Source organism: Streptomyces sp. NPDC001617 (assembly GCF_053596855.1).
This window is the reverse complement of record NZ_JBSFHA010000012.1, coordinates 115,344-165,063: the sequence shown is the minus strand read 5'-3', so window position 1 is coordinate 165,063 and position 49,720 is coordinate 115,344. Positions and strand designations below refer to the sequence as shown.

Sequence of the window (49,720 nt, the reverse complement as noted above, 5' to 3'; positions counted from 1 at the left end):
CGCTTCGCGGATAGCTGCCTCGACGGAGATCGCGACGGGCCTCGAATCGGAACGTGGAGCGCTTGATCCCCTACACCACGTGGCGGGGCACGGCCTCTCGGGCCGGTCGCCGACGTCCTGGACGCCGCTCGGCGGCTGGTGCCGATCGACCCGAGGAAGGGGGTGGACTCGGGGAGGCCTGGCTCAAGGACGCGGGTGGCATGCTCCGGGTGGCCGAGCGGGTCGTCGAGTCGGCCGGGTACCGGCGTGACATCGCTTACGAGGTCATCCCGTCTCGAATCGCTGAATTGCTGCGGCTGAGGCGCGCGGCGAAGGTGATTTCTCCCAAGTGTCCCACCCGAGTGGGGAGCTGACGGAGTGGTGCCTGTTCTGGACGCCACCCACCCTCCTCAGAAATCGCTGATGTGTTCGAATGTAGTCGCTGACCGGCCCTGATGGGGCTAGAGTAATCGAACGAGCGTACGATGAACATATCGGGCGTATGGCCGAAAAGGGGTGGAGTGATGGAGGTGCGGCATGACGGGCTTCGCTCATCTGCACGTCGCGTCCGGTTACTCCGCCCGCTACGGCGCATCTCACCCCGAGCAGCTCGTCCGGCGGGCGGCCGAGCGGGGTATGGCGGCGCTCGCGCTCACCGACCGGGACACGGTCACCGGGGCCGTGCGGTTCGCGCAGGCCTGCGCGAAGGAAGGGGTCCGGCCGCTCTTCGGTGTCGATCTGGCGGTGGGGGCCCTCGCGCCTCCGCCGCCCGCCCGGCGCCGCACTCCGGCGCGCGGCGGCGCCCACGTGATCGAGCCGCCGCTGCGGTTCGTGCTGCTCGCGCAGAACCGGGAGGGGTGGGCGCGGCTGTGCCGCATCACGTCGGCGGCTCACGAGGGTGCTCTGTCCGGTACGTCGCCAGTGGTGCCGTGGGAGGCGCTGCGTGAGTACGGCGGCTCCGGACTGACTGTCCTGCTCGGACCGCTCTCGGAGCCGGTACGGGCGCTGTCGGTGGGCCGGGAGGACGTCGCGATGAAGCTGTTGGCGCCCTGGAAGGAGATCTTCGGAAGGGAGGTCCGATTGGAAGCCGTTGCGCAGAAACGTTTCGGCACGGGTCCGGGATCCCTGCGCCTGGCCGCCCGCACCCTCGCGCTGGCCGACCGCACCCACACCACCGCGGTGCTCTCCAACGCCGTCCGCTACGCCGACCCCGACCAGCACCGACTCGCCGACGTCCTGGACGCCGCACGACTGCTGAGACCGATCGACCGGCGCCGCCTGGACAGCGGACAACGCTGGCTCAAGGACGAGCGAGGAATGGAGACCGTCGCCCGAATGATCGCCGAATGCGCCGGAGGAGACATCCGTCGGAGCCGCCGCCTGATGGCGGACACCGCCACCACGGCGGCCGCGTGCACCGTCGACCCGGTGACGGATCTCGGGCTCGGCGCCCGCCACTTCCCGGAACCCTCCCTCTTCGGCGTTGCGCCCCGAGCGGGTGGAGCCGCACAGCTGCTGCGCCGACAGTGCGAGGCGGGCATGGCCCGACGAGGCCTCGACCGCGACCGGATGGCGCTCGACCGGCTCGACGAAGAGCTCAAGGTGATTTCCGCGCTGGACTACAACTCGTACTTCCTCGCCGTCGGCCAGGTCGTCGCCGACATCCGGGCCAAGGGCATCCGGGTCGCCGCCCGCGGCTCGGGCGCCGGCTCGATGGTCTGCCACGCGCTGGACATCGCCACCGCCAACCCGCTCGACCACCGCCTGCTGTTCGAACGCTTCCTGAGCGTGCGCCGGGCGTCACTGCCCGACATCGACATCGACGTGGAGTCCGCGCGACGGCTGGAGTGCTACGACACGATCTTCGACCGGTTCGGCAAGGAACGGGTGGCGGTCACCGCGATGCCCGAGACCTACCGGGCCCGCCGCGCCCTGCGTGATACCGGCCTCGCGCTCGGCATCGCGCCCGCGGACATCGACCGGATCGCCAAGAGCTTCCCGCACCTGCGCGCCTCCGACATCACCGGTGCCCTCGCCGAACTGCCTGAGCTGCGCCAACTGGCCGCCGAGGCAGACCGGTACGGACCGCTGTGGGAGCTCGCCGAGGGCCTCGACTCCCTGGTCCACGGCATGGCCATGCATCCCTGCGGCGTGGTCATCAGCGACGCCACTCTCCTGGACCGGCTGCCGGTGCAGCCCACCCCGCAGGGCGACTACCCCATGGCCATGGCCGCAAAGGAAGAGATCGAAGCGCTGGGCAATATCAAACTGGACGTCTTGGGCGTCCGGATGTTGTCCTCGATGGCTCATGCGATCAGCGAGGTCGAACGGGCGACCGGCAACCGTATTGACCTGGACGACCCACGGCAGGTGCCGCTCGACGACGTCTTCGCGTTCAAGCTCATCCAGGACAGCCAGACCCTGGGCCTGTTCCAGCTGGAGTCGCCCGGTCAGCAGGACTTGCTGTCCCGGCTGCAGCCACGCGACGTGCAGGACGTCATCGCCGACATCAGCCTCTTCCGCCCCGGCCCGGTCGCCGGCGGCATGCCCGAGCGCTACATCGCCGCCCGCCATGGCGGCACACCGGCGTACGCCCACCCGGACCTGGAGCCGGTGCTCGCCGACACCTACGGCGTGACCATCTGGCACGAGCAGATCATCGAGACCCTGCGGGTGATGACCGGTTGCGACCGGGCCTTCGCGGAGATCACCCGGCGAGCCCTCGGAGGCAAGGACCAACTGCCCAGGATCAAGGACTGGTTCCACAAGCTGGCACGCGCGCGTGGCTACAGCGCGGCCGTCCGGGACGAGGTCTGGAAGACCGTCGAGGCCTTCGGTGCCTACGGCTTCTGCCGGGCCCACGCGGTCGCTTTCGCCGTACCAGCTCTGCAGAGCGCCTGGCTCAAGGCGCACTACCCGGCATTTTTGCTGGCGGGTCTGCTCGAACACGACCCCGGCATGTGGCCCAAGCGCGTCCTGGTCGCCGACGCCCGTCGCAACGGCGTACAGATCCTCCCCGTCGACATCAACCACTCCCAGGTGAAGCACATCGTGGAAAAGACCGACGGAGACCAGTGGGGCGTACGGCTCGCCCTCTCCGCGGTACACGGCATCAGCGAGGAGGAATGCGCCCGGATCGAAGAGGGACAGCCGTACGGATCGCTGTCGGACTTCTGGCAGCGGGCCCGTCCCAGCAGGCCGGTCGCCGAACGCCTCGCCGAGATCGGCGCGTTCACCTGTCTGCACGACGGCCGGCTCACCCGGCGTGATCTCCTGCTGCAGATCACCGAGTTGCACCGCCAGTCCCGCAACCGGGCCGCTCACGAGGGTCAACTGCCCATCGAGGCGGGCGCGGTTGGAGGGGCGGAGCCGAGCGGGCTGCCAGAGATGACCGGACGCGAAGCACTCAGCGCTGAGCTGAGCACCCTCGGCATCGACGTCTCCCGGCACCTGATGGAGCACCACCACCGGCTGCTGCGCGAGATCGGCGCGACCGACGCGGCCCACCTGGCCGAACTGCGCGCCGGGCAGCGGGTGTTGGTCGCCGGTGTCCGTGCCTCCACCCAGACCCCGCCGATCGCCAGCGGCAAGCGGATCATCTTCGTCACCCTGGAGGACGGTTCAGGGCTGGTCGACCTGGCCTTCTTCGAGGACTCCCACCCGGCCTGCGCCCACACCGTCTTCCACAGCGGCCTGCTGCTGGTGCGCGGCACGGTCCAGGTGCGCGGCACCCGCCGCACCGTCGTCGGCACCATGGCCTGGGACCTGGACGAGATCGCCACCGCCCGCCGCGACAACGGCCCCGAGGCCGCCCTCGCCCTCCTCGGCGCCGACCGCCCCCATCCGACCCCCGCCCAGCCGCGGCGCACCCTGGCCAACGGCACGACAGGAGCCAGGCTGCACCCGTACGCCGACCGAAGTCAGTGGGTTCCCGAAATCTCGGATGAGATCGAGGCGAAACCCGCCCGACCTCGGCAGTTTTGAGGGGAGGTGTGCCGTGGGTTCAGGGTTGAATCGGATCCGGACGCCTGTCCGGGTGAGCGGCCATGACGTACTTCATCGCGGTCGTCTGGCCGACGCCGAACACGCGCATCAGCTGGACGGGGTCCTCGGTGTACCGGGCCTCGTCGTAGATCCGGTCCTCTCGAAGCTGGGCAGCCGAGATGCCGATGCGACGGAACGGCGTGCGGGTGACCTCGGTGCTGACCATGGGTTTTCTGTCGTCTACTGCCGAAATCCGGCTGATGACCAAGTACGGGCTGGTGGTCTTGGGCCAGCGGCGGAAGCGATCAACAACCCAGTCCGTGGCCAGTTGCATGGTGAGGTCGTCGAGGTAGATGACGTGGTCGAGTCTCCCTGGCCGGCGAACTTTCAGCTGTCCGCGGCTCCTGTCGAGGTCCTCCAAGAGCAAGGAGGCCAGGTCGTCCCGGCTGAGGGCGTGGACGGCGACCAGGGCGACTATGAGTCTGCTCCGTGGATCGTCGACCTTGTCGAGGAGGCCTCTGAGACGGTCGGTTGGCAGCGGAACAGGGAGCTTGGGGGGCCTGGTCAGAGTGACCGTGCGGCCAGGGTCGCGGAAGATCACACGTTCGCGCCGCAGGGCTCTGAAAAGGGATCGAAGACCGACGTGGGCGCCTTGTCGGAGGCTATCCGAGCGGTCTGCTATGGCCTTTTTGACGTCCTCGTTGGACACCTCCCGCAGATCGCTTTTCCCTGCAGCTATCCAGGACTTCAGGACCGGCACGGTGCTCCACACGTATTGGTAGATGGTCGCAGAGGCGACGGCCCGATTCGGCTTGCTTCCCGTTCCCAGAAGAACGTCGATCCAGCTGTTCACCTGAGCCGCGTAGGCGTCGGGGAGACCGCTTGCAAGGTTGCGGGCTCTCGCAAGTTCGGCGTCTGGGACATCTTCCGGAATCAGCCAGTTGCACGCACGGAGGAAGTAGATGACCTGACTCCCATTATGGTGCGAACTGAGGCTGGATACTGCTTTGACGTCCGCTTCCCGGATGGGGGCATCGCATCCGAGCCGTCCGACGATGATGCGCAAAGTTCGGACGCTTCCCGCGCCTCTCGTCCTTGGGTCAACTCCACGAGCCTTCAGGTAGTCCTTGAAGTCGTCCAGCATCTTGGATGGGCCTTGGCCGAGGGCTGGCGGGTCATTCTCGTCGAGCCTGGTCCAGTCTCGGTCTGGCTGGTCGAAGAGCGCTATCTGGTTGGGATCTGTCAGATGCGGAGAGAGGGTTCGTGCCTGCATATCGGCGGCGTGCGCCAGCTGTCGCTTGGCATGGAATCTCCCTTTTCTGCTTTTCTGGAAACTGTAGGTGGCCCTGAGCGCGAGTTCTCGTCCAAACCAGAGTTGGTCACCCCCTTCCAGATGAGTGCCACCGAGGTCGACTTCGGTTTCACGCAGAACCAGAGTGCAAAACCTGCAGTAGTCGTCCACGAGTTGGAAGGCCCGATGACAACGGATGCACTCGTTGGCTTCCCCGTGGTCGTTCCTCCATCCTCTGCACCCATTGCAGTAGGTGTTTCTGTCATTCGCCCACGCGAAGCAGTGGCGGCAACTTCCGTCTCCGCCGCGTCTTTTGGTGGCTGCTGGCACGCTGTCTCTCAGTTCGGGGGCAGGGAGCGTCGGAGACCCTTGCTATTGGCTTTGGGAACGGGCCTGACGGCGCTTGTCGGACCTGCTCCGGTCTCTCCGACAGCCTTCCTCTCGCCTTCATCTTGCTTGACGACGTCGACCTGCTCAGCCTCCATCAGGTCTGCGACTGTGCAGTTCAAGGCGGTGCAGATCATGTCCAGGTCGTCGAGCCGGATGGTGATCGGCTTGTTCGACCACAGTGCTGAGACCTTGCTCAGAGAGGGTGTGAAGCCGACTTCCTGGAAGGCGGCCAAGAGTTGGGTGGGTCGCCAGATGTCTTGGCGGGCGGCCACCCAGCGCAGGTTCCACTTCATCGGATCACGCTTCCAAACTCAGTCGGCGAACGGCTCGCCGAGAGGATTCCAGACTTTGTCGTTCGGGGTCTGCCTTGGCGGTAGCAAGGTAGCCGACCGTCGTAGATGCCCATGTATGGCCCAAGAGAACCTGCACGTCCCAGAGGGGCATGCCGGCCTCGTAGTTGTGGGTTGCGCAGGCGTGTCGCAGAAGGTGGGGGAAGAGTTCCGATACCGGCCCGTTCAGGTGTTCACGGGAGGCGGCCTTGAGTGCCGAGCGGAATGCATCGGGGAGGAGGGCGGGGGAGACCGGCGAGATAAGGGAGTCGGGAAGCCGTTCCGAGGGGAACAGCGGGGCCAGGGGATCTGTCGGGTCGTCGTTGAATTCTCCGCGAACTTCTTCGATGTACCACCACAGCAATTCGCGACCTTCTTGGAAGAGGAAGGCTTCGCGTTCGCGTGGACCAGATCCTTTGGATCCCTTCCCCTTGACCAGGAAACGGCCCCATTTACCGTTTTCCCAGTGGACGTCACCGATCCGGACACCGCACAGTTCCGCAGCTCTGGTGCCAGATATGTAAGTGAGCTTGGACATCACGTAGTTGCGAGTTGCTATGTGGTACTTGCGTGCGCTCGGCAGGGAGTCTCGCCAGGAGCTGAAGAAGTCCTTTGTGGCCTGAGCGGATGGCGGGATTCTGAGACCGAAGTCGCCGCGGTGACGGGGCCTGTTGAACGTATCGATCGGAGACTCGACTGGAACCCCGAATCGGCGCAGGATTTCCCCCGCGTATCGCTGTTCCAGAAAGGCGAAGTACCCGTCGATCTTGGTGATTTTGCCTCGGACCGTGGAGTGCTTTTTCTTACCTGGCCCGGCGAAGTAGCGGTCGAGGTCTCGGGAGGTCAGGCGCCAGGGGACGGTTCGGTAGAACTCGCAGATCTGGATTACTGGCTGAACCAGATTCTCCAGGGAAGCTGGAGCGAGGCCAGCGACGTCCCGAGCCCAGGTGTACTCAGCCAGGGTGTCCTGGAACAGGGCTCGCTCGTCCTCGGGCGAGGCGCCCTCGGCTGCTCTGCGCTGCAGCGTCAGCACGTCGGCCAGGCCCGCCACCGACCCGCCGGCCTCGTCCTCGTTCGTGCTGCCGCTGGCGATGAGGGAGAAGCGGCGACTTCCAGAATCCGACACGAGACGTCAAATTACTGGTTGAACTCCTGGAATCTGCGAGTAATCGTCAAATCTTCACAAGATCGAGAGAGGGCGTCATGAGGGGCCTTGACCAGCCTGAACAGCTCAGAGAAGCGACCGAGGCAGTCCAGGGAACCCAACGGATCTCCACTATCCAGCCCGCCGGCACCCGCTCGGCCGACCTGAAGAAGTTCGGCCACCGCAGCCCGGGGAGTGCGGGATGACCACGCGTCAGCGGCACATCGCCCACCTCCATCTGCATGCTGCGCTGAGCGAGGCTCAGTGCACCGATGTAATCGAACTAGTGTCCGGGATCACACCTCACGTACAGGCTGTCCCGCCCGACGCCGTTCAGCTCGACCTGACGTCGGCACTCAGATATTTCGGTCTGTCCCCCTACGACGTCGTTCAGTTGGCGAAGCTCCGCCTGAAAGCCCTCTACGGCATCGACAGCAGCGCCGGGCTCGCGGGCAACCGCATGCTGGCAGCCATGGCGGCCGACGCGTCCGCCCCGGGAGACACCACCTGGATCCGCGACGGGCAGGCTGCCATTTGGCTATACCCCCGCCCGGTCACCGCCCTGCCGGGGATCGGGCGGGCAACAGCGGAAACGCTCCACAAGTATGGGCTGCACACCATCGGCCAGATCGCCGACATACCTGCGGCAACCCTGCAACGCCTGCTCGGAGTCGGTTCGGCCCGGCTGCTGGCCGAGCGCGCCCGCGGTCACGATCCTCGCCCGGTGAGCCCTTCGGAACCGGCAGCGCACCTGGTCGCCGATCTCATGCTGGAGCGGGACTGCCTCGACCCGGCACAGCATCACCGAGCGGTCTTGGGACTTGCCGACCGGATCGGCCAACGACTGCGTGGTGAAAGCCAGATCGCCGGCCGACTCACGCTCACCGTGCGGTATGCCGACCACAGCTCCACCACACGTACGCGCGCGCTGTCGGAACCCACCAACCACTCACCAGTTCTTGCCGCAACTTCCCTGAGCTTGCTGACCTCCCTGGGGCTGCAGCGGGCACGAGTCCGGGCCTTCGCCATCCGCGCCGACCGCTTGATGCCGGCCAAAAGTGCCTACCGTCAGATGTCTCTGGATCCTGGTGATACCCGTGCCCGCGCAGCCGAAGCCGCTGCGGATCGTGCTCGCCGACGCTTTGGGCCGGAGGCTGTACGTCCAGCAGCTCTGGCGGACTGACAGGCTTGCGGCAGTTGTCCGGCTGTCCAACGCGAGAGGCACCATTCGGCCGTGCCCCAGGGCTGAGGCCCAGGAGCGGTGCAGTCCTCGGGATCAGTAGCCGTAGCGGCTCTTGATGTGGCGCCAGAAGTCGCGGATCATCCACTTGTCGAACTCGGTGATCTCCGTCGCGGTTCCGGCGTTCATGATGAAGCCGCCGACGTCGGGCGTCGGGGACGCCGTCGGTCTTCGCGACAGGTTCGGCACCACGAGTTCCGTGAATTCCGTGCGGACGCGCCAACCGGGCCGCGTCTGCCCGGTCTTGGTGCGTTCGCACGCCTGTGCCATCATGACCGCCTCCAGCTGAGGGATCACTCTGTGAGGGCGTATTGCGCGAGGTTCCGGCACGACCCACCACCGACACGGCGACCCGTCCGCCCGGAACCGGCCCGTCCGTGACCGAGCTGGTCGACGCGGCCCGAACCGGCGACGCCGACGCGCAGGCCGCCCTGTTCAGCGAGTATCTGCCGCTGATCTACAACATCGTCGGGCGCGGCCTGCACGGGCACGCGGACGTCGACGACGTCGTGCAGGAGACCATGCTGCGCGCCATGCGGGCACTGCCCGAACTGCGCGAACCCGAGCGGTTCCGGTCCTGGATCGTGGCCATCGCGATCCGGCAGATGCACGACCACAGGCGCCGGAACAAGGCCGCGCTGGCCCGCCACACGCACGTGGCCGACGCGGCCGAAGTCCCCGACCCCGTCGGCGACTTCGCCGAACTCGCCGTCGACCGCCAGACGTTGTCCCGGGCCGGCAGCGATCTGCTGGAGGCGAGCCAGTGGCTCAGCGACGAGCAGCGCCGGACGCTGGCGCTGTGGTGGCAGGAGACCGCCGGGCAGCTGACCCGTGCCGAGGTCGCCGAAGCGCTGCACCTGAGCGTCCCGCACACCGCGGTACGCATCCAGCGGATGAAGGCCAAGCTCGAAGCGGCGGTCGGAGTGCTCGCCGCCTGGCGGGCCCGGCCGCGGTGCGCCGGACTCGACTCCCTCGCGGGCGGTCGCCGGGGCGTGCCCGAAGGGCGGCTGCTGACCAGGCTGGAGCGCCATGTGGCCCAGTGCCCGCAGTGCGGGGCGGCGGTCGCCTGCCGGTCGATCGACGACCTGCCGATCCGGATCGGCGCCCTCGCCGTCCCGGCCGCGCTGGTGGCGGCGATCCCGAGGCTCGCAGGGCAGCACGCCGTGACGCCCGGGCCGGTGTCCTCGCTGCTGAACACCCTGCACCACGGTCTGGCCCGCGTCTCGGCGAAGTCGGCGACCGTGGCCGTGGGCACGACGGCGACACTCGCCGTCGTCATCGGTGTGACGGTCCATCAACTACCGCCGCACGCCCATGGAACCGACCCGGCACAGGGTCCGGAGCCGACCGCAGGAGCCCCGCACCAGCCTGGCCGCGCCTCGTCCGCTACGACACCGTCCGCCACCCCGACGACCGCGTCCCGGTCCTACGCCGGCGTCACCACCGCCGACTACTACGTCGCCCCCACCGGGGACGACACGAACCCCGGCACCCTTGCCCGGCCTTTCGCCACGATGACCCGGGCCGTCGCCAAGGCCCGCCCGGGCCAGACGGTCGCCGTCCGCGGCGGCACCTACCACCCCGCCGGGACGATCACCCTCACGTCCTCCGGCACGGCCGGGCACCGGATCACGGTGAGCAACTACCGTGACGAGAAGCCCGTGTTCGACGGGTCGGGCATCCCGGCCGCCGCCGGCACTCTCATCGCCCAGAGCGGCGGACACGTCACCGTGCAGGGCATCGAGATCGTCAACTCCCCAGGGAACGCGTACGTCTGCACGTCCTGCCACGACGACGTCCTCGCCCGGCTCGGCGTGCACGGCAACGCGCGGACGGGACTCGTGCTCCACGGCGCCGGGACCCACGACAACCTGATCCTCGACAGCGACTTCTACGACAACCATGAGACCGGGTCCACCGGCGGATACGTCGACGGCCTGGTCCTCAACGACGGCTCCGGCAGCGGAAACCGGGTCCGTGGATGCCGGATCTACGACAACTCGGGCGACGGCGTGGACCTCAGCGGGTTCGGCGACGCCGTGACCGTCGAGCACAGCTGGGCCTTCGGCAACGGCGTCGACCGATGGGGCATCGCCACCTTCTCCGGCGGGGGCAGCGGGTTCAAACTCGGCGGCGACGCGGGGCTCCGGGTCGCACACGTCGCCTCGAACAGCGCCGCCTGGGACAACGCGGGCTTCGGATTCACCGAGACCGGCGGCTCGGGAACACCCCGACTGACCAACGACACCGCCTACCACAACGGCGCGGCGGGCTTCGCCTTCGTCTCCTCCGCCGCGATCCTCCAGCGCAACCTCGCCCTGGCGAACCACCCCGACGACTGGCTGGGCAGCCAGGCCCGGCACACCGGCAACTCCTGGGACCAGCCCGGCTGGACGGCGGCGGCACTGCACACCGCCGACGCCGGCTCGGCGACCGCCCCACGCCGCCGCGACGGGCAACTGCCCACCACGTCCTTCCTCGGCAACAGCAAGGACCCCTCCGTCGGTGCGGTGTTGACATCCTGATCAGTGGTTTGGCTCTGCCTGGAATTCCGCAGATGACAGGATTCGCCACCGGCTGCCCGTGATGATCAAGGTCGGGATCTCCCGCGGTCCGAATGGCGCTTCACCGGCGGCTGTCTTCCCGTCGTTCGCCCAATGCGTCGCTCCGGGCGTGGCTACTCAAGGTATTCGCGCGTGACGCGTGGAGTGTCCGGTGCACAATAAAATCAAGCGAGTGCCGTGCAGTCGGCCCCATGAGCTCACTGACGGCGGCTCCTGCCGTGCAGAGAGAAGGAACGATGGGCGAGCACGGTGTCGCCTCGGCCGCGGTGGATGCCAGGGGCCTGGTCACCGCGTGGAGTGCCGGTGCTTGTCGCCTGCTCGGATACGAGCCCGGGGAGATGCTGGGCCGCGGGGTGGGCACGCTGCTGACCGGTGCCCTTCCGGCCTCGGCCCGGAGCTGCCTCGCCGAGGCGAGCCACTGGCGCGGCCCCCTTCACGTACGGCATCGGGACGGTCACAGCGTGGCGCTGGAGCTGGAGGCGCATCCGCTGCTGGACCTGACGGGCGAAACCCAGTGGTTTCTGACGGCCACGGTGCCGGAGCCGGCGGCGCAGCTGCGACGGCGGGCGCTGGAGCAATTCCCCGTCCCGATGGCGCTCTTCGATCAGGACGGGCTCGCTGTGTCCGTGAACTCCGCCATGGAAGCGGCGATGGACAGGCCTGAATCGGTGCTGGTGGGCCGACGGGTGGGGGAGTCGGGCCGCGGGCTGCGGCGGCTGCCGGGCTTCGAGGGGCTCGACGACGCGGTCGTGCGGGTCCTGAACACGGGTGAGCCGATGCCGTACGAGGCATGGCTGCGCGCGCCCGGCGAGCCCCGGGAGCACGCGTGGCTCGTGTCCCTCAGCCCGCTCAGGGACGACGCGGGCGAAGTGCGGGGTGTCTGCCTGGCGGCGATGGACAGCACGGAGCAGTTCCTGGCCCGCCGACGGCTGAGCGTGCTCAACGAGTCCAGTGTCCGGATCGGCTCCACCTTGGATGTGGCGCGCACCGCCGAGGAGCTGGCGGAGGTGTGCACGGATCATTTCGCCGACTTCGTCATCGTGGACCTGCTGAACTCGGCGCTGGCCGGTGAGGAAGAGGTCCCCCTGCCCGGCGCCGGACCCCTGGTCTTCCGCCGCACCGCTCAGCGGTCCGTGCTGGAGGGATGCCCCGAATCGGTGATCCCTCTCGGCAGCAGGCACACCTACGACGAGGACTCGCCGCCGGGCCGCGCGCTGACCACCGGCCGGGCCCTGCTGTACGCGGCCGAGGACGTCACCCGGCATCAGTGGGCGGCGGGATCGCCGGAGCGGGCCCGCAGTATCGATGTCTACGGCATCCACTCGGCGATGGCGGGTGCCGTTGCGCGCCCGCGGAGTCACCCTCGGCCTGTCGATCCTCGTCCGCCACCGCACACCGGAGCCCTTCGGCCAGGACGACCTGCTGCTGGCCGAGGAACTCGCCGCCCGTGCCGCTGTGTGCGTCGACAACGCCCGTCGCTACACCCGCGAACGCGCCATCGCTCTCGAGCTGCAACGCAGCCTCCTTCGTCACCACGCGTCCCGGCATGCGGCCGTCGAGGTCGCGTCCCGCTACCGGCCGGCGAGCTCCCGCGCCGGGATCGGCGGCGACTGGTTCGACGTCATCCCCTTGTCCGGAGCGAGAGTGGGGCTGGTGGTGGGCGATGTCGTCGGCCACGGTGTGCAGGCCTCCGCCACCATGGGCCGACTGCGCACGGCCGTACGCACCTTGGCCGACGTGGACGTGGCTCCGGACGAGCTGCTCACCCGGCTCGACGACATCGTCCTGCACCTGGACTCCGAGACGACGACGGGTGACGCCGAGGGCGCGGACGGTCCGGGCGAGATCGGGGCCACCTGCCTCTACGCCGTCTACGACCCTGTATCGCGCCACTGCTCCATGGCCCGGGCCGGCCACCCGCCTCCGGTCCTGGTCGCCCCGGACGGCGAAGCCGAATTCCTCGACCTGCCGGTCGGGCCGCCGCTGGGCGTCGGTGGTCTGCCCTTCGAGACCGCGGAGTTCGACGTCCGTGAGGGCAGCGTGCTCGCCCTCTACACCGATGGTCTCGTCCAGGCACCCGACCGCGACATGGACGACGGACTGGCCCTGCTGCGCCAGGCCCTCGCCGGGCCGGGCGCTCCCCTGGAAGAGACGTGCGACGGAGTCCTGCGACGCCTGCTGCCGGACCGTCCCGCCGACGACGTCGCCCTCCTCGTGGCCCGGACCCGCGCGTTGCACGCCGACCAGGTCGCCAGCTGGGATGTTCCCGCCGATCCGAAGTTCGTGGCCCAGGCCCGCAAGCTGGCCTGCGATCAACTTGCCACCTGGCGGCTGGAGGACGTCTCCTTCGTCACCGAACTCGTCGTCAGCGAGCTGGTCACCAACGCCATCCGCTACGGCGGGTCCCCCATTCAGCTGCGGCTGATCCGCGACACGACGCTCATCTGCGAGGTCTCGGACTCCAGCAGCACCGCACCCCATATGCGCCGGGCCCGCGCCTTCGACGAAGGCGGCCGGGGCCTCCTGCTCGTCGCCCAGCTCACCCAACGCTGGGGCAGTCGCCACACCCGCGCGGGCAAGATCATCTGGGCCGAACAGGCCCTCCCCGACCGGGCGGTGGCCCCATAGACCCGTGAGCCGCGCCGCCGGTGGCCGCCCGGCTGCTCCGCCGAACCGTCTATCGCCGCTGGTCGCGTTGGGCGGCGAGGCGAACGGTGGCGTTGGCGGCGCCGTAGCCGCGGTAGCCGCCGGTGCGCTGGACGAGTTCGCCACCGCCCTGGGCGAGGCGGCCCGGCTCATCTCCGACCAGGGTTCAGCCACCCGCTGAGCCCCGGCCTCTGACCCGGAGGGCAACGGCCGCGCCGTCGGCTGTTCTGTTGCCCGGCGTCGAACTCGGCGGCTGCGTCCGGGCTTTGTGGCCGCACGCGGGCTCCCGGCGGCGTTGCGCGACTCCGCTACGAGCTCTGTTCGCCGCCGGCTGCCGCGGTGTCCGGCTGTTCGTCCTCGACGTCCCGGTCGAGGGTGGCCGCCCAGCTGGCCAGCAGTTTGAGGCTGTCGTGCGCGGGGGTGCCGGGTTCGGCGCTGAGGGCGGTGAGGGTGAGGCCGGGGTCGGTCGGGATGGGCATGGCCTCGAAGGGAAGGGCGAGTTCGCCGACCGCGGGGTGGTGGAAGTACTTGATGCCGGTCTGGTGCAGTCGCACGTCGTGGGCGGCCCACAGGGTGCGGAACTCCTCGCTGCGGGTGGAGAGTTCGCCGATGAGATCGGTCAGGTCCCGGTTGTAGGGGTCGCGTCCCGCCTCGGTGCGCAGCAGGGCCACCGCTCCGGCCGCCTGACGTTCCAGCTGGGGCAGGAAGTCGGCCGCGCCGGGGTTGAGGAACTCGTACCGGGCGAGGTTCACGGGCCGGGCGGGGTCGGCGAAGACCGGGTCGTACAGGGCGCGGCCGAGCCGGTTGGTGGCGAGGATGTCGAGACGGCCGTTGCGGATGAAGGCCGGCGCCTCGGTCATCGCGTCGAGCAGGTGCTGAAGAGCGGGACGGATCGGCTGCGAGGTCCGTCTGCGGGTGGGGCGGCGGGTGGTGTTGGCGGTGCGCGCGAGGTCGTCCAGGTGAGCGCGCTCGGCTTCGTCGAGCTGCAGGGCTCGGGCGAGTGAGTCGATGACGGTCTCGGAGACGCCGGAGAGGTTGCCGCGCTCCAGACGGGCGTAGTACTCGGCGCTGACGCCGGCGAGCAGTGCGACTTCTTCCCTGCGCAGTCCCTTGACGCGGCGGTTGCCGGTGTAGGCGGGCAGCCCTGCCTGCTGGGGCGTGATCTTGGCACGGCGACTGGTCAGGAACTCGCGTACCTCGCTGCGGTTGTCCATGGCTTCGAGGCTACGACGGCCTGTCCGGCCGTGTCTCCGGCCGAAGGGTGTACTGGCAGTACACGTATCAACGAGTCCTTCCACGCGTGTGTGACCTGCAGTTTCATCGGTAGTGACGCAAACGGCGCCAGGTCGGCCGGCACCGCACCGCCGCCCCTGCGACAGGCGACCGACGAGCGCCGTCGAGCCACGTGAAAGGACATGAACGATGACGGAGAAGACCCCGCCGGGCCCGCGCGAGCTGTTCGGGGACTTCGCTCCCGCACTGGCCGGATACAGCGAGGACGTGCTGTTCGGGCAGGAGTGGAAGAGCCCGGAGCTGTCCCCGAGGGACCGCAGCCTGGTGACCGTGGCCGGCCTGATCACCAGCGGCAGCAGCGAGCAGCTCACCTTCCACATCCCCCTGGCCAAGCAGAACGGCGTCACCGAAGAGGAACTCATCGGGACGATCACCCACCTGGCGTTCTACGCCGGGTGGCCCCGGGCGATGTCCGCCCTGAACGGGGCCCGGGAACTGTTCCGCAAAGCCTGACCCCCCTTCTCGCCCGCAGGTTCACCCATCACGGCCGCCCCGCCGCGGCCGACGTAAGGAGCAAGCACCAGCATGGAGATCCTCAAGCAGCCCGCGACCATGAAGCTGCCTCCCCACATGTTCGCCGGCGACGTCTGGGCGGATGTCATCTACCGGGGCGAGGAGCCCTCCCGGGCGAGGGCCAACATGGTCCGCTTCGCGCCCGGTGCCCGCACCGCCTGGCACAGCCACGGCCTGGGCCAGACCCTGCACGTCGTGTCCGGAGTCGCCCTGGTCGGCACCCGGGACGGCGTGATCATCGAGGCCCGCCCGGGCGACACCATCGGCTGCCCGCCCGGCGAGGAGCACTGGCACGGCGCCAGTCCGGACCAGTTCATGGAGCACATCGCGCTGTGGGAGGGCGACGAGGTCGACTGGCTGGAGCACGTCACCGACGCCGAGTACGGCGGCCCGCGCACCAGCCTCCGTACCTCGCACTGAGCACAGCCGACTTGCGCCGATCACAGCCAACAGAAGCGTGAGCCTCAGCGGCGGCTGCACGCTCACCCTCACCGTGCGCTACGCCGACCGCACCTCGACGACCCGCACCCGCACCCTCAAGGAACCCACCGCCCACTCGGCCGCACTGACCAGGACGGCGTACGACATGTACGAGGCCCTCCGCCTCCAGCGCGCCCGCGTCCGCGCCCTCGCCCTGCGCGCCGAGTCCCTCACCCCCGCCGAACAGGCCTCCTATCAGCTCACCTTCGACCCGGTCGACGAGAAGGCCCGCCGCATCGAGGAAGTCACGGACCGGGTGCGGGCGAAGTTCGGGGCGGGGGCGGTCTTTCCGGGGGCCTTGGCGGCGTAGACGTCAGCGGGTCCACGGGGGTGCGAGACGTGTCCCGTCGGCCAACTCCGCCTCCAGGCCGATGGAGGTGGTGACCCAGGTGATCGCGGTCCGGTCGGTCGGGTTCTCGACGGCGAGCGTCGCGCCGGGGTTGATGATCAGCGTGTCGCCCGCAGCGATGCGGGTGGCCCGACCGTCGAGGGTGACGAGCAGCTCACCGTCGAGCACGTGCAGGATCTCCTCCTTGCTGACGGTGTGCGCGGGCGCTTTGGTGCCGGGTGGGATCTCTCCGCGCCAGGCGCACAGTTCCCTGCTTCCGTTGAGGGACGTGGCATACGAGACGAACCGGGCGCCGTGCATCTCGTGGACCACGGCTTCGGACGGGCGGATGACGGGCATGGCGCCTCCATATGGTCAAGTAACTTGACTATATGGTCAAGCTGCTTGACCAGTCTGTCAAGGGTGTTTCAATGCCTTCGTGCAGAACTCCGAGGCCATCGCCCTGTCCGCCGCTCTGCTCGCCGTCGCCGGTGAGCTCACCCAGCGCATCCATGAGGGTGTCGTCGCCCGTGGCTTCGAGGGGGTGCGGCCCGCGCACGGGTTCGCCTTCGCGCGGCTCGCTCCCGACGGTGCGACGGTGACCGAACTCGCGGTCCATCTCGGCGTCACCAAGCAGGCGGCGAGTCAGCTCGTCGACGAGGTCGTGCGGAAGGGGTATGTCGAGCGGCGGCCGCACCCTGTGGATGCGCGGGCTCGGCTGGTGGTGTTGACCGAGCTCGGGTGGGCCTGCACCCGGGCTGCCGAGGAGGCCGCCGCCGAGGTCGTGCAGGGGTGGATCGGTGTACTCGGTGAGGGTGAAGTGCGGGTGTTGTGCCGACAGTTGGGGCGTATTGCTCCCTATGGTCCTGTCAGGCCCGCCTGGTGATTGTTTGTCGATGGCTACTGACGAGTCAGTTATCGCTGGAAGTTTTTACTGACGCGTAACTTCACACTTGCGCTACTCGCTCGTAACTTGACGAGTGAACAGCATCCTTCGTGATCCGGATCACAGGGCGTAAGGCCATCGCAACTCCCTTGAGCCGCAAGGAGATCACACGATGCTGCCCTGGAAACGACTGCTCAGACCCCTCGCCGCACTGGTGCTGACCGCCGCGGTCGCCACCGGCGCCACGACCGCCCAGGCCGCCGACAACAGCACCAGCAGCGGCTGGAACGACTACTCCTGCAAGCCCTCCGCCGCCCACCCCCGCCCCGTCGTCCTGGTCCACGGCACCTTCGCCAACTCCGTCGACAACTGGCTGTCCCTCGCGCCCTATCTCGAGGACCGCGGCTACTGCGTCTTCTCCTTCGACTACGGCCAGCTGAACGGCGTCCCCCTCATCTACGGCCTCGGCCCGATCGACCAGTCGGCCGGGCAGCTCTCCGACTTCGTCGACAAGGTGCTCGCCGCGACCGGCGTCGCCAAGGTGGACCTCGTCGGGCACTCGCAGGGCGGCATGATGCCCCGCTACTACCTCAAGTTCCTCGGCGGAGCGGCCAAGGTGAACGCCCTGGTCGGCATCGCCCCCGACAACCACGGCACCGACCTGGACGGCTTCACCGACCTGCTGCCGTACTTCCCGGGCGCCGCCGACCTCATCTCCGCCTCGACCCCGGCCCTCGCCGACCAGATCGTCGGCTCCGCCTTCCTCACCAAGCTGAACGCCGGCGGCGACACCGTCCCCGGCGTCCACTACACGGTCATCGCCAGCAAGTACGACGAGGTCGTCACGCCGTACAGCAGTCAGTTCCTGAGCGGGGCCGATGTGCACAACGTCCTGATCCAGAACCTGTGTGCGCTCGATCTCTCCGAGCACGCCCTGCTCGGGCTGACCGACCGGATCGCCTTCCACGAAGTGGCCAACGCGCTCGACCCCGCCCACGCCACCACGACCACCTGCGCGTCGGCACTGAGCTGACGGTGGCGGATGCACGATTCGGGGCCTGTCCAGCCTGAGCCGCCGGACAGGCCCCGTCCTTGTGGTGGCCGGACTACCGGCCGTGCCGCCCGCCGCCGCCGGTCGTCGCGCGTCGGCGGACCGAGGCGAACAGCGCCGCCGCACCGAGGGCCAGTGCGGCCGCACCGCCCATGGCGAGATACGGGGTGCCGCCGCCGGCACCCGTCTCGGCGAGGTTCTGTGAAGTGCCGGCTGTCTTCGGCGAGTTGGCGGTGGCCGCTTCCGTGGTGGTGGTCGGTTCGGCCGATGTCGACGCGTCCTGGTCGCCGTGGCCGTGGTGCTCGACGGTGGACTTGTCGGCGCCCGCCTCGATCTGCTCGTCGGACGGCGCGGAGGCGGAGGGGGCGGGTACGGAGGGGGCGGGCGACGCGCTGGTCGTCGTACCGCTGCCGCTCGTGTTGTCACTGCCGCCCGTGCTGCCACCGCTTCCGCCGAACGTCACGTCCGAGCAGGAGTAGAACGCCTCCGGGCTGTCCGAGCGCTGCCAGATCGCGTACAGGAGCTGCTTGCCGGAGCGGGTGGGGAGGGTGCCGGAGAAGGTGTAGAAACCGCCGGACGCGACCGGGTCGGTGGCCGTCGCCACCGGGTGCTCCAGGTCCAGGTCGGACCAGGCCAGCGGCTTGGTCGGGTCGTAGCCGGACTTGGTGAGGTACACCTTGAACGTGCCCTTGTGCGGGGCCGTCACGCGGTACTTGAAGGTGTACGACCCACTGCGCACGCTCGTCGCCGGCCAGTCGGCGCGGGCCAGGTCGAGGCCCTTGAACTCCTCGTTGTTCGCGCTGCACAGCTTGCCGTCGGGGATCAGGGCCTGGTGCCGGCCGTCGGCGTCGCCGATGCGGATGCCGTTCCAGTCGTAGAGCGCCTGGGTGCCGCCGGCCGCGACCGCCGCCTTGCACGCGTCCGATCTGGGACTCTCCGGGTTCTCCGCGTAGCACTGCGCGACCCTGCTGACCGGGTCACCCATCGTGCCGTGCGCCGACGCGGGGACGGCGGCGAGGGCGGTCAGGGCGAGCGGGGCCACGCCGAGGACGGCGAAGGCGGCGACCTTGCGGCGGCGTGCGGGCATGCGGGATCTCCTCGGAACGGTTCGTCCTGACGGATGCGGCGGGCGCGATCAGAAGCTAGTCCCAAGAAACCTTGAAATCGCCTGCTGGAGGCGGGTGGTGGAGATCCTTATGGTGGCGTTAAGGGAGTGCTCAGACTGGGATCAGGTAAGTAGCGTGCGCGGCATGGAACAGGACGAGATCCGGCCGGCGGTCGCCGCCGACGTACCCGCCGTGAAGGCCGTGACCGATGCCGGGTATCAGCACTACATCGAGCGCATCGGGGTGGTGCCGCAGCCCATGCGGCGCGACCACGCGGCGAACGTGGCCGCGGGGCAGGTGTTCGTCACGGGCGACCCCGTGGTCGGCCTCGTGGTGCTGGAGGAGCACGAGGACCATCTGTACCTCGACAACATCGCCGTCCACCCCGACGCCCAGGGGACGGGTGTGGGGCGACGGCTGCTGCACTTCGTGGACGCACGCGCGCGTGCGCTGGGTCTGCCCGAGGTCCGGCTCTACACGAACGCGTTGATGTGGGAGAACCAGAAGATCTATCCGAAGTACGGCTACGAGGTCGTGGAGCGGCTTGTGGACGGTCCCTACGACCGCATCCACTACCGCAAACGGCTGGACTGACCAGGGTTGGTCACCCGTCCGGCCACCACGTTCGTGCGATGTCCTCGCGCACCTCCGGGCGTCCGGCGGGACGCGCGTCGGCCTCTTCGCGGACCCTGCGGGTGTCCGTCTTCTTCAGGGGCTTCTGCACAGTGGTCCGGCGCATGGCTGCCTCCTTCAGGGCCACCGGGTTCCGCGTTCTCACGGAGGTAGACCCTTTTCGGGAGAGTGACTCATCGGTCGGGGTCTGTCTGTGGTGGCTGTCACGAATCGACTGTCAGTGGCGGGTGTCACTCTTGGGCGCATGACGAACGACCGGGATGGACTGAGCAGGGCGGCTGTGGACTGGGACGCGGAGGCCGCCACCTTCGACGACGAACCTGATCACGGGCTGCGCGACCCTCAGGTGCGGCAGGCCTGGGCCGAGCGGCTGCGCGGCTGGCTGCCGGAGCGGGCGAGCGATGTGCTCGACCTCGGCTGCGGCACGGGCAGTCTGTCGCTCCTCGCGGCCGAGCAGGGACACCGGGTGACGGGGGTCGACCGTTCCCCGGCCATGATCGACCTCGCGCGAGCGAAGCTGGCCGGGCGTGACGCGGTGTTCCTGGTCGGTGACGCGGAGGTGCCGCCGGTGGGGGAGCAGCGGTTCGACGTGGTTCTTGTACGGCACATGGTGTGGGCGCTGGGTGATCCGGGGCGGGCGTTGCGGCAGTGGCGGGGGTTGCTGCGGCCGGGTGGGCGGCTGGTGCTGGTGGAGGGCGTGTGGGGGACGGTCGACCCGGCGGGTATCCCGGCCGACGTGCTCACCGGACTGCTCGCATCGCTCCACGTCCAGGTGCGTGTGGAGCGGCTGTCGGAGGAGGCGGTGTTGTGGGGCAAGGACGTGGATGACGAGCGGTACGTGGTGGTGGCCGTGAGCGACTAGAGGGGTGGAAAGGGGGGCGGTGTCTCGGCTGCGGGTTCGTTGTGGCTGGTCGCGCCCGCGCGGCGGTGCCGCGACATGTCACGCCCCGCGCCCCTTGGGTCGGCCAGCTGCTCCAAGTCGTGCAGTGCCGCCTCTGCCGCTGACGCCGCCTCCGGGTCTCGGTCTCTCAGGCCGCTGGCCTCGAATTCGTCCTCGTCCAGGCGGCGTACGTCCTTGCCGTCGGCGGAGACCCAGAGGTCCAGGTCGAGGTCCTCCACGACGAGCTCGGTGCCGGTGAGGGTGGCCGGGCGGGTGATGTCGCAGTACCAGCCCTTGAGGGTGCCCTCGGCGTCTCGGACCTCCTTCACCGCGTACCAGCGGTCGCGCCAGTAGTGCTCGGTGAAGACGTCTCCGGGCTCGAAGCGGACGAAGCCGAAGTCGCGGGTGCCGGCGCCCGCCCAGGGGGCCCGTACGGTGATGCGGGTGCCGTCGTCGTGGAGCAGCTCGGACTCGTAACGGATCTTCGTGCGACCCGCCTTGACGAGAACGACGGTCAAGGGGGGTGCCGGGTCAGCCGAGTGAGCGGACATAGCGCACCTCCGTCGCCATGATGTCGTAGCCGAACCACTTGTTGATCGCGAGCATCGGGCCGTTGTCGGTGTCGTTGCCCGTGAAGGCATGGGTGAAGCCGGCGGTGCGGGCCCGGTGCAGGGAGTGGTTCTTGGTGAGTTTGGCCAGGCCCCGCCCGCGGAAGTCGCGGGCCGTGCCGGTCATGGCGGTGGCATAGCGGCCGGTCGCGGCGTCGGTGTGGACCGCGCTGAAGGCGGCGGGACGGCCGTCGACGAACGCGATCGTGGTCAACTCCCGGTCCAGCATCGGGTGTCTCCAGTTCTCCTCGATCCAGACCTCGTAGTCGGTGAACTCGGTGTCCACGTCGCTCGGTTCGTCCGACGTCGTCTCCGCGTCCAGCTCGAACAGCGGGCGCGGATCGTCCGCGAGGTCGGCCGCGCTGCGCAACTCGACGCCCGGGGGCAGGGGTTGGAGCGGAGGGAGGGTGCCGGCCGTCAGGTCCAGGCGGAGGAAGTGGGCCGAGCGGCCGGCGCGGTAGCCGTGCCGCTCGGCGAAGGACCGGTCGGCCGGCTCGTCCAGGACCCAGGCGAAGAACTTTGTCGCGCCGTGCGCCGTCAGGTGTTCCTCCGACGCACGGACCAGGAGCGTGCCCGCGCCCCGGTGAACGCGGTCCGGGTGGACGTAGATGTTGAGCATGCCCAGGCCCGGCTCCGGGCTGTCGTGGGCCAGCTGCACCTGGGCGGTGCCGATGACCTCGCCGTCCTCCTCCGCGACGAGGGACCTGAAACGGGCCTCGGGGTGGGAGTGGGCGAGGCGGTGGAGGATCCCGTCCGGGGTCCAGATGATGTGCGGAAGAGCGAGATGGCGTACCTGAGCGAAGGCCTCGACGTCGGGCCGGTCGTCGGGGCGCAGATCGCGCACGTTCACAGTCATGTGCGCGCACGCTACGTGGGGACACGCCCGGGCGCCCCTCATTTTTCGGTGGGTGCGGGAGAATCGGGGCGTGACCTTGAAGATCCATATCGACGACAGTGCGGCGCCGTACGAGCAGGTGCGGTTGCAGATCTCCGAGCAGGCTCGGGAGGGGGTGCTGCCGGTGGGATACCGGCTGCCGACCGTGCGGGGGCTCGCGGAGTCACTGGGGTTGGCGGCCAACACGGTGGCCAAGGCGTATCGGGCGCTGGAGAGCGACGGGGTGATCGAGACACGGGGACGGAACGGAACGTACGTGGCTGCCGCCGGCTCGGCCGCGGAGCGTGAAGCGGCCTCGGCCGCTCAGGCCTACGTCGAGCGGGTTCGACGGCTCGGGTTGGACGAGGAGGCGGCGCTGGCGGCCGTGCGGGACGCGCTGCGGGCGGGATATGAGAAGGGCTGAGGGGAGTTCGGCACCGCCGGAACGCGCCGTCGTCGTTGATCGCCGTTCGGCGGAAAGAAGAGACGTGCAGTTCACGGGGTGCGGGTGACGGAGACGTCTGTCTTGCGGGCGGCCCCCGCGAACCTCGCCGCGTCCTCCACCGCCGCTCCGTTCGGGTCGTTGTTGAAGTACGCGTACACGTCGTCGTCGGCGGCCCAGGTCTCCGCGAGCCGCCCGGCCCATGTCTCCAGCGACCGTCGCCCGTAATGCGGCCACGCCTTCGCCCGGCCTTCGTGGAAGCGGACGTACCCCCAGTCGGCCGTCCGCCACAGTGGTGTCACCGGGCGGGCCTGGACGTCGGCCCAGCACAGGGCGGCGCCCCGCGCTTCCAGGACCTGCCGTACCTCGGGCGTCCACCACGACTCGTGCCGTGGCTCCACCGCCACCCTCGTACCGGACGGGAAGCAGCGGAGACACGCGTCCAGCAACCCCGCGTCCGCCTTCAGGGTCGGCGGCAGCTGCAGCAGTACCGGGCCGAGACGGTCGCCCAGGCCTGCCGCATGCGTCATCAGGCGCTCGACCGGCTCCTGCGGATCCCGTAGCCGCTTGATGTGGGTCAGATACCGGCTCGCCTTCACCGCGACCACGAAGTCCCCCGGCACCCGCTCCCGCCAGGCCTCGAAGTTCTCCCGTGTCGGCAGCCGGTAGAACGCGTTGTTGATCTCCACCGTGGCGAAGTGCTCCGCGTACTCCTCCAGCCACAGCCGCGTCGGACACTCGGCCGGGTACAGAACACCCCGCCAGTCCTTGTACTGCCACCCCGACGTTCCGACGAACAGGGTCATACATCCATCAAAGCACCCGAGGCCCCGACCTACAGATACAGACCCGCGTCCGCCCCGTCCCGCGGCTCCGGCAGTGCCGTCGGTGACGTCCCGCGGCGCAGGGCGTACAGCTCCGCCAGTGTGGCGCCCTCGCGACCCACGCCGTCCTCCGTGCCGAGCCACCCGACCGCCTCCCGGCGGGTGAGCGGGCCCACCTCGATGCGGGCGAGGCAGCGGCCGGGGCGGACGACGGCCGGATGAAGGCGTTCCAGGTCCTCGTTGGTCGTGACGCCCACCAGTACATTGCGGCCCTGGCCCAGCAGGCCGTCCGTCAGGTTCAGCAGGCGGGACAGGGCCTGGCCCGCCGTGTGCTTCGCCTCGCCGCGGATCAGCTCGTCGCAGTCCTCCAGCAGGAGCAGGCGCCAGCGGCCCTTGCCCGTCGAGTCCTCCTCGCCGATCGCGATGTCCATCAGATAGCCGACGTCGCTGAAGAGCCGTTCCGGGTCCAGGACGCAGTCCACCTGGCACCAGTCCCGCCAGGAGCGGGCGAGCGTGCGCAGGGCCGAGGTCTTGCCGGTGCCGGGCGGGCCGTGGAGCAGGAGCAGGCGGCCGGCGATGTCCTCCGGGGTCGTCTTCATCAGGCGGTCCATCGCGTCCGCGACCGGCCCCGTGTAGTTCTCCCGGACCTCGTCCCAGGTGCCGGCCGAGATCTGGCGGGTCGTGCGGTGCGGGCCGCGCCTGGGGGAGACGTACCAGAAGCCCATCGTCACGTTCTCCGGCTGCGGTTCGGGCTCGTCCGCCGCGCCGTCGGTCGCCTGGTCGAGGACCTTCTGCGCCAGCTCGGCGCTGGTCGCCGTGACCGTGACGTCGGCGCCCCGGTTCCAGCGGGACACCAGCAGAGTCCAGCCGTCGCCCTCGGCCAGCGTGGCGCTGCGGTCGTCGTCGCGGGCGACGCGCAGGACGCGGGCGTCCGGGGGCAGGAGCGTGGCGCCCGACCGTACGCGGTCGATGTTCGCCGCATGCGAGTACGGCTGCTCGCCCGTCGCGAAGCGGCCCAGGAACAGCGCGTCGACGACGTCGGACGGCGAGTCGCTGTCGTCGACGTTGAGCCGGATCGGCAGCGCGTCGTAAGGGTTCGCAGACATGGCGTCCATGATCCGGCACGAGGCGGCCGCGTGCACCCGGTTTCCGTAGTGCGCCGGGTGTGTCGGCCGTGTCCAGAGAGTCCGTTTGTGTGTAATCCGTCCTGTTGCAGAGCTGTGCATCCACAACATCTGCCCTCCACGGACTTCACACCGTTACTGTTGCCCTCGATGGGACGTCATGGGTGGAATTCGGGAGCCGGGGGAACACTGCGGTGGCGGCTCACCGCGCTGCTCGGCGTGGGCGTGGCCGCACTCGCACTGATCGTGACCCTGATCAACACGCTTCCGGACAGCGGCGGAAGCACCAAGGGCACCTCCAAGAACGGCGCCACGGTGCACGGCACCCCGGTGACGCCGAAGGACCAGGACAAGCCCGAGGTCGGCTGGGGCTTCACACACACCCAGTACAGCGCCGACGAGGGCAGCTCGACCGCCACGGACCGGGTCGAGAAGCTGCTCTCGGACGCCGGAGGGCTGCCGCAGGACCAGGCGATCATGGGCTGGGGGGCGGACAACCCCGAGCCGGTGAAGGGGCGTTACGACTTCGACGCGATGGACCGCCGCATCGACTTCATCCGCAAGTCGGGCGGCAGCCCGGTCGTCACCCTGTGCTGCTCCCCGGACTGGATGAAGGGCGGCAAGTCCGGCGTCGACAACACCAACTGGAGCCAGTCCGCGCTGGAGACGGCCCCGCTGCCCGAGCACTACGCCGACTTCGCCGCCCTCGCCGCGACCGTCGCCAAGCGCTATCCGGACGTACGGCACTTCATCGTCTGGAACGAGTTCAAGGGCTTCTGGAACGACTCCAAGGGCCGCTGGGACTACGAGGGTTACACGAAGTTGTACAACCTCGTGTACAAGGCGCTGAAGAAGGTCGACAAGGACATCATGGTCGGCGGGCCGTATCTCGTGATGGACAGTGTCGACCCGCGTGCCGACGAGGCCTCGAAGACGTTCAAGGGCGCCTGGGGCGCCATGGACCAGCGGGTCCTCGACGCCTTCGACTACTGGAACAAGAACAAGGCCGGTGCCGACTTCGTCGTGGTGGACGGCTCCAGCTACACGAACGACGACGAGATGCTGCCCGACGAGTTCGGGGCCACCGACAAGCTCACGGCCGTGGGGAAGTGGGTGCGGCGGCAGACCGGCGATCTGCCGTTGTGGTGGGCCGAGTACTACGTCGAGCCCGCCGACGGCAACGACGAGCGCACGGGCTGGTCCGAGACCCGCCGGGTCGCCGTGCAGGCCGCCGGAATGATCGCCATGGTCAAGGGCGGTGCGTCCTCCGGGTTCTACTGGAATCCGGAGGACGAGAAGGGCGACGACTGCCCCGGCTGTCTGTGGACGCCGACGGACGGGTCGGGCGGGGGCCGGAAGCTGCCCATGTTCGATCTCGTCTCCCGGTTCGACCAGGAGTTCCCGCCCGGCTCCCGGTACGAGACCGTGTCCGTCGCCGCCGACGACGTGCCCAACGTGCGCGTCCTCGCCACCGACAAGACCGTCCTGGTGGTCAACACCCTCGACCGGTCCATCAGCGCGAAGATCGACGGCAAGCGGTTCGAGATGCAGGCGTACGAGGTGCGGTGGCTCAAGCGCTGAGCCACCGCACGGTCACTTCATCGTCAGGAACCGCTGGACCAACGAAGCCAGCAGCACCGCCAGCAGCGGCAGCGAGAACCAGAAGCTGCTCTGCAGCCGGCGCAGTTGGCGCACGCTCGGCCGCGTCGCGACCCGGACGACCTCGCGTGCCGTCAGCATCAGGATCAGCGCGAGCGCGGCCAGGGCGCCGACGACCGACCACGGCGTCCAGGTGATCTGCGGCCCGATCGGGCCCGGGTCGGGCCTCGGCACCTTGCCCTCGGGCTGCTTCTTGAGGGCGTAGATCGTGGCGTCCGCGTTGACGTAGACCCTCTTCAACTCCGTCCGCTGGTCCAGGTTCTGGATCAGCCGGGGCTCCCAGGTGGCCGAGTAGCCCACGTCCATCTGGAGGTATGTGATCTGGCTCGAGTTGATCATCAGGTACGCGTTCGGGCCCGCGTCCTTGAGCGCCTTGACCAGCCCCGACACCAGGACCGGGTCGGCCGGTGCCAGCGTCGGCACATAGTTGACCCGTTCCATGTCCTTGGTGCCCCACGGCATCGCCGGCGTCACGTCGTTGACCGTGTCGTTGCTCAGCCACAGCAGGCGTACGGTCGGCTTGTCGTGGGCGTACACGTAGTCCATGGCGGCGACCTCGCCGGGCCGCACCCGCTCGAACGGCTCGTTGCCCCAACGGGCCACCAGGAAGCCGCCCATGAGGAGCAGACCCGCCATCAGCGCGGCCAGCGGAGCCAGGCTCACCCGGTCCTTGTCCCGCTCCTCGGCGGTGACGCCGGCGCGCGGGAACAGGGCGAGTCCGGCCAGCAGGGCGGCGCCGGGCACGGCGAACATGAAGACGCGCAGGGCCATTTCGCCGCCGTACGACTGCATGCCGAAGCCCAGGAACGGGACGAAGGTCAGCACCAGCAGCGACCGCTCGCGGTACTTGTGGTCGCGCCGGCGCCACCAGCCCCAGCAGGCGAAGGCCATGATGAAGCCGGCCAGCAGCACCCGCGTGTACAGGACGAGCTTGTGGGTCGAACTGCCGCCCTGGATACGGCCGGAGACGGACGTGGAGACATTGCTGCCGACTCCGCCGACCCCGCCGAACAGCTCCTGGAAGTGCCCGGACCAGTACGGCTCCGCCATGAAGCCCAGCCAGACGGCGACCAGTACGCCGAACAGGATGGGCAGGCCGCGCAGTTCGCACCTGCCGATCAGGACCAGCACCGCGATCACGCCCAGCATCACGAACGGGGTGAGCTGGTGGGCCGGGACGCTCGCCGCGAACAGGCCGACCAACACGCCCAGGAGCACCGCCTGTTGGCGGCGGTTCGTCGGTTCGACCTCCGCCTCGCCGGGGCGCCGCTTCGTCCAGATCACGTGCGGAGCGCGGAACCAGACGAGCAGGATGGCCACGAAGGCCAGGTAGAGGAGGTAGGTGAAGCCCTGCGGGGAGAAGTAGTCCTGGCCGACCCAGCCGCTCAGGACGAAGATCCAGATACCGGTCCACTTGGCCCGCCAGCTCGCCCGCATCGAGCGCACGAGCAGGAACATCGGGGCCAGATAGAGCAGTTGGATGGTCAGCGGCCACCAGCGGATGACCTCGGTGAAGTCGGTGACCCCGCAGGCCCTGCCGATGAACGCGGCCGCCGCGAAGAAGCCCGGCCAGCTCCAGCGGGCGTCCAGGTCGGGCACGGCGGAACCGGTGCGGTCGATGTAGTCGAGGAAGCCGAGGTGCTGGTAGGCCGTCGGGAAGCGCGGCTCGGTCTCGATCACCGCCGGCAGCGCGTGCAGGGAGACGACCGTTGCGAGCAGCGTGATCAGCAGCAGCGTCTTGTGCTCACGGCCCAGCCACAGCAGCGAGGCGAACACCGCGACCAGCAGCGCCGCACCGATCAGAGTGGGCAGCGGCAGGATCGAGATCAGGCCGAGCCCGCCCATGCGGTCCAGGTCGGACTCGCCGAGCCCCAGTGCCGGCACCCAGTACAGCAGCAGCGCGGCGGCCAGCACACCGCCCAGGACGAGCCCGGCACGGCTGGGGTGCAGGCGCTCGCGCCAGGTGAGCGACGGCGGCTCCGGTTCTCGTACGGCCGCCTCCTCCCGCACGAGCGACGCCGTTGCCTCTCGTACGACCCTCTTGCCCGCGCCGAGATCGAACGTGCCCTCGAACGGCGCGTCCACCTCCGACTCGGCCCGTTGTGATGCCTCGGCCGGTCCCAGGGACGCCTCCGAGCCCGGCTCGCGCCCTTCGACGGGCAGGCCGGGCGACGGCTCCGAGCCCGGCTTCCGCTTCGCGATCGACAGGCCGGGCGATGCCTCCGAGCTCGCCTTGCGCTCCTCGCCCGGCAGGCCTGGCGCTGTGCCGGAGTCCGGCTTCCGTTCCTCGCCCGCCCGCCCCAGCGAGACCTCGGAACCAGGCTCTCGGTCCTCGACGGGAAGCCCCAGCGGCGCCCCGGCCCCCGGCGGCCCCAGCTCCGGAAGCTTCGCCCAGGTCGGCCGATGGTCCGGCCGTACGACCGGCGTCCCCGTGGGCGGCGTGCCCGGGCCCGGGCGCACGTCCGGCCGGCGTTCCAGGTGGTCGAAGTCGACGTGGATGCCGAGGGCGAGGGTGTCGGTGTCCAGTGCCCAGGCCGGCCCGCGCCGGCGCGGCTTGGCGGTGGCCGGAACCTCGCGCGCCCCCAGGTCGGCGAGGTCTCCGTCGGGTGCCGTGTGCTCGGGCACCTCGGCGGCCGGGGCGGCCTTGATGGTCCGGTACAGCCTGGGTGCGGCGATGGTGACGATCAGCGCGAGCGAGGAGATCTCGGCGACACCGGCACCGGTCAGGCCCATCCGGGGCAGGAGCAGCAGGGTGAGGCCGAGCACCAGCACGCACAACAGGCCCTGCAGCCAGGCGAGTCCGGCGGTGCGGCTCTGCGCGCGCAGCACCGCGAAGTACGTCTCCATGACGACGCGGAGCAGCGCGCCGATCGCGAACCAGCGCAGCAGCGGGGTCGCCGCGTCCGCGTAGCCCTGGCCGAAGACGCCGAGGATCCACGGTGCGCCGATGAAGATGAGCCCGCAGATCGGCAGCATGATCCGCGCCATGCGCTTCAGCGCCGCGCGGGTGTTGGCGGACAGCCGGCCCGGGTCGTGCGAGCCCTCGACGGTCAGTGAGGCGCCCATGTTGATGGCGAGCAGGTTGACCGTGCCGCCGATCGTCGTGGTGATGTAGAAGTAGGCGTTGTCCGTGGAGCTGACCTGCGAGGCGATGATCACCGGCACGAGGTAGACCACGGCGAGCGAGAACAACGAGCCCGTGTAGTCGCCGCCGAGGAACCTGCCGATCTCCTTGACCGTCGGCGGACGCGCGTGGTCCTCGGTCGCCTTGATGTGCCGGGGGACCAGTTTCCGGAACACCAGAAGCCCGAGCGGCACCACGGAGGTGGCGATCGCCAGGACCCAGGAGACGAAGACGCCGCTCGTCGGCATCGTGGTCGCGAGTCCGACCAGCATCCCCAGCTTCACCGCCGAGAACACCGTGTTGCCGACCGGCACCCAGGGCGCGCTTCTGAGCCCGGTCAGCACACCGTCCTGGAGCGTGAGCAGGTTCCAGGCGGCCACGGCCATGATGAAGCCGAGGCCCTTGACCGACCCGTGCAGGAACCGGTACGACGGCCCCCAGGTGTCGAGGGTCAGCAGGAAGATGCCCGCCGCGAAGCACACGACGACGCAACTCGCCGCGTAGGTACGGAAGATGAGGCGCCCGGTGGAGCGGCCCGCCACCGGGATGAAGCGGGCCAGGGCGCCCGTCAGGGTCACCGCGGTCAGTCCGGCGAGGAGCTTCATCGCGGCGATCGCGGCCGAGCCCTGGCCCACCGCGGACTCGGAGTAGTAGCGGGCGGCAATGAGCCAGTACCCCAGGCCGAGCACGGCGGAGATGCCGGTGTTCAGCATCAGGGCGTAGGCGTTGCGGAACAGCGGGCTGCCGCCTGGGGATCTGCCCAGGCCGGGCAGGCGAAGACGGCGCCCCGACTGCTCGGGCGCCTCGGTCGGGGGCGACGCTGCCTCGGTCGTGGTCGTCGTGTCAGACACGGGAACGAATGGCCTTCCGGCGGACCTGTCGTGCTCTGCGGACCATGGCGTACCCCTTGGTGAGGGCACGGTCCCTGGCGAAGTTGCGGGCGATCGCGCGGCCTTCGACCAGCCGCTCGAACTCCTCGATCCCGGTGCTGCGGCGCACGGTGACCCGTTGCAGGGCGTACGGGCCCTGGCGGCGCCGTGCGAGGGCGTTGCCGACGGCGAGTGCCTGGGCGTACCCCGTCTCCCGGACCGCCTCGCGGACCCGGCGGCTGGAGTAGCCGTACGGGTAGGCGAACGAGGCCGGTACGGCGCCCAGTTCGTCGGCGAGGATCTCCTTGCAGTGGATCAGCTCGTGCCGGAGCCGGTCGTCGTCGAGCTGGTCGAGCTGCGGGTGGGTGTGGCTGTGACCGCCGATCTCCACGTCGGCGGCGGCGAGCTCGCGCACCTGGTCCCAGTCCAGCATGGTGTCGAGGCCGCCTCCGGTGTCGTGGGCGCCCCGGAGCCAGCCGGTGGAGACGAACAGGGTGGACGCGAAGCCGTGCTTGGCGAGCACGGGCAGGGCGTGCCGGTGGACGCCCTCGTAGCCGTCGTCGAAGGTGATCAGGACGGGCCTGGGCGGCAGCGAGCGACCCTTGCGCCAACTCGCGGCAAGGTCGGCCGTGTTGACCGGTGTGAGGCCCAGGTCGCCGATCAGCGCCAGCTGCTCGGCGAACGCCTCCGGCGCCACCGACAGCTCGCGCGTGGCGTCGTTCGGCGCGGTGGCCACCGAGTGGTACATCAGGATCGGCACCGGTGCTTCAGTCATGAGATCCCCCCTTGATCTCGACGACGGATCCTCCCTCGATTTCGACGACGGAGAACGTCGCTCCGCCACGTCGCGCCCGCACACTCCCGACCACATACCCGCCCGCCGCGGTCAGCACCCCGGCGACGATCGCCCCCGCCCGCCCCGCACCGCCCGGCCGGGCCAGCGCGGCGTCACGCAGACCGCGCACCACACCGGCCGGCAGCACCCGGGTGGTGTACCGGCGCTCCGACTCAAGTCCCTTGTCCGTGCCCACACTTCGCGCCACCAGCGCCTTCGACAGGCCTTCGGCGTACGCCCGCGTGCGGAAGTACCCGAAGTGCTCGCGCGCCTCGGGCACCCGGTGATGGATCACCGCACGGTCGTCGATCAGCAGGATCGCGTCGGGTCTGGCCCGGGTGAGCCGGATGCAGAGCTCCGTCTCCTCGCAGCCCAGCGGGCGCTTGTCGCCGTCGCGCCCGATGCCGGTCGCGAAGCCGCCCGCCGCGTCGAACGCCGTACGACGAAAGGAAGCGTTTCCTCCGAGGACATTGCGCACCCGGACCCGGCCCGGCGGCAGCCCCTTGTAGGTGCAGCCCACCACCCAGTCGAACTCCTCGGGGAACCAGGCCGGACGGCGGCCCGACGCCCAGATCGGCATCGTACGGCCGCCGACGGCCATCACCCGCGGGTCCGCGTAGCCGTCGGTGAAGCGCCGCAGCCACTCCCGCTCGGCCACGGCGTCGTCGTCGAGGAACGCGATGATCTCACCGCGGGAGGCGGCGATACCGGTGTTGCGTCCTGCGGACAGACCACGGGGGCCCGCGTTGGCGAGCACGCGGACCTCGCCGGACTCCTCGAAATCCTTGTATTCCTTGGTCAGTCGGTCCAGCAGGGCCGGATTGTGGTCGACGACCAGAAGGGTCTCCAGCGCGGGCCGGGACTGCGTCCGCACCGAGGAGACCGCCGCGAGGATGTCCTCCCAGCGGTCCTCGGTGTAGACGCAGATCACGACGGAGACGTCGAGATCGCTCAAGACGCTTCTCCCCGGGCCGAGTTGACCTGCACCGGATCGAGGTCGACCGAGGCGAGCATCGGCGAGTGGTGCTCCTGGCGGCGCAGTTCACGCCGGTTGGAGCGCTCCCCGAGGATCACCCTGAGCACCCGGATCCCGTCCCGCACGGCCCGCAGATTGCTCGTGCCGTGGATGCGGAGGTACTCGTAACTGGGGATCTCCTGCACCTTCAGCCCCGCCTTGACCACCCTGATGTTGATCAGGGTCTCGATCTCGAAGCCGGTGCAGTCGAGGCTGATCTTGTCCAGGCAGTGTCGCCAGAACGCGTTGTACCCATAGCAGAGATCGGTGTAGCGGGCGCCGAACTTGCGGTTGACGATCGTGCACAGCGCCCAGTTGCCCATCTTGCGGATGAACGTCATGTCGTCGGTGCCGCCGCCGTTGGCGAAGCGGGACCCCTTGGCGAAGTCCGCGCCCGAGACCAGGGCGGAGACATACGAGACGATCTCGTTGCCGTCGGCCGAGCCGTCCGCGTCGACCATCACGATGATGTCGCCGGTGCACGCCTCGAACCCGGTGATCAGGGCATCCCCCTTGCCCTTGCCCTGCTGCTCGACGACCTTGACGTCGGGCCACAGACCGCGCGCCACTTCGACGGTGTCGTCCGTGGAGTTGCCGTCGACAAGAACGACCTCATGTATCCAGTCGGGCAGCGTCTTGAAGACGTAGGGGAGATTCTCCGCCTCGTTCATGGCGGGGATCACCACACTCACCGGTGGCGTGATGGCCAGGTGAGAAGAGATCGGCCGGTATTCGCTGGCAGCTGACGGGTCCTGACCCGTTGTCGCCGGCCGAAGAACAGAACTCATGAGTCTTGGTCCCTCTCGTCCGGTGGACCGCCCGCCCCCGGGCGGCCCGGCTACGTGTCCGGTTCGAAAGGGGGGTTCACGCCTAGGGCATGCAGAAATGGTTCTTGTGCACGCCGAAGCGAGCTGGCAAAGCTGGCCGTCTGCCGCTGAGCAGCAGCCGGTCGCGCGGCACGACTCGGTCACAAGTGCGGTCACCGAGCACGGCACCCCCCTACCGCGCCCCGCTCCGGAAACCACCGCGGTCCTTGAGCCCTCCCCTAGAGCCGCTTGATGATGGTCCGATGCGGGTGAGATATACGACGGTATTGATGATTGAACCCTTATGGCAAGGCCTGGAACCAGGCCTCACGTTTTTGTTGGTTTGACCGTTACGAAACTTAGAAGAAGAAGGAGACAACTGATCACGGTCACGGCGATCACTCCGCCGCGCCAGGACCAGCGATGGACGGCCAACATGCCCTGTGCGACCAGCATGTTGAGGACGACTGAGCCCGCCACGGCGGCGAGGGCACGGCCGAAGGGTTCCAGCCCGCGCAGCGCCGCCCCGATGGCGGTCGCGGGTGCCGCGAGCAGGAAGAACAGGGTGAGCGGCCCGCGCAGCGGCGAACCGGAGTCGACGAACGTGAGCAGTGCGCCGAACAGCCCTACGGCCGTGGCGGCGCCCGCCAGCAGTGGTGACAGGTCCCTCCCCGGTCCCTGTCGTGCCCGCTCGGCGTCCCGGTCGTTCGGTGATCTCTTGATACGGATGGTCTGCATTGGCGACTTTGCCCCCCAGCGCGCCGGATGCCAGGCTTCAATGTCGCGCAGCGTCAGACGGGGCGTCAAGACACCGAGGCGGCGGACACCAGTTCCTATGCACTCTTGAACATGTCCGGACGGACGTTCCCCGGAGGCGCCGGCCGCCTCCGGGGAACGGTGGTTCGGGTCCGGCTCCGCGGTACTACGGGACGAGCCTCAGAAGCCTGTTCGGCGAGCCGGTGCCCGCGCTGGTCACCACGCCCGAGGTGGCGCCGTTCACCAGGGCCGAGGCGACCGTGGCCGGGGAGGCCGAGGTGTGGCTCGCCAGATAGACCGCCGCCGCGCCCGCGACGTGCGGGGTCGCCATCGACGTACCGGAGATGGTGTTCGTCGCGGTGTCGCTGGTGTTCCAGCCCGCCGTGATCGAGGAGCCCGGCGCGAAGATGTCCAGGACCGAGCCGTAGTTCGAGTAGCCGGCCTTGGCGTCCGCGCTGGTGGTGGCGCCGACCGTGATCGCGGTGGAGACGCGGGCCGGGGAGTACGAGGAGGCGTTGGCGGAGCTGTTGCCCGCCGCCACCGCGTACGTGACGCCGTCGGCTATGGAGTTGGCGACCGCCGTGTCCAGCGAGGAGGAGGCGGAGCCGCCCAGCGACATGTTGGCGACGGCCGGCGTGGTGTGGTTCTCGGTGACCCACTCGATGCCGTCGATGACGCCCGCGGTGGTGCCGGAGCCGCTGTTGTCGAGCACCCGGACCGCCACGATGTTCGCCTTCTTGGCGACGCCGTAGGTCGAGCCCGCGATCGTCGTGGCCACATGGGTGCCGTGGCCGTTGCCGTCGGAGGCCGTGGTATCGCCGTCGACCGCGTCATAGCCGTAGGAGGCACGGCCGCTGATCTGCGCGTGGGTGATGCGGACGCCGGTGTCGACGACATAGACCGTCACGCCGCCGCCCGCGCTGTCCGGGTAGGTGTACGTCCCGGAGAGCGGAAGCGCGGCCTGGTCGATGCGGTCCAGGCCCCAGGGCGCGCTGGACTGCGTGGTGTCGGTCAGCCGCACGCGCTGGTTCTGCTCGACGGAGGCCACCGACGGGTCGGCCGCGAGTCTCCTCGCCTCGGTGGCCGAGAGCGTGGCGGTGTAGCCGTTGAGCACGGTGTCGTACGTCTTCCTGACCGTGCCGCCGTACTCCTTGATCAGACTCTTGCCCGCGCTCGACGTTGCCTTGAGCCCGGCGGTCTTCTTGAGCGTGACGATGTAGCTGTCCCTGATCGCGGTGGGGGAGCCGGCGGCCAGGACCTTGCCCTCGGCCGGGGCGGCCTGGGCGGGCAGGGCGGTGAGCCCGCCGACGAGGGCGGCGGTCGCCACGGTGGTGACGGCGGCGAACCGGAGTTTCCTGCTACGCAGTTGTGCCATGACGAGGGAGTCCTCCTCCAGGCGGCGCGCGTCTGGGTCGAACGCGCGGCTGTGGGGGGGTGTGCGCGGTCGCGCACACAGCCTGGAACGTCGCGTTCCCGTTCAAGGCCGAGTAAAGGATCTGCCAAGTACGTGTCTAGAACAAGGGAGTTGAGGGGCTGTCAACAAATCTGTCATGGGCACGTAATCAAACATGTCTTTGGCATGGACACTTCCCGTCAATACGCGTAGTTGCTACGACAGTTGTGGCAGAGATCCTGCTAAAGGGAGGTTCCATGAGACGTTCCCGATTTGCCGCTTACGTCGGCTCGCTCCTCCTCGCTGTCGCCGCCGTCCTCACCGGGACGGGTACCGCCCACGCCGCCGAAGGCCCCTATGTCGCCCTCGGCGACTCCTACTCCTCCGGGGTCGGCGCCGGCAGCTACATCTCCTCCAGCGGCGACTGCGACCGCAGCACCAAGGCGTATCCGTACCTGTGGGCGGCCGCCCATTCACCCTCGACGTTCGACTTCACCGCCTGCTCGGGCGCTCGTACGGGTGATGTTCTGGCGAACCAGCTGGGCCCGCTCAGCGCCGGCACCGCCCTGGTCTCGATCACCATCGGCGGCAACGACGCCGGCTTCTCCGACGTCATGACCACCTGCGTCCTCCAGTCCGACAGCGCCTGCACCTCCCGCATCGACACCGCGAAGGCGTACGTCGACTCGACGCTGCCGGGCCGGCTCGACAGCGTCTACGACGCGATCAGCGCCAAGGCCCCGAACGCCCATGTCGTCGTCCTCGGCTACCCCCGGTTCTACAAGCTCGGCACCACCTGCGTCGGCCTGTCCGCGACCAAGCGGCAGGCGATCAACGGCGCGGCCGACTACCTCGACACCGCCATCAACAAGGTCGCCGCGAACCACGGCTTCAGCTTCGGCGACGTCCGCACCACCTTCAGCGGCCATGAGATCTGCTCGGGCAGCTCCTGGCTGCACAGCCTGAACCTGCTGAACATCGGCGAGTCGTACCACCCGACCGCGGCCGGCCAGTCCGGCGGCTATCTGCCGGTCCTCACCAGCGCGGCCTGATCAGCCGGAGGGTGACGGAGAGGTACCACTGGGGGAGGCCCCGCCCGTCGGGGTCTCCGCCACACAGGTCACCGAGAACGGCACCGAGTTGGACGTCGTCTGCTTCGGCGACCGCACCTCGACACTGATGGAGTTCCGGAAGGTCCCGCTGCTGTTGTACGTCGTCACGAACGCCCTGTCCTGCTTGGTCTTCCCGCCGCCCTGGGGGAAGGACAAGGTCTTCCACCCCTGGTCCATGACCTGCCCGTCCTTCGACACCCACCGGTAGGTGACCTCGGCCGGCAGCCTGCCCACCGTGAAGGTCGCCGTGAAGGCGGGTGCGTCGCTCTGGGCGGGCGGACAGGTGCCGGAGTAGTCGGTGTGGGAGCCGGTGAGCGTGACGCTCACGGACTGGGGTGTCGTGGTGGAGGCACTGGTGCTGGGGCTTGGCGCCGGACTGTCCGGGGTGGTGTGCGTGGCGGTCGACGAAGTCCCCGTGTCCGTACGGGGGGTGTCGGCGTTGCTGTTTCCCTTGTTGCCGTTGCCGTGGTTCAGCAGCGCGTACGTCAGCCCGCCGATGGCCAGGGCGAGCACCACCACGCCGATGAGCAGGACGAGGCCGGCGCGACGGTTGCGCTCCGGCTGCGGCGGTGGGGCGACCGGGCTCGTGGGGGCCGGGGCGGGGACCGGCTGGGTGCGCCCCGCCGTGGGGTACGGGGTCGGCTCCGGGAAGGCCGCGATCGTCGGGGTGTACGGCGACGTCGGCTCGGTTCCTTTGGAGGGAGTGCCCCCGGCTCCGATGATCCTCAGGTCGTGCTCGGCCCGGTCGGCCGGAATGCGCTCGGCGGGATCCTTGCGCAGCAGCCCCTCGATGACCGGGGTGAGCGGTCCGGCCCTCAGCGGCGGCGGCAGCTCCTCGTCCACGATCGCACGCAGGGTGTTGAGCGGGGTGGCCTGACGGAAGGGGGAGTTGCCCTCGACGGCCGCGTACAGCAGCACGCCGAGCGACCACAGGTCGGACTCCGGACCGGGCGTTCTGCCCAACGCCCGCTCGGGTGCGAGGAATTCGGGCGAGCCGATCACCTCGCCGGTCATCGTCAGCGCCGAACTGCCCTCGACCTGCGCGATGCCGAAGTCGGTCAGCACCACCCGGCCGTCGTTCGACAGCAGCACGTTGGCCGGCTTCACGTCCCGGTGCAGCACCCCGGCCTCGTGCGCCGCCCGCAGCGCGGCCAGCACCTCGGCACCGATGTGCGCGGCCCGCTGAGGCTCCAACGGGCCTTCGGCGTCCAGCAGTTCGGCCAGCGAGATACCGCGCACCAGCTCCATCACGATCCACGGCCGGCCGTCCTGCGTGGCCACGTCGTACACCGTGACAACGTTGCGGTTGGCGACCCGCGCGGCCGCCCACGCCTCGCGCTCGAGGCGGGCGTACATCCGCTCGACGTCCGAGGCCGGCAGCCCCGCGGGCGCCCGTACCTCCTTGACGGCGACCTCGCGGTGCAGCACCTCGTCGCGGGCCCGCCACACCGTCCCCATGCCACCCTCACCGAGAGGGGACAGCAGACGGTAGCGGCCCGCGATCAGACGTTCACTGCCCGATTCTTCCGACACCGACGCCCCCCACGGCATCTCACCTGATTCATTCACAAAGTAGCTCATCCGAGTGCGGATGCCGCCCCTTTGAGGACCAGCCCGGCCCCGAGAGCCACCACCAGCAACGCGGACCCCAGGGGGGCGGTCCGGCGGACGAGGGCGGCCATCGGGTGGGTGGTCCAGCGGGGGCGCCTGTCCAGCACCCGATTCATCCCCGTACCCAACTTCACGACGGCGAACCCGGCGGCGGTCAGGGTGAGGGCGAGACCGATGCCGTAGGCGACGACGAGAAGGAGGCCGAACCAGGCCTGCCCGAGCGCCGCGGCGCCCACGAGGACCACGACGGCGGAGGGGCTGGGAACCAGGCCACCGGCGAAGCCCAGGAGGATCGTGCCGCGGAGGGTGGGGGCGGTGGAGTGGGTGTGGGCGAAGCCGCCATGGGTGTGCTCGATGGTGGTGGAGTGATCGTGCGTGTGCGGGTGGGGGTGGTCGTGATGGTGGTGGTCATGGGGTTGGTCGTGATCGTGGGTGTGGCCGGCCGTGTGCGCGTGCGTGTGGGCCTCGGTGGCCGTCGCCGACGCGGTCTCCGTGTGGGCGGCGACCAGGGCCAGGGAGCGTTCCTCGGTCTCCTCGGCGTCGTGCGTGTGGGGGTGGGGGTGGTCGTGCGTGCGGCCGGTCCCGTGGGGGTGGTCGTGGGTATGGCCGTGGTCGTGGCCATGAGGGTGTGGGTGCTCGTGCCCGTGCTCGTGCCCGTGCGTATGGGCGCGGTTGCGCCAGGCCCGGCGTACGAGGTTCGCGCCCGCCGCGATCACCAGGGCGCCGCTCGCGATGCCCAGCCAGGCGATCACCGAGGGGGTCGCCGCCGAGCCGGCCGTCACCAGGAGGCCCAGGGCGACCACGCCGAGAGTGTGGGTGACCGTGACCGAGGCGGCCAGGGGCATGACGTCCTTGAGGCGGGCCCTCCCGCCGCGGGCCGCTGCCGTCGCCGCCATCAGGGTCTTGCCGTGGCCGGGGGCGAGCGCGTGCATCGCGCCCAGGACGATCGCGATCAGCAGGGCGAGTGCGGCGAAGCCGGCGGTGAGGTGGTGGCGGGCGACCAGGTTGTTCAGGGCCTGCGTCCAGCGGTCGGCGCCGCGCGGGAGGACGGAGGCGGCGGGGGCGTCCGGCTGGTCCTCGACGAGGGCCGGTCCGCCGGGGCGCACCCGCAGGGAGGCCGACGAGGTGTCGGCGGGGGAGGAGAGCAACTCCTTGGGGTAGCTGGTGAGTTCACGCGAGACGGACTTCTTCGGTACGTCCGTCGCACTGAGTGTCATCCGGTCGCCGCGCGCGGTGATCTCGCGCCAGCCGGGGCCGGAGGTGGCGCCCTCGGCGTGGAAGCCGACGGACACGGTCTCGGCCTTGGGGAGCGGCGCGGTGAAGCGGCACTCGACCCGCAGGGTGTTCAGGCCGGCCTGGCCGGGCCGCAGCCGGGCCCTGCTGCTCTCCACGGTGAGCGTGGCGGCCTGCCCGTCGACGGTGGCCTTGCTGCCCTCGGCCGCCTTGTCGCACCGCTCCTTGGCCCACTCCGTCATGCCCAGCCGCTTGATGTCCGGCTTGGCCTGGGTCGCCGGGATCTCGGCGAGGTCCTCGACATGGTCGACGCGGAGCTTGCCGGGGGCGGCGACCAGGCCGTCGTAGCGGTTGACGGTGAAGTTGCCGAGAGGGTGCGCGCTCGCGCTGGCGGAAGGAGCCAGCGCGAGCGCGCAGGCCGCCGTGAGGACGGCCGCGGAGGTGGCCGGCAAGCGACGGGTGTTCACTGGGCCGCCTCCAGGTTCTTGAGTGCCTTACGGGCCTCGCCGGCGCCCAGCGGCGAGAAGCCGGCGTTCAGCTTCAGGGCCTTCTGCAGAGAGCTGCGGGCGTCCTTGGTGTGGCCGGTGGCGCGTTCGATCATGCCGCGGTGGTAGAGGAAGGTGGCGTTGCGGTAGCCGGTCGCCGTGGCCTGCTTCGCGTACGGGAGGGCTTCCGCGTCCTTGCCGTTGACGTGCAGCGCCCAGGCGAGGGCGTCCGCGGTGTGCACGGTGTGGCGGCGGGCCCACTCGGCGCGGGCGGCGCGCAGGGCCGCTGCCTTGTCGCCGTGGTCGGCCGCCGCGAGGGCGGTGTCGAGGTCGGCGTTGACGCCGTTGGCGCGGGCCAGGGCGATCCAGGCGTCGACGAGGGCGTACTGGTCGCGGGCCTTCGCCTTGTCGCCGGCGGCGCCGCGGTCCTCGTACATCTCGCCGAGTTCCACGAGGGGTTGGGGCAGCGGATAGTGCGCGACGAGCTGTTCCATGTCCTTGAGTCCGGTCGCCTTGTCGCCGCTCGCGTACTCGGCGCGGGCGCGGCCCTCCAGCGCCGGGAGGTAGTTGTCGTCGGCGGCGAGGGCGCGGGCGTAGTCGGTGAGCGCGGTCTTGTAGTCGCCCTGGTTCCAGGCGAGTTGGCCGAGCTGGAAGGCGACGTAGGAGATGTCGCCCTTGGTGCTGGCGGTGCCGAGGGCCTGCTCCAGGACCCGACGGGCCGTCTTCACGTCGCCGCGCAGCTCGTGCACGTACGCGTACCGGGTGAAGATCGGGATGCCCGGGCGCCGGGAGTCCGCGGTGTCGGCGGCCTTCGACGCGTCGGCGTAGCGGCCGAGTTCGACGAGGGCGTCGATACGGGAGGAGAGGGCGTTCTGGCTGTAGGGGTTCTCCTTCAGCACCGCGTCGGCGTACTTCAGGGCGTCCTTGAAGTCGTGCCGGGCCGCCGCGAGGGCCGCCTGGCCGGTGACGGCCTGTTCGTTGCCGGGCTTCACGTCGAGGGAGCGCTTCAGTGCCTTGTCGGCCTGCGGGTAGCGGGAGGGGTCGCCCTTGGTGCGGGCCTGCTCGACATAGGCCAGTCCGAGGCCGGCCCAGCTGCCGAAGTCCCTTGGCTGCGCCTTGAGATGGGCCTGCAGGGAGAGGATGCTCGCGTCGATGTTCCCGCTGTTCAGCAGCGCAGGCGACAGCGCGCTGGGCGCGGCGGCGACGGCCGTGGTGCCGCCGTCCCGGATGGCGCCGTACGCGATGGAACCCCCGGTGAGAGCGACGGCCAACAGAGCGGCGAGCCCGGTCAGTTGCCCGATGTGCCAACGCCGGCCGGCGGCCGCGACCCGACGGACGGCGGCGACACGCTCGTCGGCGGAGGCGCCTTCTTGAGGGCCGGCGGAACCGCCCTCCGGCGTGCCGACCGACGCACCCTCCGGGGAGCCGACAGCTGTTTCCGACTCCGGTTCGGCGACGCTCTCCGCCTTCTCCGCACGCTCCGCGGAGCGGTCCGGCTCGCTGTCGTTGGTACGCGGGGCCATTGCCCTCTCCTCAGGTGACGTGCGGTGTACGGAAGTTGTGGCTCGGGGCGGCGCGGCCCGCACCGTGGGGGATGAGTACGTGCGGGCCGCGCCAGTCTGTGGGTGCTACGAGATCCGCGGATCGGGCGGTTGCCGCTCCGAAGAAGCCGCCCGATCCGCCGTTGGGGGGTGGCCTAGTAGACCCGGCTGCGCATCCGGCGCCACCACATGAGGCCCGCGCCGATCAGAGCGATACCGGCCGCGCCGCCGCCCGCGGAGGCCGCGATCAGGGTGGTGTTGTCCATGCCGCCGGCCGACGCGGGCTGCAGGGCGTCACCGAGCTGGTTCTTGACGTCGCTGCCGCTGGTGACACCCTTGGCGGTCGCACCGCGCGAACCGGCCGTCGGGTTGGCCAGGTACGGGAAGTACTTGCCGAAGCCCTTGTCGTTCTTGTCGACCGCGTCGCCCAGGTCGTTCTTGGAACCGACCAGCTCGCCCTCCATGACCTGGAGCGCCTCGTCGATCACGTCGTCGGTGAGCCGGCGCCCGTTCGGGAAGCCCGCGTTGTCACCGTCGAGGACGCCCAGTCGCTTCGGAGAGGCGGTCGGCTCGATGGACGTGTTCAGGCGCAGCTCCTCCGCCGGACGCACGTACGGCGGCTGGTTGAGGCCCTTGACGCCCTTCAGGAACACGTCGACGAGGTCGTTGCGCGGCTCCGACGGCGCCTTGATCTTGTAGATCGCCTCGATGAGCTTCGGCAGCTCGGGGTTGGTGACGTTCTTCAGGAACTGCGCGTCCTCCCAGGGCGAGGACGCGTTGAACTTGTCCTTGTCCTTCAGCGGGTTGACGACCTCGTTGACCAACGGGTTGCCCAGGCGCGAGACCTGCTCGTAGTAGCCCTGGGCGTTCCTTCGCTCGACGGTCGACCAGACGCCGATGACCGGCTGCTTCTTGGACTCCGTGAGCATGTCGGTGGGCAGCTGCAGGGCGATCGAGTTGACGTTGTAGCCCTTGAGGGTGTCCCGGCCGACCTCGGAGAGGTTCCCGCCGTACAGCAGGTCGAAGACGCGCAGGTCGGCGAAGAACGGGTCGTCGGCCTGGCCGGCGAAGGTCTGGCCGCCGTTGGACAGCTTGTAGATCGCCTGGTCGCGCAGCTTGCCGTAGTCGGGCATCGACGCCTTGCCGACGTCCGACGGCGCCACCGGAATGTCGTCGGCGAGCTTGGTCCTCGAGACGACCTTCTGGTTCTTCAGCTTGATCAGGTCGAGGTCGTACGTCTGCGTGATGTTCAGGTCGGGGTCGGTCAGGTTGTTGACCACGCCCGTGTTGTACAGGAACGACTTCTTGTTCTTCGTCTGCGTGCGGAACGTGTAGCGGAGCAGCAGGTCGCCCTGCGCGTCACCGTTGTTGTCGATGTGGATGTCGTACTGCGCGTCGTCGCCGAACTGGTAGAAGTTCGGGCCGCCCGCCGGCTCCTCGAACGGGATGAAGTTCGCAATGACCGTCGTCGTGTCCGGCTTGTCCGGGCTGACGAACGCGTACAGGTCCGTGTTGTCGTACTGGGGCTGCCCCGAGATCAGCGGGGCCTCCCGGTGGCTGGAGGCGGAGGCCGCCCCCGGTTCCAGCGTGGCCACACCGGCGGCCGCGAGCCCGCCGGCGGCCAGCGCACCAGCTATGAGGGTCGCGATGCTCCTGCGTCCCGCGCTGCCCCTGGAGTCAGTTGTCATGCCGTCCGTCCTCAGTCCCAACTTGCCTGACGAACGCTGATTCGGAGCGGTCGCCGGAGTGGATTGGTCGAATCTCAAACGTCTTTACGGCGAACCCTCGATCTTGTTTCAGTCGAGGCGCGAAACTTCTTCGGTGGGGCGCGACTTCATTGGTGGGACATGGACCCGCATTTTGGGCGCGCTGATCCGTACCCCATCCGGAGGTGCGTTCGTTGCGAATGCCTGGTGTGACCGGACGGGGCCCATGCGGGCGGGGAGAGGGGAACCGAGTGGAGGCGGACGAGCTTCTGGTGCTCGTGGCGGGCGGTGACCAGAAGGCATTCGAAGAGCTGTACGGGCTGGTGTCCGGTCCGGTCTTCGGACTGGTGCGCCGGGTCGTGCGGGATCCGGCCCAGTCGGAGGAGGTCGCGCAGGAGGTGCTGCTCGAACTCTGGCGCTCCGCAGCGAAGTTCGACCCCGGACGCGGCAGCGCCCTGTCCTGGATCCTCACCCTCGCCCACCGCCGCGCCGTCGACCGGGTCCGCAGCGCCCGCGCGGCCGTCGACCGTGAGCAGCGCGAGGCCCGCCGGGCCCACCACCCCGCCTTCGACCAGGTGACCGAGGAGGTCGAGGCGGGCCTGGAACGCGAATGGGTACGCCGCTGTCTGGACCGTCTCACCGCCCTGCAGCGCCAGTCCGTCACGCTCGCCTACTACGACGGCTACACGTACCGTGAAGTGGCCGAGCGGCTCTCCCTGCCGCTGGGCACGGTCAAGACCCGTATGCGCGATGGACTCACCCAGCTGCGCAAGTGCCTGGGAGGTGTCGCATGAGTCTGCTCGCCCGACTGCTCCGCCGCGAGGATCTGCACTCGCTCGCGGCCCCCTACGCGCTCGACGCGCTGGAGTCCGGGGAGCGGTACCGCTTCGAGAAGCACCTCAGCACGTGCGACAGTTGTGCCGCCGAGGTGCGCGCCCTGTCCGAGGACGCGGCCCGTCTCGCCTGGTCGACGGCCGCCCCTCCGCCGGCCGCGATGCGCGACCGGGTGCTGGCCGCCGTACGCGCGACGCCGCAGGCGCCGAGTCCGATACCGGAGCACACGCCGCAGCTGCCGCCGCATGTCTGGGGCACGCAGCCCCCGCCGTCGCGCACCCGTGCGCCCCGCGAGCGCCGCCCGTTCTTCGTGCCGCTCGCCACGGCGACGGCCGCCGCGGCCCTCGTGGTCGCCTCCCTCTTCGCCGTGCAGGCCAGGCAGACCCAGGACAAGCTGGACGCCGCACAGTCGCAGTCACGTGAGATCAACCACGTTCTCGCAGCTCCCGACGCACGCGCGGCCACCGGCAAGGACACCCAGGGCCGAAGTATCGGAGTGATCGCCTCCGCATCCGAGGGGCAGGTGATCGTCACCCTCAGCGGATACACCGAGCCACCCAGCGGACGCGTGCACCAGTTGTGGCAGATGCGCCCCCATGCGCAACCGCGCTCCCTCGGGCTGTTCAAGCAGGGCGACACGCCCTTGGTCGCGACCGGCCTCAACAAGTCCGCTACATCACTCGCTGTAACCGTCGAGCCCGACGGGGGCTCAGCACAGCCCACCAGCCAGCCGATTGTCCAACTCGCCCTGAAATCGCTTGGATTCGGAGAGTGACGGTGGAGGGGTCGTCAACACCCTTGCAGGGAAGGTGAATCCTGTGACCGCGATACACGAGTGCCCCACGGGGGCGATAGGGTTACCCTGCCCGGGCCGGGTGGACTCGTACGGGTGGGGAGTGACATGGAACAGATAACAGTGCGCAGCAGGGCGAGGGTCCCTGCGATCACGTGCGGGAGCAGCGCGACCAGTTCGCGCCTCGACCGCCATCTCTCGGTGCTGGCGGGTCCTGCCGTCCCGCAGCGGGAGGCGGCCGAGGCGACCTCGCTGATGCGTGAGCTGACCGCGCGTGACACCACGCAGAACCGCAGTGACAGGGGCGCGCGCGTCCGCAAGGTCTCGCTCTTCGCGCCACTGCGTCGGCTGACTCGTTCGCTGTTCGGCGGGCGCTGAGCCGTACCGGCGTTCCTGCGGCCGGTGCGGTGTCGCGCTTCAGTCGTCCGTCATCCCCACGGCATGCGGCGGTGCACCGGTTCGCAGTCCACCCTCGGGTCTGTTCTGTCATGGAGGGCGTCTTCGGTACGTTCCACCCGCTCGGTACCGAAGACAACCCCCGTTCCCACTCGGCTGTTGAGATCACCGCTCCCCGTGTGCGTACCTCCGCACCGCCAGCGGCATGAATACGGCGATCAGTACCACGCTCCAGCCCAGTGACCCGGCGACCGGATGTGCCACCGGCCAGGCGCCGTCCGTCGGCGCCGGCGCGTTCCCGAACAGGTCCCGCAGGGCCGTCGTCACCGCGCTGATCGGATTCCACTCGGCGAGGGTCCGCAGCCAGCCCGCGAGCCCGTCGGTCGGGATGTAGGCGTTGGACAGCAGCGGCAGGACGAAGGTCGAGGCACCGAGCTGCCCGGCCGCGTCCTCGCTGCGGGTCAGCAGCCCGAGGAAGATCCCGATCGACGTGCAGGCGAACCGGAACAGCAGCAACAGCCCCACGGCGCCCGCCACTTCGAGCGCGCTCCCCTCTATCCGCCAGCCCACCGCGAGCCCGACCAGCAGCAGCGGCACCGTCCCGACCGCCGTGACCACCAGGTCGGCCACCGCCTGCCCGAGCGGCACGGCGGCCCGGCTCACCGGCATCGTGCGGAACCGGTCCATCACGCCCCGGTGCGAGTCGGCGGCGGCCTGGAACATCCCGGTCATGATCCCGCCCGCGGCGGTCGCCACCAGCAGCCCCGGCACCAGGAAGGACCGGTACTCCCGGCCGGGCATGGCGAGGGCGCTGCCGAAGACATAGCCGAAGAACAGCAGCATGTTGATCGGCATGACCTGGGTGAGGATCGCGAGCCCCGGACTGTTGCGGACCCGCCGCAGCTGACGGCCCACCATCGCGAGGCCGTCGTACGTCAACGTGCTCATACCGCGGGCTCCTTGTCGTCCGCAGGCTCCGAAGAGCGGTCGGTCAGCTGGAGAAAGACGTCGTCCAGCGTCGGCGTCCGCAGGCTGACGTCGAGCAACGGCACGCCCGCCGCGTCCAGTTCGCGCACCAGGCGCGGCAGGGTGAGCGTCGAGTCCCGGGTGACCGCGCCGACCGCGTGCCGTTCGTCGTCGAACGACGGTTCCGCGCCCGTGAGTTGATCGAGAACGCCGGCCGCCTTCACCATCACGTCCGCATCGGCGACGACGACCTCGACGTAGGACCCGATCAGCGCCTTGAACTGCGCCGGTGACCCGGTGTGTGCCACTCGCCCCCGGTCCACCAGGGCTATGTCGTCGGCGAGTTGGTCGGCCTCCTCCAGGTACTGCGTGGTCAGCAGCACCGTCGTGCCGTCGGCCGTGAGCTCGCGCACGGCGTCCCAGATCAGTGTGCGGCTGGCCGGGTCGAGCCCTGTCGTCGGCTCGTCCAGGAACAGCACCTCTGGACGGCGGATCAGACTCGCCGCGAGGTCCAGACGGCGGCGCATCCCGCCCGAGTAGGCGGACGCGGGCCGGTCGGCGGCCTCGGCGAGACCGAACCGGTCGAGAAGCTCCCCGGCGCGCTCACCGGGCGCCCGCACCCGGTGCAGCCGGGCGAACAGCCGGAGGTTCTGGCGGCCGGTGAGGTCGCCGTCGACCGAGGCGTACTGGCCGGTGACGCCGATGCTGCGCCGTACGGCCGCCGCGTCCCGGACGAGGTCGTGCCCGGCGATCCGCGCCGAGCCGGCGTCCGGCCGCAGCAGGGTCGTCAGCAGCCGTACGGCCGTCGTCTTGCCGGCGCCGTTCGGTCCGAGGACTCCGCAGACCGTCCCCCGGGCCACCGCGAGATCCAGGCCGCGCACCGCGTGCACCTCGCCGAACCTCTTCTTCAGACCTTCACTAAGTACAGCGTACGTAGAAATCATGTCTCGACCATAGCGCACTACGTACGGTGTACGTAACTAGGATGGTGGTCGAGGTGATGATCGATGGCGGGCCGAGTGGCGGTACCGGAAGTGATCTGGGCGCGGCCCGAGCGGGCGGGGCGGGGGCCGAGGCCCGCGTACACGCGGGCCGACATCGCGGCGGCGGCGGTGAGGATCGCCGACGAGGGCGGGCTGGACGCGGTGTCGATGCGGCATGTCGCGGCCGAGCTGGGGTGCGGGACCATGTCGCTGTACAACTACGTCCCCCGCAAGGAGGACCTGTACGAGCTGATGGTGGACGCGGTCAGCGGGGAGCACGAGCTGTGGGAGCCGTCCGGGGACTGGCGGGGGGACATGTGGCGGGTGGCCGAGCAGACGCGGGGGCTGATGCGCAGACATCCGTGGATGACGCGGCTGATGTCACCGGTGTACGGCTTCAGTCCCCACGCCCTGCGGTACCTGGAGCACTGTCTGGCCTGCCTGGATCCGCTGGAGGCGCGCTACGGCCTGAAGATGCAGCTCGTGGGGATGCTCAACGGGTGCGTGACGCAGTACGTCGCGGCCGAACTGGCCACCGCCGAGCGGACGCGGTCCCTGCCGTGGTCGGCGGAGGAGGAGAGCGCGGTGCGGATCGCGTATCTCGGGAGCCAGGTGGCCACGGGCGCCTATCCGAGGATGGCGGCGGCGTTCGCGGAGGACACGGGACCGATTGATCTCGACGGGGCTTTCGAGTTGATGGTGAACAGGATGTTGGACGCCTTCGCATCCGGAAGCTAGATCAACGCGAACTGGCCTTCCGGGCCTTCCTCGTGGTGGTCGAAGACCGAGGCCGGCTTGTGCGAGGCCTCTGGCGCGGGGAGGACGCCCGCCTTCCGGAGCTCCGCCGCCGTGATCGGGGCCGTCACCGTCAACTCCTCTTGCTGCGGGCGCAGTTCCGCCAGCAGGGCGAGCACCGTGATCAGCTCCAGCAGTTCCGACGTCCATGTCTGCGGCCAGGTCGACGGACGGATCGCCGCCAGCGTTCCCGGCTCGGCCTCCGTCGTCCGTGTCGTGAACCAGTGCTCCAGGACCCGCACCCCCGCCGCCTCGAAGTCCCAGGCCTCCGGTGGTACCGGCGAGATGCGGCCGTCGTCGAGGAGCAGGGTCTCCTCGTCGCGGTCGTAGTCGATCGTGAGAGGGCGGGAGGGGAGGGGAGCGCGGACGTACGGGCGGCGGCCTCCCGGGAGCTTCGGGCGGTCGCCGTCGCGGCGCATCAGCCAGAGCATGCGGTGGCCCGACTCCACACCCCGCGACCACAGTTCGGGGTCCTCGGTGAGCGGGACCGTCAGGTCCGGTCGGACCGTCGCGGTCGCCCAGGCGAGGACGTCCAAGGGGGTGGGGGAAAGGCCGAGGCGGGTGCTCAGGTGGTCCAACAGGCCCGGCGTCAGGTTGGGCTCCGTGCCGCCGGGGCGGCGGTAGAGGGGGCGGATGCGGCCGGGGCGGAGGAGGGGGAGGTGGGATGTGGCCAGGAGGCGTGGGCCGGTCGTGTCGGAAGGCGTCTCGACGACGAAGGTCTGGTGCTCGTCCGCCACCCGCCACAACTCCGGTCGTGCCGTGTCGATCAGGCGGTGGTCGGGGATCAGCCACTGCTCGTCGAAGGGGCCGTGCAGAACGCGTACGGGGTCCGGGCAGGGGGCCGATGCCCGCACCAGCTTCTCCGTGCCGCTCGACTGGCCCGGGAGCTGCCCCACCGCCGTGTGCAGGGTGCGGGAGCGCGTCGGCTCGAACAGGGTCTCCCGGTCGGGGCCGTCCGCCTTCAGCAGCGCGTCCCAGCGGGCCTTCAGGGATGCGGCGTCCGGGCCCGTCGGCCACCCCCGGCCGAGCCGCGGCGGTGCGACGGACCACGGCATGAGGTCCGCCAGCGGCGGAGCGTCGTCGTGCGTCACGCCCCGCATCGTACGACCTGGCACGGACAGTGAGGTCATGTGGCGTCGAGGGTCACCGTGAAGGAGAAGCGGTCGCCGCGGTAGTGGATCACCGCCGCGTCCAACACCCTTCCCGCCCCGTCGTAGGTCACACCCGTGTAGTGCAGGATCGGGCTGAGCAGCGGGACTTGGAGGAGTCTCGCGGTCTCCGGGTCGGCGAGACGGGCCTCCACCGTGTCCGTGATCCGGCTGATGTCCGCCCGTACGACATCCCGCAGCACCTTGGTCATCGGCCAGCGCACCAGGTCCGACGGGTCGATACGGGCCGCCAGTTCGGGACGGACGTAGTTGCGGGCGTGGTTCGTCGGCTCGCCCGTCTTCTCGTCGCTGCGCAGGCGGTGGTACGTGGCCACCTCGTCGGTCTCCGGGAAGTACTCGGCGAGTTCGGGCGGCACGGGCGCGTGACCGTGGTGCAGCAGCTCGGTCGTCATACCGGACTGCTGGGCCACGATCGCGTCCACCGAGCCCAGCAGCCGGACCGGGGCGGCCCGGCGGGCGTCCGGCTCGATGAAGGTGCCCCGGCGGCGGTGCCGGGTGATCAGCCCCTCGTCCTCCAGCTCCTTCAGCGCCTGCCGCATGGTCAGCACGCTCACCCCGTAGTGGCCGGCCAACTGCTCCTCGGTGGGCAGCCGGAGGGGGTCCTGGGGTGAGCGGCCGAGTATCGAGGCGCGCAGGGACTGCGACACCTGGTACCAGAGCGGCAGCTTGCGGTTCAGGACGATCGAGTCCGGCGCGAAGGAGGTCACGGGGCTATCCGTACCGGTCGTCGGCGATCAGTGCAACGGGCGGAAGTGCCGTTCGAGGCCCTGCCACACGGCGTCGTAGTGCTGTTGGAGGTGGTCCGCCTGTGCCGCGTGCGCGGTGAGGGTGACCGGCCAGCGGGTCTCGAACATGAACGCGAGGCCGTCGTCCACCTTCTGCGGCTTCAGCTCGGCGGCGCTCGCCCGGTCGAACGTCTCCCGGTCCGGACCGTGCGCCGACATCATGTTGTGCAGCGAACCGCCGCCCGGCACGAAGCCCTCCGCCTTCGCGTCGTAGGCGCCCTCGATCAGGCCCATGTACTCGCTCA

44 protein-coding genes and 2 pseudogenes (1 of these 46 running past the window's edge) are annotated in these 49,720 nt (G+C 69.7%); 19 read left to right on the top strand and 27 right to left on the bottom strand.

Annotation, left to right across the window (positions count from 1 at the left end; genetic code table 11):
- The first annotated feature begins 516 nt into the window (after positions 1-516).
- A complete protein-coding gene (locus ACWC09_RS12565; RefSeq protein WP_450850498.1) occupies positions 517-3,963 on the top strand; it encodes a DNA polymerase III subunit alpha in 3,447 nt (1,148 codons plus the stop codon).
- A gap of 19 nt (positions 3,964-3,982) precedes the next feature.
- On the opposite strand, the gene ACWC09_RS12560 is transcribed toward ACWC09_RS12565, so the two are convergent.
- The 3 genes from ACWC09_RS12560 to ACWC09_RS12550 form a co-directional block, all read right to left on the bottom strand.
- Positions 3,983-5,425, bottom strand: coding sequence for a hypothetical protein (locus ACWC09_RS12560; protein ID WP_450850497.1), 1,443 nt, complete (start codon positions 5,423-5,425; stop codon positions 3,983-3,985).
- A gap of 167 nt (positions 5,426-5,592) precedes the next feature.
- Positions 5,593-5,937: a helix-turn-helix domain-containing protein gene (locus ACWC09_RS12555; RefSeq protein ID WP_450850496.1), complete on the bottom strand. Its 345-nt coding sequence runs from the start codon at positions 5,935-5,937 to the stop codon at positions 5,593-5,595.
- A gap of 4 nt (positions 5,938-5,941) precedes the next feature.
- Positions 5,942-7,099, bottom strand: a complete 1,158-nt coding sequence (locus tag ACWC09_RS12550; RefSeq protein ID WP_319318303.1) for a tyrosine-type recombinase/integrase — start codon at positions 7,097-7,099, stop codon at positions 5,942-5,944.
- Positions 7,100-7,319: 220 nt separating this feature from the next.
- On the opposite strand from ACWC09_RS12550, the gene ACWC09_RS12545 reads away from it, so the two are divergent.
- Positions 7,320-8,300: a DNA polymerase Y family protein gene (locus tag ACWC09_RS12545; protein WP_450850495.1), complete on the top strand. Its 981-nt coding sequence runs from the start codon at positions 7,320-7,322 to the stop codon at positions 8,298-8,300.
- A gap of 93 nt (positions 8,301-8,393) precedes the next feature.
- Here ACWC09_RS12545 and ACWC09_RS12540 read toward each other — a convergent pair whose 3' ends face one another.
- A complete protein-coding gene (locus tag ACWC09_RS12540; RefSeq protein WP_450850501.1) occupies positions 8,394-8,654 on the bottom strand; it encodes a hypothetical protein in 261 nt (86 codons plus the stop codon).
- Between the two features lie 80 nt (positions 8,655-8,734).
- On the opposite strand from ACWC09_RS12540, the gene ACWC09_RS12535 reads away from it, so the two are divergent.
- The 3 genes and pseudogenes from ACWC09_RS12535 to ACWC09_RS12525 all read left to right on the top strand — a co-directional run bounded on the left by ACWC09_RS12535 (position 8,735) and on the right by ACWC09_RS12525 (position 13,748).
- Entirely contained in the window at positions 8,735-10,882 is a 2,148-nt protein-coding gene (locus tag ACWC09_RS12535) for a sigma-70 family RNA polymerase sigma factor (protein WP_450850494.1), read from the top strand.
- 275 nt (positions 10,883-11,157) lie between these two features.
- Positions 11,158-13,549 (top strand): annotated as a pseudogene (locus ACWC09_RS12530) (SpoIIE family protein phosphatase).
- Positions 13,550-13,553: 4 nt separating this feature from the next.
- A complete protein-coding gene (locus ACWC09_RS12525; protein WP_450850493.1) occupies positions 13,554-13,748 on the top strand; it encodes a hypothetical protein in 195 nt (64 codons plus the stop codon).
- A 127-nt stretch (positions 13,749-13,875) separates the two neighbouring features.
- Here the strand turns inward: ACWC09_RS12525 and ACWC09_RS12520 are convergent, their stop codons facing one another.
- Positions 13,876-14,781 (bottom strand): helix-turn-helix transcriptional regulator, encoded by a 906-nt coding sequence (locus tag ACWC09_RS12520; protein ID WP_450850492.1) that lies wholly within the window; start codon positions 14,779-14,781, stop codon positions 13,876-13,878.
- 208 nt (positions 14,782-14,989) lie between these two features.
- Between ACWC09_RS12520 and ACWC09_RS12515 the strand changes: the two genes are divergently transcribed.
- The 3 genes and pseudogenes from ACWC09_RS12515 to ACWC09_RS12505 all read left to right on the top strand — a co-directional run.
- Positions 14,990-15,313 (top strand): carboxymuconolactone decarboxylase family protein, encoded by a 324-nt coding sequence (locus ACWC09_RS12515; RefSeq protein WP_450850491.1) that lies wholly within the window; start codon positions 14,990-14,992, stop codon positions 15,311-15,313.
- 72 nt (positions 15,314-15,385) lie between these two features.
- Positions 15,386-15,793 carry a (R)-mandelonitrile lyase gene (locus ACWC09_RS12510; RefSeq protein WP_450850490.1) on the top strand — a complete coding sequence of 136 codons (408 nt, stop codon included), beginning with the start codon at positions 15,386-15,388 and terminating at the stop codon, positions 15,791-15,793.
- 58 nt (positions 15,794-15,851) lie between these two features.
- A pseudogene (locus ACWC09_RS12505) lies at positions 15,852-16,163 on the top strand (DinB/UmuC family translesion DNA polymerase); the annotation flags it as partial.
- Between the two features lie 3 nt (positions 16,164-16,166).
- Here ACWC09_RS12505 and ACWC09_RS12500 read toward each other — a convergent pair.
- Complete coding sequence (locus ACWC09_RS12500) at positions 16,167-16,541, bottom strand: cupin domain-containing protein (RefSeq protein ID WP_450850489.1); 375 nt, start codon at positions 16,539-16,541, stop codon at positions 16,167-16,169.
- A 79-nt stretch (positions 16,542-16,620) separates the two neighbouring features.
- Between ACWC09_RS12500 and ACWC09_RS12495 the strand changes: the two genes are divergently transcribed.
- Both ACWC09_RS12495 and ACWC09_RS12490 read left to right on the top strand, forming a co-directional pair.
- Complete coding sequence (locus ACWC09_RS12495; RefSeq protein ID WP_450850488.1) at positions 16,621-17,067, top strand: MarR family winged helix-turn-helix transcriptional regulator; 447 nt, start codon at positions 16,621-16,623, stop codon at positions 17,065-17,067.
- 172 nt (positions 17,068-17,239) lie between these two features.
- Positions 17,240-18,100 (top strand): esterase/lipase family protein, encoded by an 861-nt coding sequence (locus ACWC09_RS12490; RefSeq protein ID WP_450850487.1) that lies wholly within the window; start codon positions 17,240-17,242, stop codon positions 18,098-18,100.
- Between the two features lie 73 nt (positions 18,101-18,173).
- Here the strand turns inward: ACWC09_RS12490 and ACWC09_RS12485 are convergent, their stop codons facing one another.
- Complete coding sequence (locus ACWC09_RS12485) at positions 18,174-19,205, bottom strand: lytic polysaccharide monooxygenase auxiliary activity family 9 protein (protein WP_450850486.1); 1,032 nt, start codon at positions 19,203-19,205, stop codon at positions 18,174-18,176.
- 163 nt (positions 19,206-19,368) lie between these two features.
- On the opposite strand from ACWC09_RS12485, the gene ACWC09_RS12480 reads away from it, so the two are divergent.
- Positions 19,369-19,818: a GNAT family N-acetyltransferase gene (locus ACWC09_RS12480; protein WP_450850485.1), complete on the top strand. Its 450-nt coding sequence runs from the start codon at positions 19,369-19,371 to the stop codon at positions 19,816-19,818.
- Between the two features lie 10 nt (positions 19,819-19,828).
- Here ACWC09_RS12480 and ACWC09_RS12475 read toward each other — a convergent pair whose 3' ends face one another.
- Positions 19,829-19,963 (bottom strand): hypothetical protein, encoded by a 135-nt coding sequence (locus tag ACWC09_RS12475; RefSeq protein ID WP_450850484.1) that lies wholly within the window; start codon positions 19,961-19,963, stop codon positions 19,829-19,831.
- A 138-nt stretch (positions 19,964-20,101) separates the two neighbouring features.
- Between ACWC09_RS12475 and ACWC09_RS12470 the strand changes: the two genes are divergently transcribed.
- Positions 20,102-20,719 (top strand): class I SAM-dependent methyltransferase, encoded by a 618-nt coding sequence (locus ACWC09_RS12470; protein ID WP_450850483.1) that lies wholly within the window; start codon positions 20,102-20,104, stop codon positions 20,717-20,719.
- Here the strand turns inward: ACWC09_RS12470 and ACWC09_RS12465 are convergent.
- Positions 20,716-21,288, bottom strand: a complete 573-nt coding sequence (locus tag ACWC09_RS12465; RefSeq protein WP_450850482.1) for a DUF402 domain-containing protein — start codon at positions 21,286-21,288, stop codon at positions 20,716-20,718. The genes ACWC09_RS12470 and ACWC09_RS12465 overlap by 4 nt on opposite strands.
- Positions 21,269-22,201, bottom strand: coding sequence for a GNAT family N-acetyltransferase (locus ACWC09_RS12460; protein WP_450850481.1), 933 nt, complete (start codon positions 22,199-22,201; stop codon positions 21,269-21,271). The genes ACWC09_RS12465 and ACWC09_RS12460 overlap by 20 nt, the downstream gene beginning before the upstream one ends.
- Positions 22,202-22,271: 70 nt before the next feature.
- Between ACWC09_RS12460 and ACWC09_RS12455 the strand changes: the two genes are divergently transcribed.
- Entirely contained in the window at positions 22,272-22,643 is a 372-nt protein-coding gene (locus ACWC09_RS12455) for a GntR family transcriptional regulator (protein ID WP_450850480.1), read from the top strand.
- Between the two features lie 71 nt (positions 22,644-22,714).
- Here the strand turns inward: ACWC09_RS12455 and ACWC09_RS12450 are convergent, their stop codons facing one another.
- Positions 22,715-23,467, bottom strand: coding sequence for a DUF72 domain-containing protein (locus ACWC09_RS12450; RefSeq protein ID WP_450850479.1), 753 nt, complete (start codon positions 23,465-23,467; stop codon positions 22,715-22,717).
- Between the two features lie 29 nt (positions 23,468-23,496).
- Positions 23,497-24,591, bottom strand: coding sequence for a DUF5925 domain-containing protein (locus ACWC09_RS12445; protein ID WP_450850478.1), 1,095 nt, complete (start codon positions 24,589-24,591; stop codon positions 23,497-23,499).
- A 168-nt stretch (positions 24,592-24,759) separates the two neighbouring features.
- On the opposite strand from ACWC09_RS12445, the gene ACWC09_RS12440 reads away from it, so the two are divergent.
- Positions 24,760-26,190 (top strand): GH39 family glycosyl hydrolase, encoded by a 1,431-nt coding sequence (locus tag ACWC09_RS12440; RefSeq protein WP_450850477.1) that lies wholly within the window; start codon positions 24,760-24,762, stop codon positions 26,188-26,190.
- A 12-nt stretch (positions 26,191-26,202) separates the two neighbouring features.
- Here ACWC09_RS12440 and ACWC09_RS12435 read toward each other — a convergent pair whose 3' ends face one another.
- The 6 genes from ACWC09_RS12435 to ACWC09_RS12410 form a co-directional block, all read right to left on the bottom strand.
- Complete coding sequence (locus tag ACWC09_RS12435) at positions 26,203-30,243, bottom strand: lipopolysaccharide biosynthesis protein (protein ID WP_450850476.1); 4,041 nt, start codon at positions 30,241-30,243, stop codon at positions 26,203-26,205.
- Positions 30,236-31,036, bottom strand: a complete 801-nt coding sequence (locus ACWC09_RS12430; protein ID WP_450850475.1) for a polysaccharide deacetylase family protein — start codon at positions 31,034-31,036, stop codon at positions 30,236-30,238. Before ACWC09_RS12430 ends, ACWC09_RS12435 begins: the two co-directional genes overlap by 8 nt.
- Positions 31,029-32,051, bottom strand: a complete 1,023-nt coding sequence (locus ACWC09_RS12425; RefSeq protein ID WP_450850474.1) for a glycosyltransferase family 2 protein — start codon at positions 32,049-32,051, stop codon at positions 31,029-31,031. The genes ACWC09_RS12430 and ACWC09_RS12425 overlap by 8 nt, the downstream gene beginning before the upstream one ends.
- The gene (locus ACWC09_RS12420; protein WP_450850473.1) at positions 32,048-32,899 is read right to left on the bottom strand and encodes a glycosyltransferase family 2 protein; all 852 of its coding nucleotides are present in this window, start codon (positions 32,897-32,899) and stop codon (positions 32,048-32,050) included. The genes ACWC09_RS12425 and ACWC09_RS12420 overlap by 4 nt, the downstream gene beginning before the upstream one ends.
- A 345-nt stretch (positions 32,900-33,244) precedes the next feature.
- Complete coding sequence (locus ACWC09_RS12415) at positions 33,245-33,724, bottom strand: hypothetical protein (RefSeq protein WP_450850472.1); 480 nt, start codon at positions 33,722-33,724, stop codon at positions 33,245-33,247.
- A 115-nt stretch (positions 33,725-33,839) separates the two neighbouring features.
- The gene (locus tag ACWC09_RS12410; RefSeq protein WP_450850471.1) at positions 33,840-35,048 is read right to left on the bottom strand and encodes a S8 family peptidase; all 1,209 of its coding nucleotides are present in this window, start codon (positions 35,046-35,048) and stop codon (positions 33,840-33,842) included.
- 275 nt (positions 35,049-35,323) lie between these two features.
- Between ACWC09_RS12410 and ACWC09_RS12405 the strand changes: the two genes are divergently transcribed.
- Entirely contained in the window at positions 35,324-36,118 is a 795-nt protein-coding gene (locus ACWC09_RS12405) for an SGNH/GDSL hydrolase family protein (protein ID WP_450850470.1), read from the top strand.
- Here the strand turns inward: ACWC09_RS12405 and ACWC09_RS12400 are convergent, their stop codons facing one another.
- The 4 genes from ACWC09_RS12400 to ACWC09_RS12385 form a co-directional block, all read right to left on the bottom strand.
- The gene (locus ACWC09_RS12400) at positions 36,119-37,711 is read right to left on the bottom strand and encodes a protein kinase domain-containing protein (RefSeq protein WP_450850469.1); all 1,593 of its coding nucleotides are present in this window, start codon (positions 37,709-37,711) and stop codon (positions 36,119-36,121) included.
- A gap of 44 nt (positions 37,712-37,755) precedes the next feature.
- Positions 37,756-39,489 (bottom strand): HoxN/HupN/NixA family nickel/cobalt transporter, encoded by a 1,734-nt coding sequence (locus tag ACWC09_RS12395; protein WP_450850468.1) that lies wholly within the window; start codon positions 39,487-39,489, stop codon positions 37,756-37,758.
- Entirely contained in the window at positions 39,486-41,030 is a 1,545-nt protein-coding gene (locus tag ACWC09_RS12390; RefSeq protein ID WP_450850467.1) for a tetratricopeptide repeat protein, read from the bottom strand. The genes ACWC09_RS12395 and ACWC09_RS12390 overlap by 4 nt, the downstream gene beginning before the upstream one ends.
- Before the next feature lie 173 nt (positions 41,031-41,203).
- Positions 41,204-42,736, bottom strand: coding sequence for a DUF4331 domain-containing protein (locus ACWC09_RS12385; RefSeq protein ID WP_450850466.1), 1,533 nt, complete (start codon positions 42,734-42,736; stop codon positions 41,204-41,206).
- 269 nt (positions 42,737-43,005) lie between these two features.
- Here ACWC09_RS12385 and ACWC09_RS12380 point away from each other — a divergent pair, with 269 nt between their 5' ends.
- The 3 genes from ACWC09_RS12380 (at position 43,006) to ACWC09_RS12370 (ending at position 44,759) form a co-directional block, all read left to right on the top strand.
- Entirely contained in the window at positions 43,006-43,548 is a 543-nt protein-coding gene (locus ACWC09_RS12380; protein WP_450850465.1) for a sigma-70 family RNA polymerase sigma factor, read from the top strand.
- Complete coding sequence (locus ACWC09_RS12375) at positions 43,545-44,363, top strand: anti-sigma factor (protein WP_450850464.1); 819 nt, start codon at positions 43,545-43,547, stop codon at positions 44,361-44,363. Before ACWC09_RS12380 ends, ACWC09_RS12375 begins: the two co-directional genes overlap by 4 nt.
- Positions 44,364-44,489: 126 nt before the next feature.
- Positions 44,490-44,759 (top strand): hypothetical protein, encoded by a 270-nt coding sequence (locus ACWC09_RS12370; RefSeq protein WP_450850463.1) that lies wholly within the window; start codon positions 44,490-44,492, stop codon positions 44,757-44,759.
- Positions 44,760-44,942: 183 nt separating this feature from the next.
- On the opposite strand, the gene ACWC09_RS12365 is transcribed toward ACWC09_RS12370, so the two are convergent.
- Both ACWC09_RS12365 and ACWC09_RS12360 read right to left on the bottom strand, forming a co-directional pair.
- Positions 44,943-45,725, bottom strand: coding sequence for an ABC transporter permease (locus ACWC09_RS12365; protein WP_450850462.1), 783 nt, complete (start codon positions 45,723-45,725; stop codon positions 44,943-44,945).
- Positions 45,722-46,687, bottom strand: coding sequence for an ATP-binding cassette domain-containing protein (locus tag ACWC09_RS12360; RefSeq protein WP_450850461.1), 966 nt, complete (start codon positions 46,685-46,687; stop codon positions 45,722-45,724). Before ACWC09_RS12360 ends, ACWC09_RS12365 begins: the two co-directional genes overlap by 4 nt.
- A gap of 63 nt (positions 46,688-46,750) precedes the next feature.
- Here ACWC09_RS12360 and ACWC09_RS12355 point away from each other — a divergent pair, with 63 nt between their 5' ends.
- The gene (locus ACWC09_RS12355) at positions 46,751-47,464 is read left to right on the top strand and encodes a TetR/AcrR family transcriptional regulator (RefSeq protein ID WP_450850460.1); all 714 of its coding nucleotides are present in this window, start codon (positions 46,751-46,753) and stop codon (positions 47,462-47,464) included.
- On the opposite strand, the gene ACWC09_RS12350 is transcribed toward ACWC09_RS12355, so the two are convergent.
- The 3 genes in view from ACWC09_RS12350 to hmgA are tightly spaced (at most 27 nt apart) and all read right to left on the bottom strand, a layout consistent with a single transcriptional unit that may run on beyond the window.
- Positions 47,461-48,621, bottom strand: a complete 1,161-nt coding sequence (locus ACWC09_RS12350) for a type ISP restriction/modification enzyme (protein ID WP_450850459.1) — start codon at positions 48,619-48,621, stop codon at positions 47,461-47,463. The genes ACWC09_RS12355 and ACWC09_RS12350 overlap by 4 nt on opposite strands.
- Positions 48,622-48,647: 26 nt before the next feature.
- A complete protein-coding gene (locus ACWC09_RS12345) occupies positions 48,648-49,397 on the bottom strand; it encodes a GntR family transcriptional regulator (protein WP_450850458.1) in 750 nt (249 codons plus the stop codon).
- Positions 49,398-49,424: 27 nt separating this feature from the next.
- Positions 49,425-49,720, bottom strand: partial view of a homogentisate 1,2-dioxygenase gene (gene hmgA / locus ACWC09_RS12340; protein WP_450850457.1) — the end only. 1,021 nt of this gene lie beyond the right edge of the window; 296 of the gene's 1,317 nt are visible here — the last part of the coding sequence; its start codon lies off the right edge, out of view; its stop codon occupies positions 49,425-49,427.

What these genes read in the sequence shown, in the direction of transcription:
- ACWC09_RS12565 (WP_450850498.1), top strand. Translation starts at nt 517, where the DNA reads ATGACGGGCTTCGCTCATCTGCACGTCGCGTCCGGTTACTCCGCCCGC.
- ACWC09_RS12555 (WP_450850496.1), bottom strand. Translation starts at nt 5,937, where the DNA reads ATGAAGTGGAACCTGCGCTGGGTGGCCGCCCGCCAAGACATCTGGCGA.
- ACWC09_RS12545 (WP_450850495.1), top strand. Translation starts at nt 7,320, where the DNA reads ATGACCACGCGTCAGCGGCACATCGCCCACCTCCATCTGCATGCTGCG.
- ACWC09_RS12520 (WP_450850492.1), bottom strand. Translation starts at nt 14,781, where the DNA reads ATGGACAACCGCAGCGAGGTACGCGAGTTCCTGACCAGTCGCCGTGCC.
- ACWC09_RS12515 (WP_450850491.1), top strand. Translation starts at nt 14,990, where the DNA reads ATGACGGAGAAGACCCCGCCGGGCCCGCGCGAGCTGTTCGGGGACTTC.
- ACWC09_RS12510 (WP_450850490.1), top strand. Translation starts at nt 15,386, where the DNA reads ATGGAGATCCTCAAGCAGCCCGCGACCATGAAGCTGCCTCCCCACATG.
- ACWC09_RS12500 (WP_450850489.1), bottom strand. Translation starts at nt 16,541, where the DNA reads ATGCCCGTCATCCGCCCGTCCGAAGCCGTGGTCCACGAGATGCACGGC.
- ACWC09_RS12490 (WP_450850487.1), top strand. Translation starts at nt 17,240, where the DNA reads ATGCTGCCCTGGAAACGACTGCTCAGACCCCTCGCCGCACTGGTGCTG.
- ACWC09_RS12485 (WP_450850486.1), bottom strand. Translation starts at nt 19,205, where the DNA reads ATGCCCGCACGCCGCCGCAAGGTCGCCGCCTTCGCCGTCCTCGGCGTG.
- ACWC09_RS12480 (WP_450850485.1), top strand. Translation starts at nt 19,369, where the DNA reads ATGGAACAGGACGAGATCCGGCCGGCGGTCGCCGCCGACGTACCCGCC.
- ACWC09_RS12475 (WP_450850484.1), bottom strand. Translation starts at nt 19,963, where the DNA reads ATGCGCCGGACCACTGTGCAGAAGCCCCTGAAGAAGACGGACACCCGC.
- ACWC09_RS12470 (WP_450850483.1), top strand. Translation starts at nt 20,102, where the DNA reads ATGACGAACGACCGGGATGGACTGAGCAGGGCGGCTGTGGACTGGGAC.
- ACWC09_RS12465 (WP_450850482.1), bottom strand. Translation starts at nt 21,288, where the DNA reads ATGTCCGCTCACTCGGCTGACCCGGCACCCCCCTTGACCGTCGTTCTC.
- ACWC09_RS12460 (WP_450850481.1), bottom strand. Translation starts at nt 22,201, where the DNA reads ATGACTGTGAACGTGCGCGATCTGCGCCCCGACGACCGGCCCGACGTC.
- ACWC09_RS12450 (WP_450850479.1), bottom strand. Translation starts at nt 23,467, where the DNA reads ATGACCCTGTTCGTCGGAACGTCGGGGTGGCAGTACAAGGACTGGCGG.
- ACWC09_RS12445 (WP_450850478.1), bottom strand. Translation starts at nt 24,591, where the DNA reads ATGTCTGCGAACCCTTACGACGCGCTGCCGATCCGGCTCAACGTCGAC.
- ACWC09_RS12440 (WP_450850477.1), top strand. Translation starts at nt 24,760, where the DNA reads ATGGGACGTCATGGGTGGAATTCGGGAGCCGGGGGAACACTGCGGTGG.
- ACWC09_RS12430 (WP_450850475.1), bottom strand. Translation starts at nt 31,036, where the DNA reads ATGACTGAAGCACCGGTGCCGATCCTGATGTACCACTCGGTGGCCACC.
- ACWC09_RS12420 (WP_450850473.1), bottom strand. Translation starts at nt 32,899, where the DNA reads ATGAGTTCTGTTCTTCGGCCGGCGACAACGGGTCAGGACCCGTCAGCT.
- ACWC09_RS12410 (WP_450850471.1), bottom strand. Translation starts at nt 35,048, where the DNA reads ATGGCACAACTGCGTAGCAGGAAACTCCGGTTCGCCGCCGTCACCACC.
- ACWC09_RS12405 (WP_450850470.1), top strand. Translation starts at nt 35,324, where the DNA reads ATGAGACGTTCCCGATTTGCCGCTTACGTCGGCTCGCTCCTCCTCGCT.
- ACWC09_RS12390 (WP_450850467.1), bottom strand. Translation starts at nt 41,030, where the DNA reads ATGGCCCCGCGTACCAACGACAGCGAGCCGGACCGCTCCGCGGAGCGT.
- ACWC09_RS12385 (WP_450850466.1), bottom strand. Translation starts at nt 42,736, where the DNA reads ATGACAACTGACTCCAGGGGCAGCGCGGGACGCAGGAGCATCGCGACC.
- ACWC09_RS12375 (WP_450850464.1), top strand. Translation starts at nt 43,545, where the DNA reads ATGAGTCTGCTCGCCCGACTGCTCCGCCGCGAGGATCTGCACTCGCTC.
- ACWC09_RS12370 (WP_450850463.1), top strand. Translation starts at nt 44,490, where the DNA reads ATGGAACAGATAACAGTGCGCAGCAGGGCGAGGGTCCCTGCGATCACG.
- ACWC09_RS12365 (WP_450850462.1), bottom strand. Translation starts at nt 45,725, where the DNA reads ATGAGCACGTTGACGTACGACGGCCTCGCGATGGTGGGCCGTCAGCTG.
- ACWC09_RS12360 (WP_450850461.1), bottom strand. Translation starts at nt 46,687, where the DNA reads ATGATTTCTACGTACGCTGTACTTAGTGAAGGTCTGAAGAAGAGGTTC.
- ACWC09_RS12355 (WP_450850460.1), top strand. Translation starts at nt 46,751, where the DNA reads ATGGCGGGCCGAGTGGCGGTACCGGAAGTGATCTGGGCGCGGCCCGAG.
- ACWC09_RS12350 (WP_450850459.1), bottom strand. Translation starts at nt 48,621, where the DNA reads ATGCGGGGCGTGACGCACGACGACGCTCCGCCGCTGGCGGACCTCATG.